The following is a 53,882-nucleotide window of genomic DNA, read 5'->3' as shown; positions in this document are numbered from 1 at the left end:
CGACTGACGACAACACGGCGAGGTGCGTGCCCCAGCCCCGCGACGCCGCGTCCCCTATTGCCGGTCGCTCTAAATCCGGCCGTCCGTGACCGCCTGCTTGATCCACGGGATGACCTCGTCCAGCATGACGTCAAGAGGCGTGTCCGCGGTGAAACCCAGGACGCGCTGGGCCTTGTCCACGTTCGGCACCCTCTTGGCCACGTCGTACTGGAAGGGGTCGTCACTGACGTACCGGAACTCCACGTCCGGGCCCTTGATCTTCTTCCAGATCAGCTCAGCCAGTTCAAGGACCGTGGTCGACCGCGCGGTGGAGAGGTTGAAGTCCTCGTTGAGAGCGTCCGGATGCTCCATCGCCGTCACGATCCCCGCGGCCAGATCCCCACCGTAGGTGTAGTGCCGCACCTGGCTGCCGTCACCGAGAATGTGCAGCGGGTCCTGGTCCTTGAGCACCTTCTGCACCAGGTCGGGCACCACATGGCTCATGGCCAGCTTCACGTTGCCGGACAGCACCTCGACCTCGCCGAGCGCTCGGCCCTCGCCAACACCGACACAGTTGAAAGGCCGTGCGATCGTGTAGGGCAGCGCGTACTGGTCCCAGGCCGCCCGGGCGAAGTACTCGACCGCGAGCTTCTGGAAGCCGTAGGACGAAAGCGGCGGCGCGACCTTGCGCTCGTCTCCTTCCACCGACGGCCAGCGGTCGGTCGACTCGAACACCATGGACGAGCTGAGGTACGTCACCTTCCGCAGCCGCCCGCCAGCGCGGAAGACCCGGATAGCGGCATCGCAGGACGAAGCAATGATGCGTTCGTTGGTGGCGAGGAGATCATATGCGTAGGTGTGGAAGTAGGAAATTCCACCGATCATGGCCGCACCGGCGATGAAATGGTCGCAGTCAACGAGTAGCTCGCTCAGCAGGTCGGTGTCCCGCGCGTCGCCCTCGATGAACCGGTAATTCGGATGATCATCATAGCTGCGAGCGACCGGCCCGTACTTCGAGAGGTTGTCCAGACCCACCACGTCGTATCCACGACCCAGGAGATCCTGCACGACATAACCACCGATAAAACCGGCCGAACCGGTCACCAGAACAGTTGCCATCTGTTTCATTCCTTACTATCTGTCAGGGCCTCCGCCGACATGGCGGAACCAGTCTTCGCGCCACCTTCGAGTGGAGCCTTACCAGCGTTCTCGGCCTTCGGGACACGCGGTCGGGGATAGCTTCCGTTTCGTGGGCCGGGACCGCCGGATCCCGCCGTGTGCCGTAAGGCCTGTAACTCGCCGACGGTCAACCGCCGACCGAAGGCGAAGCGGTACCACTGGAGGTACTCGGGCAGCCAGCGAGCAAGGTCAAAATTTGACTCGCCCAGCGCCCGGTCAAGCCATATCGTCGGGATCTCAGCGACGGGCAGGCCGAGACGACGGGCCTTGGCAGTCAGCTCAAGACCGATCTCAAAACCAGATCTGCTATCAATCCCCACATTACGGACGAAACTCGTCGAATACGCCTTGAAACTGTTCGTCGCGTCCCGGGTGCCGATACGCGTGAGCAGCGACAGGGACCTGCCGGCCGCGCGCGACAACACCCGTTTGACCAGGGGGCCACCCACCTGCTGGCCGCCGGGCATGTAACGGGATGCCGCGGCGACCACCACACCGCGGTCAACCAACCGCGCCAGCTCGTCGATCTGGCGCGGATCATCGCTGCCGTCCGCCATCGTCACCACGGTGACCGGTGCGACCGCGTGCTCTATACCGAAACGGATCGCGTTCGCCGGCCCCCGCCCGTAGGTGTTGCGGACCGGCCGCACCCGCGCGTCCTTCTCCGCGTAGGAGACCAGACTCGGCACCGTGCTGTCACCGTCGAAATCGTAGATAACCATGATCTCGCAAGGGAGAACCACGGATTCGAGCAACCGGTCGAGTACTGGGACGATAGCGTCGCCCTCGTTGTAGACCGGCATCACCACCGACACCCGCGGCGTCATCGGATATTCTCCGTACCGCCCGCGGCCGAGAAATAAATCATACCCGCACGCCCGCACCGAGCAAGTTCCAGATGTCGATCACTGGCTTTTCGGTCCGCAGCTCGGCGTAGTCCGGATGCGGCGCGGCTATGATGAGGAGGTCCGCCCGCTCGACCACAGTCTCCAACGGCAGCAGGCGGCCGTCGGTACTGACATACGGATCCGTGCAGAGCGTACCGGCCGCCGAGTAGTCGAGAATGCGGCGCAGCTTGTACGACAGGCTTGCCCGAGTGTCGTCGCTGCCGGCTTTGAAGGCCATCCCGAGTATGCCGACAACCATCCCGGCAAGGTCGAAACGTTCCTTCAGGCGGGAGACCAGGTAGAGCGGGAGGCCCTCGTTCACCAACATCGCGGCATGGCCGAGAGCGAACGTGTTGTTGGTTACGGCCGCCAGCTGCATCGTGTCCTTGAACAAACATGGGCCGGCGGCGAGGCCCGCGCCGGGCAGGTCCGCCGCCCGCGGATAGTTGTGGCCCAGCGCGTCGCGGATGCGCTCGAAGTCAAGATCGAGATCATTCGCAATCATGTAGAACTGGTTGGCGGTCGCGAACTTGATGTACCGCCACGTGTTGGTGAACAACTTCGCGAGTTCAGCCTCTTCAGGCTGAAGATCCACGATCTCGTTGGTCAGGGCGGCGAAGAGGGCGGTTGCCCGCGCCCTGGTGGCGTTGGAACGGGCGGCGACGATCTGCGGAAGCTCGAACAGCTCGGTCATGGCCCGGCCCTCGGCGATGCGTTCCGGGCAGAAGGCGACCTGGACGTCCCGACCGATCTCCGAGATGAGTTTCTCCACCAGCGCGGTCACGCCCGGATAGACGGTGCTGCGCAGGATCAGCAGCTGGCCGTCGACGAGACGGTCTGAGAACGTACGTATCGCCCTGGGCACCACCTGCGGGTCGGGGTTGAGATGCCCGTCCACCGGCGTACCCACAACGACCACCACGTGCTCGGCTTCGGAGATCACCGCCGGATCGGTCGTGGCGCGCAGCCGGCCCGCCGCCGTCATTTCGGCGAGCGGTTCGCCAGCGCCCGGCTCCCGGAAGGGAAGACGACCATCGTTGACGACTCTCACCGCCGCCGCGTCGATGTCATACAGGAGGACCCGCCGGCCGCGCGAAGCCAGCGCGACACCCAGCGGAAGCCCTACGTGGCCGCAGCCCCCCACGATGACCACGTCCGTTGGGAACGACGTCACCGCGGGTCGAACGGTGTCCGTGTCGGTATCCCGGTTCTGTGTCACTGTCTCCCCCAAGAGCTCTTCAGCGTAAGCCCGTCGCAGAGTTGCGGCGGTTCCCCAGCGCGGACCGGCCAGGCCACGACTTCCCGTACCGTAGATATGATCATGAATCGACCATCGACGGATCACTCGATACGACAGAAGCCTCGATCAACGAGGCCACCGGCGGAAAGCCGACCCCGGGGTTAATGGACAGCAGCAGTCGTAGTGCCCGTCCGTGGGCCGGCGAACGGCGGGCGCGCAGAGCCGCGTTGAGTACCAGCAGCCAGCGCATCGCGTGCGCGGCAACCAGACCTCGGCGATGCAGTTGCAGCCGTACTCTGTTCATCTGGCCCAAGGCCCACAACTGCGGCGTTGCGTGCCGTTCGTCACCGAGCTGGACAGCGCCCGCCGATGGTACATAGCGAAGCAGGAAGCCATGGTCACGAGCGCGGAGAATGAACTCGGCCTCCTCCGAAGGAAGGAAAAAGGACTCGTCCCACGGGCCCACCGCATCCAGGCACTCTTTGGAGATCAACATTGCGGCACCGGACGCCCAGTCCGCGACCTGGGGTGCGGCGTACAGGCGATCATCCATGATGATCTCGCCTAACGTCGCCATCCGCCCGGACCGGTCACTGCCAAGCAGCGCTTCGCCCAGCGCCCGGAGCACTGTGGGTTCACGGCGCAGTGAGTGGCGCACCTGGCCACGCGCATCGCGCAGGCTCGGTACGCAGATGCCGGTGTCAAAGGGCCGCAGGGCCGCCCACAGCGCCTGGACGCTGCCGCGGTCCAGCCGCACGTCGGGATTGATCACCAAAACCGCGCGCCGCGGTGTCAACGCAGCCAGGCCAGCGTTGACACCCGCCGCGTATCCACTGTTGGCGTCGGTCGCCAACAGCAGCACGTCAGGACTGGCCTTGGCCGCCAGCAGCGCCGTGTCATCAACCGAGGCGTTGTCGACGACCACGGCCCGCCAGGAGAGCTCGCCCTCGAAGGCCGCTGGCAGTGCGGCCAGGCAGTCCACGATGACATCAGCGTTGTTGCGGGTGACGACAACCACCGTCACATCCGGCGCATCCGGCGCATCCGGCGCATCCGGCCGCTCCGCATCCGCCGGCCAGGCAGCCACGGCGGACGACGCCGCGACCGGCCGCTCGGCGGAGCTGGCCGGCTGGAGATCCGCGGTCACCGTGGCCCCCGCGCCGACGGGACCAACCCGGCGTCGGTGGCCGGCTGCTGATGGTGAACACCCCACGATCCGGCTGGAAGCGGATACGTTCCAGCGAGGACGCGCCGGCTCAGCCGAAGCTGGGCGGGTGGCTGTCTGCTCACCAGCGTCCGCCAGATGAACAGTGGATTGCCGACCAGATACCGGCGCCACATCCGGCGTGGCTCGACACTGAGACGCCACACCCATTCCAGCCGATTTTTGATCATCCAATCCGGGGCACGCGGAACCCGGCCAGCCGTGAAGTCGAGGAACGCGCCGACGCCGACGCCGAGCCGTACGCCCGTGGCCTCCAGATAGCGGTCCAGCCAGAGCTCCTGCAACGGGTTGCCAAGCGCGGTCACCAGCAGATCCGCTCGCGCCGCCCTGATTTCCTCAACGACGGAATCCGGGTCGTCCGCCCAGCCGTAGCCGTCCCGTACACCGGCGATGCACAGCCCCGGAATCCGCGCCCGCAGCGCCTCGGCGGCCTGGCTGGCCACAGCGTCGCGACCGCCGAACAGGAAGACCCGATACCCCTGTTCGGCGGCAAGGGCGAGTAACACCGGAGTGAAATCCGTACCGTTGAGATTCGCGGCAAAACGCAGGCCTCGCATCCTGGCCGCGACCGCGACGCCGATACCGTCCGGCAGCACCAGGTGCGCCCGCTGCAACGCGGCCCGATAAGCGACATCGGTGTAGGCAAGATTGAGCGAGTGCGCGTTGACATAGGCCACAAGGGCGGGCCGGGGATCTTCCATCGCGGTCCGGACCGCGATACGCGCGTCCGCGACCGTGAGGCATACCAGAGGGATGCCCTGCAGCTCGATGGACGGAAGGGATGCGCTTTCCTCGGTTACTCCGCGCAGCATCCCTCGAACGAAGCGGCTGCGGGTTGAGGGCAAGCAGGCTGAGGGTAACCCAGAATCCGCGTCGGCGTTTACCGACAGCTCACTCTCGCCACCCACGGCTACACCAACGACAGCACAATCCCTAGACGACTGAGCCCCCGTCATCCATCCCCCCAGGTATGGCATAGTCCGGTCTACTCAATCAAGCCTAGCAGATTCGGCTAGCGCCAGTATCACCGATGACGGCCCCGGAGCACAGTCATGGACAACCCCTCGTCATGGAATCAGAAAACCACCGTCGGAGCCACGGGAGCCCGTTAGGAGCGACAGCCGAGGGCGACGAGTGCGAGCCTCTCCACAAATACAGGAAAAGGCCTGGTGAGAGCCTCATCAAGCCCTGCTGGGGATAACGGCACGGCCCACCGTATCGATCAATGGGCCGCACCAATCATCTGGTCAGCCAAAGGCTGCGCGGCCGGAAGCGCGGCCGGTGCGGGTGCGGGTGCGGGTGCGGCGGACGCATGAAACTTATGATCATTTTTTTCGATACGATCATCAGGCTGGCCCGACAGCCGCCACATCGCTCCGGCAAGCCCCAGCAGTAAAAAGAGCAGACCGCCACACATCGGGAAGCTGAGCGCGTCAAAAGTCGCGAAGCTGACCATTGCCGCCCCGATGCCCGCCGCGATTGCCTGAGCAAGATCCTTATAAATTGGATCTTCGTTACGTCGCCGGGCGCCCCGAGCCGTGAAGATCCCGACCAGGAAGACCAGCAACAGGAGAACCAACCCGATCAGACCGGCATCCACGATGGTCATCAGATACTGGTTGTCCAGGAACCTGTACAGGCTCGGGATGAACGTTCGAAAACCCCGCCCGAACAGTGGATGCACGGCAATGTACTTCGCGGCCGCGGCATAGTCCTCGGTACGCCCTTTGGTACTCGGGTCGTTGCTGATACCGGTGAACAGGCTCGTGATCGTACCGAGCAGCCCGGGAATCGCTACTCTCATGCCGACAAGAAACAGGGGCATCACCTTGAAGGTGGCGAGCCGCCGACGGCGGTCCCAGCTCGGGATGATGAACACGGCGACCACCGCGATGGCAAGAATTGCCGAGCGTGACACCGACATGGGCAGGGCCACACCGATGCTGGCCGCCGCGAGCCAGCGTCGCACCTTCAGCTTCGCCGGCGCGGCGAACGCACGGCTTATCGCGAGGGGCAGCAGCATCGCCAGTACAACGCCAAACTCGATCGGATGGCTCGCGGTACCGGTGATCCGGCGGAATATCGACCGGGCGGAGATGAGATCGAGGGTACCGTTCACCCGCAGGCCCGGAATGTGGATGTAACCGGCGATGTTGAGCCCGATCGAGAACTGCAGGATGCCGAGAACCGCGAGAAAGACACCCATCGCCACGAGGCGGCCGATCAGAACATCCAGCCGGTGCCACGACCGGACGCCGTCCGCCGTTATCAGGGCCACGCCGGCCCAGGTCACCAGGAGCAGCAAACCACGGTCAGCGGCGCGCAGCTCCTCGGGAACGATATCCGCGCGCAGCGCGCCGGCCGCATAGCTGCCCAGCACCATCGTAGCCAGAAAAACCATTGCTATACGGATGGGCTGCGGGCCTGTCGCCGCACCGCCGAACGGCAGCATGACCACGAGAATCCACCATAACAGGCAGAGCATCCCCAACAGGTTGGCTGGCGTGCCGGCGGCGCCGAGAGGGCCAAAAATCAGCTGTGACGGAATACCGAGAAGAAGCAGCACGTAAAGAGACAGCAAAGAGGTGACGTCTACACGCGAAAGGTAACGCCGAGCCAGCGCGAAACGAGCGATACCGACGGGCAGGCCGAGCATCGAGGGCTACTTGTCGGAACGTCGGCGTAGGCCTACCAGAACCATCGTTGTCTCACGGGCGTCCGGTTGCTTCAGCCGCCCCTCCTCCTCCTCGCTGTCACGGTCACCGTCCCACTCCAGCTTCTCCAGGCCCTGGGAATCGGTGTCGTCGTCGCTGCCGTCGCCCTCCAGATCATCGACGTCCTGCTTCTCCGTGGGCGTCGCGGAGCTGCGGGAAGCGCCTCCCGACCGGACCGCCTCCTTCGAGCGCCCCCCGCCCCGAGCCTCGCTGGCGCGCCGGCCGCGGACGGCCGCGGCCAAGGCGGCCCGCCGGCCGGTAAAAGCCCCTTCAGCGACGAAGCAGGCCGTGACCGAAAGGATGAGGCCGAGGGCGGCCACACCGAGCAGCGCCCGGATCTGGCTCCCGTGAAGCACATCGGGCTCGCCCGGAGAAATAAGCTGACTGGCCCGGATCATCGAGTTCTTCGGGACATTCTGCATGACCTGCAGCTTTTCGAGCTCGCTCTCGGCCGTTTTCACCAGTACCGAGGCGGTGTTGCTCGCGGTGGCCGCTGAAGTGTCCGTCGCGGCGATCTCAAGCACCGGGGAACCGTCGGAGACCAACGCGATCGTGTACGCCGACGTCGCATGCGCGGCCTTGAGTTCCTGCCGGACCGCCTCGGTAGCCATGATCCGGGTCAGAACGTCCGCGGTGTTACCGAGCGGCAGGGACAGATACGGATTTCGGCTCGCGGCGGTGCTGGTGGTACCGGGGTCCGACGTCGGCGGCAGTACCACCACGGCTGCGTTGGCTTGGAATGTTGGACCGATGGTGGTGTGTACACCCACCCCAGCCAGGCCGGTGAGAACAATCCCGATGAACAGGATATACCAACGACGGACAAGAACCGCGATGAAATCCGAAAAATACACTCGTGCCCCTTGCCCCCCAGCGCGGGTCAGCATTGCGCCGACACCGGATCAGATCCAAGATACACGGCCGTCATCAGAGCGAGAAGAGTGCCGGGACTCCTCCTGGCCATGTAACACAAGCGCCAACGGGCCAACAAGTTACCAAGCCAGCCCCGCCGGCACAACTACATAATCTCATGCGGGTGAACACCAGGTGATGGGAAGAGAGCACCACCTGAACCCTGAGGCCGACCGCCGTACACGTCGATCCCACTTGCGGTTGCCGGTCAACCCATCTCCACCTGCCATCCGCTTGATGGACCCGATGATCTAAAACGGCGGGACGCTCTTTGCACAACAACCGAGTGCGCCACTAACAGTAACCATACACTATGAGACTGGAGTCATAGAAGGGGCCACCGGATCGCCCGAAGATCCTGACGCCGGCCGGAACAGCACATCGGTCCAGTAGTTGGAGTCACGGTAGGTAGCGTCAGGAAAGCCGCCGCCGTAGTGGTACACCCCGCTGGTCGCCCCAGCGGCGCGCAACGGCCCGTTGGCCGACACGGCCTGATCAAAAAACTCAGGGGTCGCCGAATAATGCCCCGTCGGCGCGAAATACGAGGCCGTGTAGGTCGTGGCGGCCTGGACCGGCACCGGCTTGGCCAGCATCACCACCTGCCAGCCGGTGTCGCTTTCGCCGACGGCCGTGGCGGTCGCCAGCCGGTCACCGGCGTCGGACCACAGGCTGACCGTATGTTCGCCGATATTGTCAGGGCCCTTGTAAAAGCGTATTCCAAGGATGTCACCTGGGGTGTCGACACGGAACCGGATCCCGACCTCAACCGCGGCGGGGTCCGGATCGGCCTCAGGCACGGGTTTCGCATCATTACTCCAGAGTGAGATCAGCTGCGAGTCCCCCCGCGGGGGCAGGCTTGGCGGCAGCCTCGGATTGCCGCCGGTGGAATCGCCGCACCCGGCGACCGCGAACCCCATCGCGCCCACGAGCAGGACCGTCGCGAGACAAGGCGAGAAGCGGTAGCACCTGCGATCGCCGCTGGGCGGCGCGGGCGTCCGGGCCGCCACCGACACGGCAAGCTTATGCTCGCGCACCTTTCGGCCCACCGGACGCCGCGGCCGGCCAGACCCGTGCACGGATGGGCCGCTGGCCCCGCACGCCGGACGCATGGAGGTCGTCATACAGACATATCCTTTGGTCGGAACACCGATTCAATTGATCGCCGCCTGGCGACGCGATCGATGCCAAGTGAACACGCCGCATGTACCCGGAAACAGCACGTTCACCTAAAGTGATACATCTCTTACTTTAAGTAAAGTACCCCGAAGACGCGGCCCGTGCGCACTCCCGAAGGAACGAAGAGGCCACACCGCGTTGTCATTATGTTGTTTCCAGATGACATTATCGAGGACCGGCATAGATCATAGCAGGGCCATGCTTCGATAAGCAGCGCATGGCCGCGACATCACCTGGCCAGTCGCAGATGGGGGAACCATGCCGAACATGCCGGCAAGCGCGTCAACACCGGGGATGCCGTCCCCACGGACTCCACCCGAGCCGGCTCCGGGGCCGGCTGGCGGCGCCCAGGAGAACGGCGTCACAGACAGCGACACCAGGAACGACGGCGGCGGAACAGGGCTCGGCGGGGCGGTACGGCGCGGCCTCGGCTTCAGCCTCCTGAACAACGCGCTCAGCCGGCTGGGCACCGTGGTCACCGGGATCGTGCTCGCCCGGCTGCTCAGCCCGTCGGACTACGGGGACTTCGCGGTCGCGCTGGTCGTCCTCAACGCCCTGTTGTCCATCAACGAACTGGGTGTCTCGCTCGCGATCGTGCGCTGGCCGGGGGAGCCACGGCTGATCGCCCCAACCGTCCAGACGCTGTCGACCGGCTTCAGCATCGGGCTTTACCTGCTTACCCTGGTGCTGGCACCGACCATCGCAGACCTGCTCGGCTCACCCGCGGCGACCGGTCTGGTCCGAGTGCTGGCCCTGAGCATGATTGTCGACGGGGTGGCATCCGTACCCGCCGCCCTGCTCACCCGCGCGTTCCAGCAGGGCCGGCGCATGATTGCCGACCTCGCCGCGCTCGCTGTCAACACAGGTGTCACGATCGGTCTTGCCGCCCTCGGGCACGGTGCCTGGAGCCTGGTCATCGGCTATCTGGCCGGTAACCTCACCACCTCAATAATGATCTTTGCCTTCGCCGGCGCGCGGATCAGGTTCGGCTTCGACCGGCACCAGGTACGTGGCCTGCTGGACTTCGGCCTGCCGCTGGCCGGGTCGAGCCTGCTGGTCTTCGGAGTGCTCAACATCCACTACGTGGTCGTCGGTGCTGTCCTGGGCCCGGTGGCCCTTGGCTTCTACATGCTCGCGTTCAACCTTTCCAGCTGGCCGGTGAACATGTTCTCGCTAGCCGTGCGGAGAGTGGCCATGCCGGCGTTCGCTCGGTTGTCCACCGACCGCAACGCGCTCACCGACGCGTTCGCCCGCTCGATCGCGCTGCTGATGGCCGCGACGCTGCCGGTCTGCGCGATCATCGCGGTGCTCGCCGGACCCCTCATCCACATCGTCTACGGCCCGAAATGGGATGCCGCAGCCGACGCCCTGCGGTGGCTGGCGGTCCTCGGGGCGTGCCGGGTCGCGGCTGAACTCGCCTATGACCTGCTGGTGGGCGCGGGCCGTTCGCGCGCGGTCTTCGCCGTCCAGGGCAGCTGGCTGGCGGCGCTCGCCCCGGCCCTGTTCATCGGGGCGCGGGCAGGCGGGATCGGTGGCCTTGCGTTCGCCCAGGCCGCGGTGGCGGTGGTCGTGGTAGGCCCGGCGTTCATATTCGCCATCGCCAGGGCGGACGTAGGGCCCATCGCCGCGCTGCGGTACTGCGGCCGCCCTGTTGTCGCGACCACGGTCCTTGTCCTGGTCATGGTGGGGCTCGGCACGGTGGTACGCGGGGACCTCGCCCGGCTGCTGCTGCTCCCCCCCGCCGGGCTGGCCGCGTGCGCCGTGCCCCTGTTCCCGCTGCGGCGGCTGGTACGGCCAGGGCCGCACCAGCCGTCGCGGGACACTTCCTACGGCGTCGAAACGGCTGAAGCGGCCGAAACAGCCGCAACGGACGCCGAGGGCACGGCCTCGCACAGCCCGTCGGTACCGGTCGCCGGCCGGTAGGCCTTCAGACAAGCCACGCAGCGCAGATCGGGATCAAGCCTGTCCCCGCAGGAACAGACCCAGCCCAGATTCCGTCCAGGATTGCCCGCGACCAGCGCGTACGCGGGCACATCCCGAATGACGACCGCGCCAGCGGCCACAAACGCGTACACACCCACGGTCACTCCGGCGACAATCGTCGCGTTGGCACCGATCGTCGCGCCACGGCGGATGAGCGTCGGAGCAAGCGCGTCCCGCGTCTTCTTCACCTCGGCACGCGGCCGGAAGTCGTTGGTGAAGACCATGTTCGGGCCCAGGAAGACATCGTCCTCCACGGTCACCTTGTCCCACACGAGCACCGCGTTCTTCACCGTCACCCGGTCACCGATCCGGGCGCCGGACTCGACGAAAACATGATCACAAATGTTGCAGCCCGCACCGATCACGGCACCGGGCAGCACGTGCGCGAACGCCCAGACCCGGGTCCCCGGGCCCACGTCGTCGCTCTCACACAGACCATGGGAATGGACGAACACGGCATCGTCGGAGGGCCTGGAAGCCTCCCGAGGCTTGGAGAACTCCGTCATGGCAGCGCCCGCCGGAGCTCATCGGCGACCCGCCGCTGCTGCTCAGGGGTGATATGCGGATACAACGGCAAGGAGAGGATCTCTCCAGCGGCCTTCTCCGCGACGGGGAAGTCACCGGCAGCGTGGCCAAGCCCCGCGAAGGCCGGCTGCAGATGCAACGGCACCGGGTAGTGGATCCCGGCTCCCACACCCTGTTCGTGCAACCGGGCCAGTACCGCGTCCCGGTCGGGAATCCGCACCACGTAAAGGTGCCAGACATGGATGTTGCCCGGCAGCGTTGCCGGTAGCCGGACCCGGGGGTCGTCGCCCAACAACTCGTCATAACGGACCGCCGCGGCCGCTCGCGCCTCGTTCCACCGGGCCAGCCTGGTCAGCTTGGCCCGCAGCACAACGGCCTGCAGGGTATCGAGGCGCGAGTTGAAGCCCAACGACTCGTGCACGTACTTGCGTTCGCTGCCGTGCGCGCCCAACAGACGCACCTTGCGCGCGAGCTCGGCATCATTGGTCAGCACGGCACCCGCGTCACCGGCGGCACCGAGGTTCTTCCCCGGGTAGAAACTGGTGGCCGCCAGCAGACCGAGCCCGCCAGCGGCCTGTCCGTCGCGGACAGCGCCCTGTGCCTGCGCGGCGTCCTCAAGGACGATCGTGTCGGCGCGGCAGGCGGCCGCGATCCGCTCGACCGGCGCGGCCTGCCCGTACAGATGGACCGGGATCACCGCGCGAGTACGTTCGGTCAACGCCGCGCCCACCGCGTCCGGATCCAGCAGCAGATGCTCGTCGTCGACGTCGGCGAACACCGGCAGCGCGCCCGCGCGCAGCACCGCCTCGGCGGTGGCCACGAAGGTGTTCACCGGCAGGATGACCTCGTCAGCACCGACATTGTCACCGGTAGCGGCTCGGGTGCCAGTGCCAGTGCCGGCACCGACGCCGGCCGCGCGCAGCGCCAGCTCGATAGCGTCGGTGCCGTTGCCCACACCCACGCAGTACCCGACACCACAGAAGTCGGCGTACTCGCGTTCGAAGGCGGCAACCTGCTTCCCACCGACAAACGCGGTGGTCGCGAGCACCTCGTCGAACCCGGCCCGCACCTCCTCGGCGATCTCGGCCTGTGCAGCCGCCAGATCCACCAACGGAATCGTGGTCACCGCGACGTCCCTTCCATGGGGTAAGACGGCAGCTTCGCGAAGCCCGGAGCCACCGGATCTGAAGATGACTGACTGGAAGCGACCGCCCGGGCCGGGGGATTATCCGGCTGGACACGACGGGCGTTGAAGTCGTCCAACGCCGCCTGTCCACGCAGCTGGTCGTAGTGTCGCCGCACCTCGTGGGCGAACAGGCCCGCCGCGCTCACTCCGAGAGTACGCACCTCAGGCCGGCCCACGCCGGCCTGGAGCGTCCGGGCGTAGAGCGCCTCCTGGACACGAGCCGCGCGCTCCAGCGAGAAACGCCGCGTCACCAGATCGCGACCATAGTCGCCCAGCTGGCGGCGGCGATCCGCGTCCGTAAGCAGTGGCTTAAGAATCTTGGTCAGTCGACGCGCACCACTGATCCGGTCGCCCTCGCCAATGCCGTACCAGCCCTGCCAGAGGAACGCATCGACGCTTTCGGGAGCCAGCAGCTCGAAGAAGCCGCCCTCACCCTGGACGATCAACGGCTTCGCAAAAGCCGCGGCCCGCAGTGCCGACCCGCCCATACCGATCGAGATGTCGGCAAGGGCGTACGCGGGCCGCGGATCGGTGAGCTCGCCGGTGAACACGACCACCTTGCCGCCCCGGACGGCGCCGATCCGCGCGGCATGCGCGGCAAGCTGCTCCCGCGCGGGGCCGTCACCCACCACCACCAGCCGCACCGGCAGGTCCACCGCCAGCCGGGCAACAGCGTCGACCGCGGCCAGAAGCCCTTCCAGCTTCAGCTCGGTGGCGAGCCGCGACACCACAACCACATGAAGATCGGCCGGATTCAGGTCGAAACGGGTTCGCAGCTGGGTGAGCGCGGCATCGCCAACCGCGTCCGGGGCGTTGGCACGCACGTCGACCGGTGGCTCGATGAGGTCGACCGGACCGCGCCGCACCGCTCTGGCGGACTCGCCGATCAGCTCCGTGCCGACCACCAGGGGCATGGTGGCCGGCAGGAACGGCGCAACCGCCATGGACATCACCGTGGCGAAGGCCGGCACACCCAGCCTCGTCCGCGGCCCGACGAAGGCCTCCAACGCCGGCGGCCACTCGTAGCCGTGCACCAGCTCGATCCGCCGTTCGCGCACCACCCGGCACAGTGCGCTCATCACCCGGGGCGACGGCCGCCGCCCCGGCTTCGGCGACGCGACGTAGTCAAGCCCGAGCGCACGCACCGTTTCGACAAGCGGGCCGGGCACCCCGAAGACGGTCACGTCATGGCCCAGATCCCGTACGGCCCCCGCCAGCTCCACCGCGTTGAGCTGGCTTCCCCCGATCTCCATCAGGTGGGGATAAACCAAGATCCTCACGAGCTGTGCACACCCTGTCCGACAACGCCATCCACGACATGCGCGCCGCCGATGCCACCGATGCCACCGGTGATGGCGTCCAGCAGCGCGTCCACCACCTGATCATGCTGTTGCTCGGTCATCGTGTGGAACAGGGGCAGGATCAGCGACTGCTCGGTCAGCCATTCGGTGACAGGAAGATCATCACGTCGCTGCCCGCCATAGGCGGGCTCCAGATGGGAGGCCATGATGCCGCGTCTGGCCGAGATGCCGCGCTCGGCCAGGAGAGCGAGCAGCTCGTTGCGGCCCACCCCCGAGGTCGGCGGTGGGACCACCCAGAAGCTCTGGTAGTTGGTCATCCCCCCTGGCGGATCGCCGACGGTCACCAAACCTGGAACCACCGCGAGCAACCGCTGGTAGCGCTCAGCGAGGATGCGGCGACGTTCGACCATCGCGTCGAGCTTTGCCAGCTGGACCAGCCCGACCGCAGCCTGGATGTCGGTCATCCGGTAGTTGAAACCGGTCTCGCCATAGCTTTCCAGCACCGGCTGCCGGCTGCGGTGCCGCTCGGCCGCGCTCACGTTCATCCCGTGTTCGCGCAGCCGCCGCGCACGTGCGGCCCAGGCGGGATCGGTCGTGGTGAGCATCCCCCCCTCACCGGTGGTGAGCAGCTTGCGCGGATGGAACGACCATGCCGCAAGCGGCGCGCCCGCGCCGACCCACCGGCCGTTCATCGTCGAGCCGGCGGCGCAGGCCGCATCCTCGACCACGGCGACACCGCGCGGCCCGCACAGCCGCGATACCCCCTCAACATCCGCGGGTACCCCGCCCTGATGAACAACGATCACCGCGCGGGTGCGGTCAGTGAGAACGGGAGCCACCGTGTCCGCCGTGATGTTCCCGGTCGACGCCTCGACATCGGCGAACACCGGCGTGCCGCCGACATAACGGACGGCGTTCGCCGTGGCGATGAACGACAGGGACGGCACCACCACCTCGTCACCCGGGCCGATATCCAGCAGCACCAACGCGAGATGCAGCGCGGTCGTGCAGGACGACACCGCGACCGCCTCGCCACCGCCGAGCCTGTCCGCGAAGGCGCGTTCGAACTCGGCGACCCGCGGCCCCTGGGCAACCCATCCGGACCGGACCGCGTCCGCCGCGGCCTGTGCCTCCTGCTCACCCAGCCAGGGCGTCATCACCGGGATAGGGCTCATCGATCGGCCGCCTTCACCGTGGTGAGCGCCGTGACACTCGCACGATCACCGGCGGGCCCGGCGGGCAGGCCGCACAGCTCGGCCAGCTCAGCCGTGCGGGCCGCCCAGTCATGGCGGCCGGCGAACGTACGCCTGTCAGCCGCGAGGCTGTCGGTACGGAGCACATCCAGCGCCGCCGCGGTCTGGGCGGCAAAGCGCTGCGGGCTCGCGCCAATGCTGATCAGGTCAGTGTCCAGCCAGCGGCTGGCGGGCAGGTCGGTACTTACCGCGCCCCGGCCCGCGGCCAGGTACTCAAGGGTCTTGAGCGGAAAACTGGCCTGGTTGAAGGCGGAATCGGTGTACGGGGTGAGCCCCACATCAATCATGCGCAGGTACGACGGCAGGTCCGCGAACGCCTTCGGGCCCACCCACTCCACGTTGGGCCGTGACAGCAGCGCGTCCAGACGCTTGATCTCGAATGTCGCCTGCCGCGGCCCGACGAGGAGGACGGAGATACCCCGATCGGCCACCGCCTCCAGATGCGTCAGATCGATGCGGTCGGACAGGTGCCCGACAAAACCCGCGATCGGGGACGGCAGGTGCACGTCCTCCGGCAGTGGCGCGTTGTCACAGCCGGCGAAGTGGCCGGCGTCGACACCGTTGGGCACCAGCACCGGCTCGGTGCCCATGGCCCGCCACCGGTCCACCAACACCGGGGAGACTCCCACGACCACGTGTGCCTTGGTGAGCTGGCGCCGCTCGGCCTGTTCCAGCCACGGCCTGGACACGCCCATCAGCTCGGCACCCGCGACGAAGTCGTCGGTGCCGTAGAAGACCCGGCGGGCCCCGGGCGCGACATCGAGCAGGTCGGCAAGGGAGTCCACGATGACCGCGCGAACGGTCGCACCGATACGCCGCAAAGCCCGCCGGACGGCGTCACGGGCGGCCAGCCTCGCCGCCTCCCGCATGACCGGACGGCTCACCCCGGGCGGGGTGACGGGCGTCAGCCGGATGATCCCCGGCTGGACCACGCGCAGCCGGGGACGACGCAGGGCAGCGGCGGTGTTGCGGTCCTTCAGCGGCGTCAGGTAGGAGATCGGCGGGTCGACCCACAGCACCGGGAGCTGGCGCGACAGGTGCAGCGCAACATGGCGCATCGGGAACCAGATCCCGTCCCAGGACGTACCGGAACTGCACACCACGAGCTCGCGGGGCCGCGTGAGCGCGGGCAGCGAGCTCATGAGCCGAGCTCCGGCCGCGCCTCGCGCCACCATGCGACCAGCTGCCGCAGGCCTTCCGTGAGGCCGACCTCGGCCTTGAAACCCAGCCGGGACGCGGCGGCCGAGGTGTCCGCGAGGCGGCGGGCCACCGGGTTCACCCGGCGCGCGGGCCCGTGCTCCAGACCGAGATGACCGGCGCCCATCACCGCGGCCAGGGCCTCGGCAAGTTCACGCAACGACGTCTCGACACCGGACGCGACGTTGAAGACCTCGTCGGTGATGTCCGCCTGCGCCGCCATCAGGTTGGCCCGAGCGATGTCCGTGGTGAATACGAAGTCCATGGTCTGCGTGCCGTCGCCCAGGATGAGCGGCGGCTGGCCAGCGGCGATCCGCTCCATCCAGCGCACCAGGACTTCGGTGTACACACCGTGCACGTCCATCCGCGGTCCGTACACATTGAAGTAGCGCAGCGCCACGTAATCAAGGCCATACATGGCGTAGAAGCTACGGAGAAGACCTTCGTTGAAGACCTTCGCCGCGCCGTAGATCGTGTCGTTGTGGTACGGATGATGATCTTCGGATGTGGGGAACACCGCCGCCTGGCCGTACACGGATGCCGACGACGAGGCCACTACCTTGCGCACACCGCTGGCGACCGCGGCCTCCAGGACGTCGAAGGTCCCGTCGACAAGCACCTCGAGCGCCAGCCGGGGCTCCTCGGCGCACTGGGTGATCCGGATCGCGGCCAAGTGGAACACGATGTCGGTTCCGGGCATCAGCTCCGCCAGTAACGCGCGGTCGCGGATGTCGCCGGTGACCAGACGCACCCGCCCGGACCTCAGGGCGGTGGCCAGGTTGGCCTCGCGGCCACGGGTCAGGTTGTCCAGCACCACGACCTCGGCCGCGCCGGCCTCGACAAGCTGGTCACACACGGTCGAGCCGATCGTTCCGGCACCACCGGTGACCAGGCAGCGAGTGCCGGCGAGGGCAACGGCGGCGCTCCGCGGAGCCGTGGTCATCGGGCGACCTCCAGCAGCGGGACGCGGGCGCCGCCGGAACGCAGGCTGCGCGAAGCGGCCTCAAGCATTCCCAGGACCCGCAGGCCAGCGCGGCCATCGGTCGCGGACGGGCTCCCGCTTTCGATCGCCGTCGCCCACTGGGTCATCACCGTACTCAGCGCTTCCCGTTCGGCCAGCGCGGGGGCGACCATGTCGCCACTGCGATAGGAGATCATCATGTTCCGCCTGCTCTCACTTTCCAGCACGTTGGCTTCCGCGAGATCGACCCCGCGGTCATAGATCGACAGACGCTGCGCGGGGTCCAGGTCGTTCCAGACGAGGGTCCGCCGCGAACCACCGACGATCACCGTTCGAACCTTGATCGGCGATAGCCAGTTCACATGGGTGTGGGCGATCGCGCCGTTGGACAGCGCCATCGACAGGTAGCCGACGCAGGCCCTGCCCGCGCCGATCGGGTCGGCACCGGTGGCCGTCACGGCTTCGGGCGTCACTCCATCGGGCAGAATGAAGTCGAAGATTGACAGGTCGTGCGGAGCAAGATCCCAGATCACGTCGACGTCACGCTGGACGAGACCGAGATTGACCCGCACCGAGTCGACGTACTGGATCTCGCCGAGGGCGCCGGCCCGGACCAGTTCGCGGATCTTCATAACCGCCGGCGTGTAGCAGTAGGTGTGGTCGCACATAAGAACGAGGCCACGGGACTCCGCCGCGTCGACCAGCTTGCGGCCTTCCGCCACCGACGAGGCGAGCGGCTTTTCGACGAGCACGTGCTTGCCCGCGTCCAGCGCCCTCAATGCGACATCCACATGTGTGGCAGCCGGCGTGGCAATGGCCACCGCGCCCACCTGCGGATCATCAAGAATGTCATCAAGCCGGTCCGTGGCCCGAACATCGCCGTACGAACCGGCGACCGCACGGGCGCGGTCGCTGTCAATATCGCACAGCCACCTGAGCCGGAACTCCGAGCTTCCCCGGAGGTTTCGGACGAGGTTGGGACCCCAGTACCCCGCACCGACAACGGCCGCACCGATCAAGGACAACGCTTTCCCCCAAAAAGACGGTACGAGTTCGCCGGGCACGCGAGCGTGCCCGGCGAACTCCACGGCAAATCACCGCACGACGACAGGACTACGAAGTCGGGTCAAACACTACGTCAACCCAGTAGTTGGCGGCATTATACGTGGTTGTTGGAAACGCCGAGGTGGCCGAGTAGATATACAGGCCGTTACCACCGGACGAAGGGCTGGACGGCGCGGTGAGCGGACCACTCACCAGCCCGGATGACAGGAAGTAGCCACCATTGACGGAATAGTGGCCGACGCTGGTGTGGTAGGAGACCACGTAGGTACTACCTGCGGTAACAGCAACCGGCGTCGAGAAACGAACCTCCTGCCATCCGGTAGTCGACTCACCGGTAAACGTAGCGGTGGCCAGCGCCGTGCCGGAGCCGCTCCACAGCGTGCCCGTGTGCGTACCGGTGTTGGCTGCTGACTTGTAGAAACGAACGCCGAGAATCCGGCCATTCACGGAGGGTATGAACTGCACCCCCAGCTCAGCCGCGTTGGTGTCGCCCGCGTCGACAGATCCCGGCACTGTCGAATCACTCCAAAGTGAGAACGGTCCGGTCGGACTTGATGCACTGGCTGTGGTGAACGTCCAGCTGGTGGACGACATCGTATTCCCAGCCGCATCTTTGGCACCACTGACGGTGACAGTGTACTGAGTGCTCGGCGTCAGGGCCGCGGCGGGGGTGAAGGTCTCCGTGAACGCGGCGGCGTCATAGGCGGCCGAGCCGCTGACCGGGCCACCCCCACCGGACAGGGTCATGGTGACCGTCGAAGGGACGACCGCCTCCGTGAAGGCCGCCTGAGGCGCCACGTCCACCGGGACCGACGACGCACCACCCAAGGGCGACCGTACCGCTACCGCCGGTGGTGTATTATCGGGCGGCGCGGTCGTGGTGAACACCACGTCCACCCAGTAGTGGGCACCGGCGAAACTGTGGTCAGGGAATCCACCAGCGCCGTACAGGTACAGTCCGTTGCCGCCCGCGGTAGCGCTGTCCGGTGCATGGAGTGGTGCGTTGTTGACGGTGGTGTTCAGCACGCCGGCGCTGGCCGAGTAATGGCCGTTCGGCGCGTGGTAAGAGGCAACATAGGTGGTGCCGGCGGTGATCGCGACCGGCGCGGAAAGGCTCACCTGCTGCCATCCGGACGCGGTCTCACCCGTGAAGGTCGCGGTCGCGAGCGCGGTGCCGTTATTCGTCCACAGCGTGCCCACATGCGTGCCGGTGTTCGCCGCGCTCTTGTAGAAGCGCAGCCCGGTCACCCAGCCGCTGGTATCCGCGCTGAAGCGCACGCCGAGCTCGACTCCCTGGGTGTCGCCGGAATCCAGCGTCGCGGGGACGGAAGTCGTGTCAAAAATCGAACACGGGCACCGGCCCGCGGTGGTGAAGGACCAGGATACGGGCGCCATCATATTGCCGGTCGGGTCGGTCGCCCCGGATACCGATACGGTGTAGACGTGACCGGTCGCCAGCGTCGCGGTCGGCGTGAGTGTCGCTGTCCTGCTCGGCCCGTCGTAGGCCACCGTCGACGCGATGACGCTGTTGTCCTGGGTGTCAGTCAGCCGCATCGTGATGCTCGACGGCGTGACGCGCTCACTGAAGACCGCCTTTATCGCCGCGGTGACCGGGACGCTGTTCGCGCCCGCGCCCGGGGCCGTGCTGGTGATCGTCGGCGGGGTCACGTCCGGTGGTAGCGACAGGACCACGTCAACCCAGTAGTTCGTGGTCGACGGCTGCGTCGGGAACGCATGGTTGCCGTAGACATAGACACCGTTCGGCCCGTCCTGCCCGCTGGCGAGCGCGTGCAACGGCGGGTTGTCGACCCCGGCTGAGGCGAACTGGTTGAGCGTGGTCGAGTAGCGGCCAGTGGTGGTGTGGTAGGAGGCGATGTAGGTGGTGTCCTTGACAATGGACACGGGAGTGGCGAACGTCAGCGTCTGCCAGCCCGTGCTGCTCTCCCCGCTGAACGTACCGGTAGCCAGCTGGGTACCAGTGGACGACCACAGCGTCCCGGTGTGGGTGCCGGTATTCGCCGGCCCCTTGTAGAACCGGATACCGGTGATCTTTCCATCCTCGTCGGAGCGGAACTTGACCCCGAGCTCGACCGCGCCGGTGTCAGCTTCGGTGATATTCGCCGGAGTCGCGGAGTCGGGCCATATACCGCACGGGCACAGGCCGTCCGCCGGTGGCTGCTGCGTGGTGGTGAAGGTCCACGTCACCGGAGCGGCAAGCAGGTTGCCCGCGATGTCACGCACACCGCTGACGGTCGCCGTGTAAGTCGTACCGGTAGCCAGCGCCGCGGTCGGTGTGAATGTCGCGGTCCTGGTCGCCGCGTCGTACCCGACGCCACCCGCCACGTTCTGCCCACCCGCGCCGACGGTGAAGGTGATTGTCCCCGGCTGCACGGCCTCGTTGAAGACCGCCGTCGGGGTCACCGCCGTCGACACGCTGGACGACGAGGGCAGCGGTGTCTGGCTCGTCACCGCCGGCGGGGTGACGTCAGGTGGCGCGACATCGGAGAACACCGGGTCCACCCAGTAGTTGGTGGATCCGTAGGTGCTGGTCGGGAACCCGGTGCCGCCCGCGCGGTAAACCCCGTTGGGAGCGCTCCCGGAGTCCTTGGCCGCGTGCAGCGGCACGGCGTCAGCCGCACTCACCTCGAAGAAGCCCGCGTCCGCCGCGTAGTGCCCGGCCGGCGCCCAGTAGGAGGCGACATAGGCGGTGTTCCTGGTTATCTGCACCGGCTGTGCGAAGGTGACCTGCTGCCAGCCGGACGCGCTCTCCCCGGTGAAGGTGGCGGTGGCCAGCTGGGTGCCGGTGGCCGACCACAGCGTGCCGGTGTGCGTACCGGTGTTTCCGCTGCCCTTGTAGAAACGGACTCCGGTGACCCAGCCGTCGACGTCAGCGGTGAAGCGGACGCCCAGTTCCAGCGCGGTCGTGTCGGTGACCGCCGGCGTCTTCGGGGTCACGGCGGAACCGAAAACCATGCACGGGCAGCTGACATTGACCGATACGGTCACCGGCGCCGAGATGTTGGCACTGTCGTCAGACGCACGGGCCTTGATAGTGAGCGCCCCGAGGCCGTGGACCGTCCCGGTGTAGGTCCAGCTCTCACGCCCGGTCGCCGGATGCCAGGTGGCGCCGCCGTCGATGGAGACCTCCACACCGCCGACGGCTCCGCCACCGGCGTCGGCAGCGGTACCGGTCACGGTCAGTTGGCTGCCATTGGTGACGGCTGTTGCGGCGGCCGGCGAGGTGATGGCCACCGACGGTGCCGTGTGGTCCGTCGACGCGGTGGCCGTGACCAGCCCTGGCATCAGCGTTGCCGGCTGCGCGCCCATGTCCGCCAGCAGGTTCACTGTCGCCTGCTGCATGTTGGCGTCAACCGCCGTTGCCGTGCCGTCGTGCACGGCGTCCAGGCCCCAGGTGAACTGGATGGTGCCCGCGCCGAACACCAGCGCGCCGCTCGCGGCACGGTAGAGCGTCATGTGGTGCGTGGTCGTACCGGCCGCGACCGTGGTCCCGTAGTCCTGAAGGTACTGGCTGACAGCGCCGGTGGTCGTCGACAGCTGTACGAGGCCGGCCGGGCGGAAGCCGTTGTCGAGATCCTCATCGGACTCGTACCCGATCGAGTGCTGGGAGAGAGCCGCCGACGTCCCGGGCGCCAGGCTGGCGACAGCGGTGTTGCGCCAGAAGCGCATCTTGCCGTCCGCGGCCGGGACCATCATGGTGAGGTCGTCACTGTTGACCATGTAAGCGGTACCGGTCAGCGAGTTCTCCGGACGGCCGCCGTCGGCTGGCGGGCTCTTGCGTGGGTCACGCCAGGTGCCGGTCCATGTCGGCGGGTCCTGCGGGTCGACCACGTCGAGGTAGGTCTCCTTGTAGGTGACCATGGTTCGGTACGGGGTGTCGGACCCCTCGGTGCTCGGCTCCCAGCGGGTCTTCCAGTAGACCTCGTTGCCGCTGAAGAAGGCCAGGTTGACACCGGCGTCCCGGGCCGCCTCGACATTCGCCCGCTGCGGGCCCGACCAGTACTCGTCGTGGCCGACCGAAAGGAACGTCCGGTGGTTGGTCAGCAGGCTGCCGTAACGATCGGTGTCGACACCGCTGGCGTACGAGACATCGTAACCATTGCGCTCAAGAAAACGAATCATCGGGTACTCGTTGGCGAAGACGAAGTCACGGCCGTCCGGAACGTCACCACGAGTTGTGAACGGACGGTTGTAACTGACCTTGTAGGCGCGTCCGATCGGCCCCGGGTACAGGCTCGCCCCGCCAAAGGAGTTGTACGCCTGCCAACTGGTGTCGGAGGTCTGGTACAGCACGTCCGAGTGGCTTGCATCGTTGCGCACGACGAAGACGATGTGGTTGTCCGCGCCCGTGTCGGTACGGACCAGCTTGGCCACGTAGACGCCGGAGACCGCGCTGCTCGGCACCGCCCAGGCCGCGGACTCCGCCCAGTTGCCGCAATCGGTGAGGTTGGTGGCGGTGTAGAAGAGGCAGGCAGGCTGGTTCTGCACGCCAGAGTGGTTGACGGTGGCCATCTTCCTGGCTCCGTCACCGCCGTACCAGCCGAGCCGATAGATATCGAGCCGATAGGCGCTGGCACTGGTCTTGATCTTAAAGTGCACCGTGCCACCGGCATTGACACTGATATCGGTGCTGAATCCCTGGATGGTGTCGTCGCCGGTGCCGGCGAGGTCCCATTCGGACTGCGGCGAACCGGTCCGGGTGTTCTCACAGGCGATCGGGTTGACGACTGGCGGACCACATGGGTCGGCCGCGCGCGCACGAGAGGCAAGCGGTACGGAAAGGGCTATCAGAATCCCGACCGTTACCGACAGGACAATCCATCGTGAAGCGAGCGGCGAGACGAGACACGAATACGCCCTTGTTCTGCTTGCGGCCAGCGCCGAGGACAGCTTTTTTCCGCTGTTTGAAATTCTCACCTGCAGGACTCCTACCTGCGGAGACGCCCCCGGAAGAACGTCATTTGATCACGCAAAGCCCCAGGATGGACGGAGTCCGAAAATCGGTGATATATCGACATGGCATGCTCGACCCCCCCAGCTTCCCCAGCTGTGGCCCGGCTGCCACGGCAGTACCGCGGCACCGCGCCGACCCCCCGGCGAAGCAGCCCCCTCCTGGACGTCGGGCTACCCCCCTACCGGAGCCCGACCATCAGAAATTACCCTATATGGCGTCGCATATCCAGTCTCAGTCCGCATGTTGTGTTGATGACCAGAAAATTGTCCCCTTAACGACACACAGCCCGATCGCCGGTCAACAGCGAGCCCTAAATTTAGGAAAAATTTTGGCAAAAAGTCGTATTAAATATTGACAGTTGATTCTTAACTTGCCCAAAGGGAAAAGTGCCCATGTACTCGACACTGCGTGACGGTCCACCGCCCCGCCCATCGGAGGCCGCATCCGATCAGTCACGGCCGGCCCGACGCCCCGCGGGCCTGGCCGTCGCCCCGGTCGTACTCATGCTCGGCCTCACCAGCATGCTCACCGATCTGTCCACCGAGATGGTCACCGCGGTGCTGCCGCTGTACCTCGTCCTCTCCCTCGGCTTCAGCCCGCTCCAGGTCGGCGTCGTCAACGGCCTGTACCAAGGTGTGACCGCGCTGGTCCGGCTGGCGGGAGGCGTAGCCTCGGACCGCTTCGGACGGCACCGTGACGTGGCCGCGGCGGGTTACGCGCTGTCGGTGCTCTCCAGGTTCGCTCTGCTCGTGCCCGGGGGCTCGGCGGCGGTCGTCTCGGGTTCGATCGTGACCGACCGGGTAGGTAAGGGCATCCGCACCGCACCTCGGGACGCGCTGCTCTCGCTGGCCGCCACCGAGAACGGTCTCGGAGTCGCGTTCGGGGTGCACCGGGCCATGGACACCTTCGGCGCGATGCTCGGCCCGGTGGCGGCGTTCGCGGTCCTGTCGACCGTTCCCGGCAGTTACCGCCTCGTCTTCGCGGTCAGCGCGTGTGCCGGTGTGGTGGGCCTGGCTGTCCTGGTGTTCTTCGTCGACCGCAGCCCGGCTCCCGAACCCGCTGGACGGCCCGGCCCGTCGGCCCCCGCCGGAACTGCGGCCCCCGCCGGAACTGCGGCCCCCGCCGATATGCCGGCGCAACCAACAATGAAAATGTCACTGCGAGATATGATGCTCGCCGTGACCGACCGGCGGCTGCGCCGGATTCTGGTGGCCGGCTGCGTGCTGGCGCTGGCAACCATCGGCGACGCGTTCATCTACCTGCGCATGCAGCGAACTCTCGAGATCACGCCGACGATGTTCCCTCTGCTCGCGGCCGGAACATCTGGTATGTACCTGCTCACCTCGGTTCCGCTCGGACGGCTGGCGGACCGGATCGGGCGGGCCCGGGTGTTTCTCGGTGGCTTCGGAGCTCTGCTGGGTGTCTACGTGACGCTGCTTTCGCCGCTGCGGGGGATGACCGCGCTACTGTGTTGTCTGGGTTTCCTGGGCCTGTACTACGCTGCCACCGACGGCGTCCTGTCAGCACTCACCAGCGCCGCGCTGCCCGCCGGAGCTCGAACCACCGGCCTGGCGCTGGTGCAGACCGGCGTGTCACTCGGTCAGCTGGCGGCCTCGGCCGCCTTCGGCGCGCTGTGGACGGTCGCCGGTGTGGAAACCGCGTTGACCGCGGCTGCTGTTCTCCTTGCCGTCGCCCTTGCCATCGCATGGTCAGCTCTGCGGAGGACGATGTGACCGCCAGCACCAGATCATCAGCAAGATCGACCGTGCCGCGCTCGAACCGCTGGCGCCGGCGCGCAGCGTTCGCGGTGGTTGTACTGTGCGCTGTCGCGCTCACCATCGGCTATGGGATCAGCCTCGCCCACCGCTCGTCCCCGGTAGCGGCCCAGGCCGCAAGCCCGCGTCCGATCGACCTGACCTCGCTGCTGCGCACCCCGGTGGTCGTCTTCCGCAGCAGCGAACGCGGGCCTAGCTACGGCGAGGTGTCCGTCGCGAAGCTCAACGACCTGACCGCTCCGCGCGTCGTCACGAACCTGCAGTGCGACCGTGTCGACATGGTGGCCACGGTCGGGCTGTGCCTGGCGGCGAGCCCGGGGATCTACACCAGTTACAAGGCGTTCACGTTCTCTGCGGACATGCAGGTGCGGCACGGCTTCAACATCGTGGGCATTCCGAGCCGGGCCCGCCTGTCCCCGGACGGCCGGCTGGCCGCGGTAACCACGTTCGTCTCGGGCCATTCCTACGCAAGCGCGGGTTTCTCGACCGCTACGACGCTCTACGACGTCTCCGCCGGCCGGGAGATCGGCAATCTCGAGTCGTTCACCGTCACCAGGGATGGCAAGGAGATCCACCCCACCGACGCCAACTTCTGGGGAGTGACCTTCGATCATGACGATGACCGCCTGTACGCGACGCTGTCCACCGGTGGCCAGACCTATCTTGTGGTCGGCAGCATCAGGACGCGGACGCTGCGCACCCTGACGACCAACGTCGAATGCCCGTCCCTGTCACCGGACGGAACCCGGATCGCCTTCAAGAAACGCGCCCAGGGAAGCCTGGTGCAGTGGCGGCTGACCGTGCTGGACCTCGCGACGATGCGCGAGACACCGCTCGCCGAGACCCGTAGCGTTGATGACCAGGCTGCCTGGTTCGACCAGAACACCGTTGCCTACGGCCTGCCGAGAACCTCGGACCAGGACAGCGTGATCAATGATGTGTGGGGAGTGGCCGCTGATGGGTCTGGTACCCCTCGGGTACTGGTGGCGCAGGCGTGGTCGCCCGCTTTCGTCCAGACCGGGATCTCGGGCTGACCAGAGCGGCGCGTCGACCGGGTCACCAGCGGGCCAGCGGGCCAGCGGGCCGCTACCGGGTCAGTGAGTGAAAACGATTCTGGGCCGCGGCCAGCCCTTCGGCGACGACCTGTTCGACCGCGTCCGCCGCGGTGTCCACCACGACGGCGAGTTCCTTGCGCTCGACCGAGGAAAAGTCCCGCAGGACGAAGTCTGCGGGGTCCATCCGACCGGGTGGACGCCCAATACCGAGCCGAACTCGCAGGTAGTCACGCGAGCCCAGCGAAGCCGTAACGGATCGTAGACCATTATGACCGTTGTCGCCGCCGCCGAGCTTGAGCCGGACAGCTCCGAAAGGGATATCCAGCTCGTCGTGCACGACCAGAACTCGTCCTACCTCAGCCTTGAAAAAGGCACGCAGAGCCGCGACCGGGCCGCCCGAGGCGTTCATGAACGAATGTGGCTTGGCAAGCACCGCCTGGGCCCCGGCAAGCCGCGTCTGCATGACGTCGGCGCGTGCCCGATGGGTCCGAAAACGGTCCCCGACCCGCTCGGCAAGCAGATCGAGGACCATGAAGCCGATGTTGTGCCGGTTACCGGCGTACGTCGGACCGGGATTGCCCAGTCCGACGACCAGCCATGGCCCGGCAACCGCGCCATCGGCTCCCAAGCCGGTCATGACACCACCAGCGGGCTCATCAGGCCGAGGCGTCGGTCTTCTCGCCCGCCGCGGCGGCTGTCACGCCGCCGGCTGCCTGCTCGGCCCCGGCGAGTTCGGCGTCCATCTGGGCGACCGTCAACTTCGCCAGCCCCTGGACGACGACCTGCCCCGCGTCGGTGTCCAGGATGGAACCCGCGGGCAGGATGAGCTGACCAGCATTGATGTTCGCGCCGGGTTCGAGGCCGGCAATGTCGACCTCGATCGACCCGGGGATGTCAGTCGCGTCGGCCCGCACCGAGACGGTGGTCAGCTGCTGGTCGACGAGAGTGTCGCTGTGGGCGTCACCGACCAGTACGACCGGGACCTCCACGGTGACCCGCTCGCCGGTACGGATGATGACCAGGTCGACGTGTTCGAAACTACCTCTGATCGGATGCCGCTGGACGTCCTTGGGAAGAGCGAGCTGAGTCCCGTCGGACAGCTCCAGCCGGAGCAGCACATTCGTGCCGGCACTGGTTTTGAACGCGTGCAGGAGCTCGTGGGCCTGCAGCGAGATATGGCGGGGCGGTTGACCGTGACCGTACAGAACGGCCGGGACCTTGCCGGCCTTGCGGGTACGACGAGCCCCGCCCTTGCCGAACTCGGTACGCGGCTCCGCGGCAATGCGGACCTCGGACATGGCGGTACTCATCCTCCTACAGGCTGGGGAACAACGGCGCGGCGCGAAACAAGCGGGAAGCGCCTGCCGGAACAGCGCGGTCCTTCACAGTACCGGACGGGACGCGGCAGGGCTGACCCGCCCTCCGGTGGGTCAGCCTCGCATCGGTACGAGCTATAACAGGTCCCGTGACAGATCGCGCACGTCAGCCGCTGCTGTTGGTCGGTGCGGGCGGGCTCGCCCGTGAGACGGCGCAGGCCGTGCACGCCGCGGACAGCCATCGGCTGCTCGGCTTCACCGACGACAACCCGGCCCGCTGGGGCTGTGTGCTGGACGGTCTGCCCGTGCTCGGTGGCACCGAGGTCATCACCAGCATGCCGGACGCGCTGGTGCTGCTCTGCCCCGGTTCCGGCGCGGTACGAGCGCGGCTCGCCGCCCGGCTGGCCGCGGCTGGCATCGGCGCGGAGCGCTTCGCCACCGTCGTCCATCCTGGGGTCCATGTACCACCGTCCTGCACGGTTGGTCATGGATCGATCCTGCTGGGTGGCATCACCATGACCACCGCTGTCACGATTGGTAACCACGTGGCGATCATGCCGAACTCGGTGCTCACCCATGACGACGTCGTGGAGGACTTCGCGACGATCTGCGCGTCGGTCTCGCTGGCCGGCGGGGTGCGCGTGGGTGCGGGCGCCTACGTCGGCGCGGGCGCGCTGGTCCGGGAGAACCTCTCGGTCGGCCCGTGGTCAACGGTCGGCATGGGCACGGTCGTACTCGCCGATGTGCCCGCGGCCGAGGTCTGGGTCGGCAGCCCGGCCCGCTTCCTGCGCGGCGCCGCGCCCGCCACCAGCGTTGGCAGCGGCACGGTCCGCACTGACCACTGACCACTGAGACCACCGACCCAGTGCCCGGGACCGATGGCGCGAGGTGCCGGCCGCCGTGCCCAGCGCGGATCCCCTCTGCCCGCGGGTCGCTACGCGGCGGACACCCGCGCGACGTCAGCCGCGAACCAGGAAAGCGCGTCCCGCAACGCCGGCCGCCAGACGGTGAACGTGTGTACTCCTGGCCGCACGTGCAGCTGCACCGGGTAGCCGTCCGCGTCGAGAAGATCGTGCATGTGCCTCATGGCGCCCGCGACCTTGCGGTCATGACGTCCCACGTCAAGCCAGACCTGCGGCCGCGGGCCCGGACCAAGGCCATCGATGTAGAGATCCGGGCTGTTCGCCAGCGCGGCGGCCGGCGCCTGCGGACCGGCCCCGAACAACGGCCTCAGGCCGCCGGTGTGGGTCGGGCGAGTCAGCCCGGACATGTCTATGATCGACCCGAACATGGATCTGTTCCGCAGCCCAAGATTAAGCGCGCAGTAACCGCCGGCGGACATCCCGGCGATGCCCCGGTTGGTCCATCCGGGCTCGATCCGCAGCGTCGCCTCGACCGCCGGTACGACATCACGCAGCAGGTGGGTCTCGACGCGCTCACCGATGCCGTCAACGCACTCGGGGTCGTCAAGCCAGCCATGGCTCATGCGCGGCATCACTATGATCACCGGATGGCCGGTGACCGCGACCCGGTCACCGGCATCGGCCGCCTGCCCACCCCGCAACCAGTCAGCTGGGATCCCAGGTGACCCGTGGATGAGGTAAAGCACCGGAAAGCGCCGTTGTGACCGGTCGAAGTACTGCGGTGGAAGATAGACGAGTGCGGTCGTCGCCCCGAATCCGCTGCCCCTGTCGGGGACCGGGAGGGCCAGAACCGCTCCGTGCGGATGCGAACGCACGGTGGCTGACGTCGTCGAAGGGCGCAGGTCCGTGGTCCTCAGATGTGGGTCGGAACCCCCCTCCGTGGCCGCTCCGATCACATCCCCGAGCCGGGGGAGGTAGCTGAAGTAGGCGTTGACCGCGTCAGCCGCCACCGTGATCGTGAGCAGCACCGCCATGAGACAAACCACGGCCCTGGGCGCTCGCGGCGACTTCCGGTGGATACGGAACAGCACGATCCACATGGCTGTCGCCGCCATGGAGAGAACACCGATGAAGGCTCCGGACAGAACAGGAAAACCGCTCATCGCACAGTCACCGGGGCCGATGCCGCCCGCGCCGCTCGTGTCCGCACGGGCGGCACGGGCGGCACGGGCGGCACGGGCAGCGCCGGAACAGTGAACACGGACACTCGCGGTCAGGCAGGCGGATACACAGCTGATCCGGCGGTCATGCGTCCCCGCCGAAGAGCTCAGTCACCGATCCGTCCTCAAAGACGGCCCTGATCGCGGCAGCCAACAGCGGCGCGATCGACAATTCTGTGATTTTGTCAATGCGGGCCTCGCTGCGCAGCGGCAACGTGTTGGTGAGCACGACCTCACTGATGTCGGAGTTCTTCAGGCGGTCGACGGCGGGCCCGGAAAGCACGCCGTGGGTCGCGGCGGCGATCACCTCGGTTGCGCCGTTCTCGCTCAGCGCCTCGGCCGCCTTGGTGATGGTGCCCGCAGTATCGATCATGTCGTCGACGATGACACAGGTCCGGCCCCTGACCTCTCCGACCACGTCGAACATCTTGACCTGGTTCGGTACATCCGGGTCGCGTCGTTTGTGGATGATGGCGAGCGGGCAGCCGAGCCGGTCGGTCCAGCGCTCGGCAACGCGGACGCGGCCGGCGTCCGGGGCCACCACCGTTACAGCGGAGGTGTCGAGCTTGCTCTCGATGTAGTCGGTGAGCAACGGCAACGCGAAGAGATGGTCAACCGGCCCGTCGAAGAACCCCTGGATCTGGGCGGTGTGTAGATCGACCGACATCAGCCGGTGCGCACCGGCGGTCTTGAACAGATCCGCGATCAGCCGGGCCGAGATCGGCTCCCGGCCGCGGTGCTTCTTGTCCTGCCGGGCGTACGGGTAGAAGGGGGCCACCACGGTGATGCGTTTGGCGTTTGCGCGCTTGAGCGCGTCCACCATGATGAGCTGCTCCATCAGCCAGGTGTTCACCGGCGCGGAGTGACACTGCAGCACGAAGGCGTCACACCCGCGAACCGACTCCTCGAACCTTACGAAGATCTCTCCGTTGGAGAACTCATAGGCGCTGGTGGGCACCGGCACGACGTCAAGCGCGCCGGCCACCTCGGCCACCAGTTCAGGATGTGCCCGACCACCGAAAAGCATCAGGTTGCGCCGGTTCTCGGTCTGGTAGCCCATCAGGATTCTCCAACCTGGTCCATTCGATTACGATCGGTTCCCATCGGCATCCGCTAGGTATCTACAGCCGGCCCCCACCGGTCATGCCAGCAATGCTGGCGGAGGTGCCCGTCCGGCCGGGTTCACCAGCCACATCGCCCGTTGCGGCCCGAGCCGCCGCGGTTCCCGGCCGGCGCCGTTGCACCCATCCCTCGATCGTGCGCTGCCGGCCCTCCCGAACGGCCAGCGCTCCCGGTCGCACATCCTCCGTGATAATCGAACCGGCACCCGTGTACGCACCGTCTCCCACCCGCACCGGCGCGACCAGCACGGTGTCACTACCGATCTTGACATCCATACCGATCACCGTACGGTGCTTGGCAATGCCATCGTAGTTAGCGAAGATCGTCCCACACCCGATATTGCTACGTTCGCCGATCACCGCGTCGCCGACGTAAGCCAGATGAGGCACTTTCGCACCGTCAGCGACCTGGGCTGACTTGGTCTCCACAAAGGCACCCAGTTTAACCCCGTGCCCGATGTGCGTTCCCGGGCGCAGGTGCGTGTACGGACCGACAACGCAATCCGGCCCGATCACTGAATCGGCCGCGGTGGTACGGCTGACGGTGGCCCCAGCCCCGACCACCGTGTCGGTCAGGGTGCAGTCCGGACCGACCACGGCCGCGGCGGCCACCCGGGTGCTGCCGTGCAGGAACGTGTTCGGCAGCAGCGTCGTGTCCGCCTCCAGGACGACATCGACGTCGATCCAGGTGGTGGACGGATCCACCACCGTGGTGCCCGCCCGCATCGCCGCGGTGACAATTCTGTCCCGCATGGTGATGCCGGCCGCGGCGAGCTGGACCCGGTCGTTCACGCCGAACGCCTCGCCCGGATCGTCGAGCGGACAGGCGGCCACGGCCTGCCGGCGTGCGAAAAGCACCCCGATCACGTCGGTCAGATATTCCTCACCCTGGGCATTGTCAGTTGTCAGGGATGTCAGCGCCTCGACCAACGGACCCGCCGTGAACACGTACACGCCGGTATTGATCTCGCGGATGGCCGCGGTGACGGGGTCCGCGTCCGACTGCTCGACAATCGCCCGGACGTCACCCGACGGTCCACGAATCACCCGGCCGTAGCCCGTCGGATCGGAAAGCTCGGCGGTCAGCACGGTTGCCGACGCGTCCGCGCGGACATGCTCGGCCAGCAGCGCCACCATCGTCGCGCCGGTCAACAGCGGGGTGTCCCCGGGGACCACGACCACCAGCTCATCCGGCTGGATACCCGCCACCGCCCGCAGCGCGGCCCGGACCGCGTGCCCGGTGCCACGCTGGTCGTCCTGCACGACCGGCGACACGGCCGGGGCTCGTCCGGCGACCGCCGCGATCACCTGTTCCCGCGCGTGCCCGACCACCACGAGCTGCCGCCGCGCGTCGAGCGGAGCCACCGCGGCGAGGACGTGCTCAAGCAGGGATCGCCCCGCAATACGCTGCAACACTTTGGGGATGGTGGAACGCATCCGTTTACCCTCGCCTGCCGCGAGGACGACAACTGCCGCCGGACGTGGTTGACTCACACGAGCTCCCGTGATCGCGGACATCAACGTCAGTGTACGGTGAGCTTACCGGGTCACGGCTTACCGGATACGGTTTACCGGCCGCCATCATGGGCAGGAAGAACAATTCGGGCGACGACAAACAGCCCAACAAGGATAAACCGACCGCACGTCACGCTGGTAGCCATCGGTCGAACCTCTCGCTCCGCCGCCACGACTCGAACGTGGACTAGAAGAACCAAAATCTCCTGTGCTGCCGATTACACCACGGCGGATCGAGGAAAATCGATCGCAGTATACCAGCACGAACCCAATCCGCCAAAGATCACACAATCACGCCGGCGGGTGTCCGGCTCATGACGGTCAGCCCGGCCGCACGGATTGTTTGCACGGATGTTCCCCGTGGCGAGCACCACACACTGCCGCAACAAGCTACCGTGACCCAACGGAAGCCGTCGTGGCAACGAACACGACCGATGGGCGGGGATTGTCTCATGACCACTACAGACACAGTGAACGCGACGGGCGTCACGGCCCGCGCGGCACCTGGGGTGACCGCCCCGCCCCGCCACACCGTCGCGCCGCGTTCATCGCTCAAGGCCCGCGGTGAACAGATCACGCTGGCCACGATCATCGTGCTTCCCCTGACGGCGCTGGCCGCGGCGGTACCCCTGCTGTGGAATCGGTGGATCAGCTGGCAGGACGTGCTCCTGGCCGCGACCATGTATATGATCACCGGCCATGGTGTGACCATTGGTTTCCACCGCTACTTCACACACCGCGGCTTCAAGACCTCCAGGCCCGTACGTGTCGCGCTCGCCATCGCCGGCAACATGGCGATCGAGGGACCGGTGATCCGCTGGGTCGCCGACCACCGGCGCCACCACGCCTTCAGCGACAAGGAGGGTGACCCGCACTCACCGTGGCGCTATGGCACCGGCACCCGGGCAGTGGCCAAGGGCCTGTGGCACGCTCACATCGGCTGGCTGTTCGACGTCGAGCAGACCGACCAGCGCCGATACGCTCCGGACCTGCTCAACGACGCTGACATGGTCCGGGTCAGCCGGATGTTCGCGCTCTGCGCCGCGGTGAGCCTCGCCGCGCCCGCGCTCATCGGCGGGCTGTGGCGAGGCTCGTTCGAAGCCGCGCTGCAGGCGTTCTTCTGGGCGAGCCTGGTCCGGGTGGCCCTGCTGCACCACGTGACATGGTCGACCAACAGCATCTGTCATGTCGTCGGCAAGCACCCGTACATATCGCGGGACCGTTCCGGAAATGTCTGGCCGCTCGCCTTCCTTTCGATGGGCGAGTCCTGGCACAACCTGCATCATGCCGAACCAACCCTGGCCCGCCACGGGGTCAAGCCCTGGCAACTGGACACCAGCGCCTATCTGATCAAGCTGTTGGAAACGCTGCGAATCGTCCATGATGTCCGTTGGCCAGTTCCCGAACGCATCCGGGCAAAAGAAGTCCAGCCAACGTCCTGAGCGTGTTCGGAAGCGTCATTTCGGCGGGGCGCGTTCAGACGCGCGCCCCGGCTGCGTCGCCGGCCAAACCGAATCCCTGTTGCCGGAGCCTCTTACCTGGTTGACGCGAACCTCGTTGATGCGCGAAACGGGTTGGCTGAAGGCGCTGTCCGGATGAAGCGGGTCAGGCATCCTCGAGGTCGGTCGCGAGAGCGAGCCAGGCATCCTCGGTCCGAGCCTTTTCCGCGACTACCGCGCGCAGGTCGGCGTCGAGCGCGAGTAGACGCTCATGGTCGGCAGCCGCCTCCGCAAGCGCCGCGTGCAGAGCGGTCTCCTGACGTCCCAGCCGCTCCAGCGCGCGCTCCAGCCGGTTGAGTTCCTTGCGCGCGACCCGCGTCCGGCCCGCCGCGGGCGCGGCCGTGCCCACGGCGGCGGTCCGGCCGCCACCACCGCCACCGCTGGCCGAGCCGTCCGCGCCAGTGAGCGGCCCGGCGCCCGCCGCGCTCAGCTCCCGGCGGCGAGACAGGTACTCCTCGACCCCGCCGGGCAACATGACCAGCGAGCCGTCGCCGAACAGAGCGACAATCGTGTCACAGGTCCGTTCCAGGAAATAGCGATCATGACTGACCACAACCAGGGTTCCCGGCCATGAGTCCAGGATGTCCTCCAGCGCGGTCAGCGTGTCGGTGTCCAGGTCGTTCGTGGGCTCGTCCAGGAGCAGTACGTTCGGTCGCTTCATGAGCAGCCGCAGAAGCTGCAACCGGCGCCGCTCCCCGCCGGAGAGGTCACCGACCGGTGTCCACTGCCGGGCCGACGGCAGGCCGAACTGTTCAAGCAGCTGGCCCGCGGTCAGCTCCCGGCTCCGCCCGCCGTCCCCGGCGGCGCCTCGCGCATGCGCCGACGGCTTCGGCCGGGGCCCGACCTCTAGGACCTGACCGGCCTCCTGGACCGTCTCCAGCGCCCGCAGCCGCGGGTCCAGTCCGTGGATCTCCTGGGTGAGCAGGGCGGGACGCGCGCTGCGCCCGACCCGGACACTGCCGGAATCCGGGCTCGCCGCACCGATCAGCAGGCGCAACAGCGTGGTCTTCCCGCTCCCGTTCATCCCGACGAGACCCACCCGGTCCCCCGGGCCCAACCGCCACGTCATGTTCGCGAACAGCGCCCGGTCACCGAGGCGCAGCGTCACATCCTCGACATCGAAGACATCCTTACCGAGGCGGGAGGCGGCAAAGGTGCGCAGGCCAAGGGTGTCGCGCACAGGCGGCTCATCAGCGATCAGGGCGTTGGCCGCCTCGATGCGGAAGCGCGGCTTGGCGGTCCGGGCCGGCGGGCCGCGACGCAGCCAGGCAAGCTCCTTACGGAGCAGATTCTGGCGCCGGGCCTCGGCGGCGTCAGCCCGCCGTGCCCGCTCCGCGCGGGCAAGCACGTACGCACTGTAGCCGCCGTCGTAGGCGTCCACCCGGCCGTCGACGACCTCCCAGACCCGGTCGCACACCTCGTCGAGGAACCACCGGTCATGCGTTGCGACGAGCAGCCCGCCACGCCAGGAGGCCAGCTCGGACGCGAGCCACGCGACGCCCTCGACGTCGAGGTGGTTGGTGGGCTCGTCCAGCACCAGCAGGTCGAAGTCATCGACGAGCAGCGCGGCCAGGGCGGTACGCCGACGCTCCCCACCGGATGACTGCCCGACGATGTCGTCCAGGCGGTCGAGCAGGCCCAGCCCGCTGAGCACCGACCGGCGACGCGGATCCGCGGCCCACACGTGGTCGGGCACGTCACCGACCACGGCCTGCCGCACGGTCGCCGTGGGCACGAGCCGGTCGTCCTGGGACAGCATACCGACGCGCAGGAATCCCGTGCGCACGACCCGGCCCGCATCGGGGTGAGCCTCCCCGGCCAGGAGCTTGAGCAGGGTGCTCTTGCCCGCGCCGTTGCGGCCGACCACCCCGATCCGCTCTCCGGCCGCCACCCCGAGGCTGACGCGGTCCAGCAGGACACGGGTGCCGAAGGCGGCCACCACCGCCTCCATCGTGACCAGGACAGCGCTCATCAGGTGGCACTCATCGGAGCTGACTCGGCAGGAGGCATCCCCGGTTCACCCGGACACGCCAGGGTCGATCACACGGGCACCGGCGACCGGGCCGTACGCCCGCCGAACCGCCCGGCAGACGCCCATCCCGGCGAGGCTCGCCGCCAGAGCTACGCTCTGCGCGGCGTCCCGCGCGAGAAAGGCGCAGGTCGGCCCGGAGCCGCTGACGATGGCGCCGACCGCCCCGAGCTCGGTCCCGGTTTCCAGCACGCGGCGCAACGACGGGCGCAGCCGCAACGCGGCCGGCTGCAGATCGTTCACCAGGGCCTTGCCCAGCTCGACCGGGTCTCCGGTACGCAATGCCGCCAGTACCCCGCCAGGCGGCGTGGGCTCGGTGCGCAGACGCCCCTCGGACAACCGGTCGAACTCGGCATAGACGGACGCGGTGGACAGGCCGCCGTCAGCCAGCGCGAAAACCCAGTGGTACTCGCCGCGCCCGAGGACCGGCGTCAGCTGTTCGCCTCGGCCGGTGCCGAGCGCTGTCCCCCCGGCCAGGGGGAACGGCACGTCGCTACCGAGCCCGGCGGCGAGCTCCGCGAGGACCGAGCGGTCCAGGCCAGTACCCCACAGGGTGTCGAAGGCGACCAGCGCCCCGGCCGCGTCGGCGCTGCCACCAGCCATCCCCGCCGCGACCGGAATGCCCTTGACCATGCTCAGGCGCGCCCCCGCACCACGTACCCCGGCGCGGGCCGCGAGCACCTGGGCGGCACGAACAGCCAGATTGTCCGAGCCCGTCGGAACCAGGGAGATCCGGGCCGCCGCCGAGCTCACGGCCGGGTCCCCGGGCAGCGCGGCCGGGGTGGTACCCGCGGCACCCTCCCCGATGACCTCAACCGCGACGACCGGCTCCACCGCGTCCGGGTCGGTGACGCCGTCCGGGGCAGCCGTAACCGTGATGTCGTCATAGAGTGAAACAGCCTGCAAAATCGTAATTACCGCATGATAGCCGTCGTCACGACGCGGGCCGACCCCAAGATGCAGGTTGACCTTTGCCGGTGACCGGACGGTCACCCGGTTGCCCTGGGCGGGCACAGACGACCGACCGGGGCCGGGCGCACCCGAAGGGTGCGGATGAGACCGAGGCAGCGGACGCTCCTTCACTCACTTGTGGGGCGTGTTCCGACCGGGCACCAACGAACCTATCCGGCCGGCCGGACGCGAGTGGCCCCCTCACCACCGGGTAGGACGCTGCATACCAGCTGGTTGAGCGCGCCGAGCACGACCGGCTGTCGCCTGTGGACGGCCAGCGGCCGCTGGCCACGGGGCCCGCCCGGCCGGAGATCTCCGGAAAGCCGAGGGATCCATCCCCACGACTCCAACGATTGCGGAGGCACGTCATGAGCACGACAACCACCGAGAAAACCGCTCCCGTGACCCGCGAGACAGCCCACCGCGACGGGGCCGGCGTGTCCCGGCGGAGCACCACCGAACTCGTGACAAGCCAAGGCAGGACTGCCATCGCGGACTCGGTCGTCCGCAAGATCGCGGGCGTGGCGACCCGCGAGGTCGAAGGCGTGCACAATCTCGGCTCCGGCAGCGCCCGCGCGGTCGGTTCGCTGCGCCAGCGTATCCCCGGCTCGTCCGGCCGCAACGTCTCGCAGGGAGTCGGTGTCGAGGTCGGCGAGCGGCAGGCGGCAATAGATCTCGACGTCGTGGTCGACTACGGCGTGTCGATCGTGGATCTCGCACAGGCGATCCGCGGCAACGTCGTCAGCTCGGTCGAGGGAATGACCGGTCTGGAGGTGACCGAAGTCAACATCGCTGTTGATGACGTCTACATCCCCGAAGATGATGACGACAAGCAGGCCCGGGTGCAGTAGCAGTCATGGCCCGCTTGGTTGTGTCCGCGCGGCCGGCCGCGATCGCGGCCGCGGTTGCCCGGTGCTCCGCGGTCGCCGCGCTGTCTCCCGGAGCCAGCGGCAACGTGGTCACGTATCTGCCCGGCCAGCGCGTCGTCGGCGTCCGCAAGGTACTGGGTGGGGTCGCCATCCATGTCGTCGGCCAGTTCGGGCCGACGATTGCCGAGATCGCCAGCCAGGTCCGGAGCGCGGTCACCGCGGTGGCTCCGGAGTGCGAGCGGATCGACGTGCTCGTCGACGATCTCGAGATCCTCCCTGACAGGCCCGTCACCAGGCCCGCCGGCCAGCCGCGCGGCACCGGTGGAACGCACACCCGCGGCACGGCCGGCGGCAGGGCGGCCCGGGGGAAGACGGCCATGACCAAGTCGGCCGCGGCTGGAACGACCCGTACAAGCACCAGGGCCGGAAAACAATGACCGACAGGCCGGTCGGGCCCGCCACCGGCCAGTCCGGGCCAGCGCGGCTGGACGGGGCGGCGGATGCCGCCGCCCGACGCGCCGAGGCACGTCGCTTCATCCGGGAGAACCACCCGGACAGAGGCGGCGACCCCGCTGTGTTCATGGCTGGCCTGCGGGCTCGGCGACCGGAACGGCCGCCCCGGACCGGATGTGCCGAAGTGAGCGGCTACCATCGGCGGACCGGGTTCGAGATCATCGCTTACTGGCTGCGTGGACAGTGGGCACACCGGCACCGCTTGCGCGAGTACCACCCGCACGAGCGTCGTGTACAGCGGCTCTGGCGAAGATCGCAAAAGTCCCCACGAGTACGTTAACGCCCGCCCGCCGGGCCGCGGCGCGCGCCCCGGCGGCAGGCCCAGCTCGTGGACTCGTGGCTACGGGCCTAGCAGCAACGGCTATGGGCCTACCAGCAAGTACGACCGTCTAGCAAGGAGGCTTCGATGCGTTCGAGCGCAATCGGTCTCATCACCGGATTGATCTCCGGTCTCGCGCTCGCCTTCGGTGATTTCGGCGAGTTCCTGATCGTCCTCGTCTTCGGGGCGATCGGCCTGTTCATAGGCAAGATCCTGGACGGCGAGATCGATATCAACCGCTATGTCGGCGGCGGTGAACGCCGCGATACGCGATGACACGCGCTGGAACGCGCCGCGCCGAGAACGTGGTCCGGGGAAACCTGGTCGTCGCCAGCGGCGTCATCGAGAAAATCGCGGCCCAGGCCGCGCTGGATGTCGAAACCGTCGGTGGGCTGGGACAGCGGCATCCCGGCCGAGGGCGGCGGCAGGCCACCGACGAGCGTCCCCCGCAGGTGTCAGCGCGCGTCGGCCGAGGTACCGCTTCGATCTCCATGTCGTTGTCCGTACGGTATCCTGTCCGGATTGTTGAGGTATGTGAAGCGGTACGCACCAGCGTGACCCGACAGGTGGCCGACCTGGCCGGCCTACGGGTGACCCACATCGACATCGACGTGTCCGCTTTCGAGTTCGACGCCGGCCCGAGCAGCCGGGCACGGTAGCTCACGGGAGGTCACCATCGTGCGCGTGACAAACCGGATTGTCGCGGCGCTGCTTGCGGCGGTCATCGCGGCGGTCGGGGTCATCGCGATCATCGAGATGGTCAGCGCGGCCCTCGACGACGGGTACGCCATCGTCGACTGGCAGTCGATAACGGCCGCCATGGCACGCAACACCTGGTCCGACACAGGGCCGACCGTGCTCGGCGTCATCCTCGGTGCCGGTGGGATCCTGCTGCTTGTGCTGGGGCTGCGGCGCGGCCGGCTGCAATGGTTCGCCGTACGGCCGTCCCCGACCGGGACGGCCACCTTCGCCGCCGGGCGCGGCATCGCCCGTGCGCTCGCCAGCGCGGCCGAAGACATCGACGGCGTGACCCGGGCAAAGGTCCGGCTCCGGCGGCGCACCGCCAAAGTGACGATCGAGAGCAGTCCCCGGATCAACCCGGACGCGCCGGGACAGGTGCGTGACGAGATCCGCGAACGGCTGGCCTCCTTCGAGTTGGCGTCGCCCCCGAAAGTGAAGCTGACGGTGAAGGCGTCACGTCCGGCCTCCCATGCCGGCGGTGTCGTGCCGGAACCGGCACAACCGGCACAACCTCAGCCTGCGCAGCCACCGCCACCGGCGGACGCGCGGCAGGACCCCGCCCCCACCGGCTCGAGCGGTCCCTCACCGGCCCCGGCAACCACGAAAGCAATCTTCGATGTTTCAACCATGGGTGAGCGGGCCAGGCAGCACCCGGTCGGCCTCGATCTGACCAAACCCGATCCGGAAGGCACCCGGCGGGACGCCCGGAACGAGGAGCGGAAAAAGGACCACACATGAACGCAACCGTGAGCCCCACGAGCGCACGAACCATGGACAGCCCGATCCCCCAGCTCGGTCCACCGATTCAGCCGGACGAGGTAAGCATGATCGAACCGACCGGATCGGCGAAGATGTCCCGGCCACGCAGGCAGCCGTTCACCCCTGGAGTCGATCTGCTGAACCGGGTGGTGTTCGTTCTGTTGGGGCTGGTGTGCCTGGGCGGTGGGGCCGTCGCGCTGCTCGCCGGTCGGGGGGTGTTCGGGGATGACGTCGCGGCCCGGTATGGGCTCACCGCGCAGAACCGCTCCTTTGCCGCCGAGCATGTGTGGTTCTGGCCAGTTGCCGGAGCGGTCACGGGTCTGGTTGTTCTGCTGGCGCTCGCCTGGCTGTGGCTGCAGAAGTCCACCGGGAACCTGCCCGGCCTGTATGTCGTCGACGACACTTTCGGGCGCGTCCGGGTGAACGCGCGAGCCTTCACCGGCGCGGTGGAAGGCGAACTGGCTACGCTGCCGGGCGTCCGGCAGGTGCGTGCGCGGCTGCTCGGCACGGGAAAGCGACCGTTGCTACGGGTAGTGGTGACCATGAAGCCAAGCACGGACGTCCGCCGGATCCGAGCCGATATCGAACGGGCCGCTCTGCCGCATGCGCGTGGTGCCCTGTCCCGCGCGGACCTCGCCACCGAAATCCAGCTCATCCCGCACCCTGGCCACGGTGACCGCGTGTACTGACCAGCCCTGCTTAGTGGTCGGCCAGCAATTTTCGATCAGAGTCCGGCAGCCGTGTCCCGGTCAGAAGGGTGGCGGCTCGGGTTCTGGGTCCGGTTGCGGGGTGCGCGGCGGTTCCGGGTGAGGTTCGGGTTCGGTCTGGTAGACGCGTAGTTCCGGACTGGTCCAGGTGGCCGTGCCGGTTTCGGTTACTTCGACGGTCCAGGTCCCGTCGTGCTTCAACCGGTGATGATGTCGGCATAGCGTGAGCAGATTGGCTGCTTCGGTGCTGCCGCCCGCGGTATAGGCCCGCATATGGTCGAGATCGCAGATGGTGGCGGGCGTTCGGCATCCCGGGAATCGGCAGACCCAGTCCCGGGCCCGGATCTGGCGGGCCAGTGCGGGTGAGGGGAATCGGCGTCGTCCGACGTCGACGACGTGGCCGTCGACCGGGTCGGTGAGTAGCCGTCGCCAGGTTGCGTTGGCGGCCAGGTCGCGGGCGAGCCCGGCCGGGATCGGTCCGTAGCCGGCCAGTTCGCCGGGGGTGTCGGCCAGCCCCGCCAGGGTGCCTAGTGGAATCAGCACTCCGACCTCGACGCGGACCGGGTCGTCGTCGTGGTGGCGGCCCAGCAGAATGTCGGTGAGGACGTCGGCGCGGCGTTCGTCCATACTCCGGACATCCTGCGCGTCGCCGGCGCGGCGGGCCAGGGCGTCGATGCGCTGGTAGGCGGCTTGGGCGTCGGGGGCGGCCAGGAACGCCGAGAGCTCGGCCATCCCTTCCTCCAACGGCTGGAGGCCGACCCGGCGCCCTCGGCGTTGGAGTTCGTGGCGTTGTGTGGCGCCGTCGGGGTCGATCGCAAGCACCGCGCGGCGCAACGCCTGGCGGAACGCCGCGTGGCTGGCTCGTCCGCCGTGGGCCAGGACCCTCGCCTCGACCGCGGCGGCGTGGGCGTCGGAGAGCGGTTCGGTGGCGTCGGCGACGGCGCGGACCCGGCCCAGATCGAGGATGCCGGCGGCCAGGGCGGCCAGGGTTGCGGGTAGCCGGTGGGTTACGGCGTGGGCGAGTGCGAGTTGGGTGGCGGCGGCATTGTAGGACAGGTTGAGTTCGGCGGCGACTTCGTCCGGGGCGAATTCCCCGAAGGGCCGTTGTGGGCCGGTTTCGGGGCGTAGGTGGGCGAAGCGGCCCTGCGTGCGGAGCATGACCGCGTCGAGGGCGGCGCGTTGGCGGGTGATGGTGGCCATCAGGGTCAGGCAGGTGGACGCGTCCAGCCCCTCGATGTCCACGCCGTCGAGGTCGAGGGCGGTCGCCGGGCCTGGACCAGCCGGGCCTGGGTCGGCACACCCATCAGACGATTCGAACATATGTTCAGGATAGGTGTCTGGTCCGACATTTCCACCCCGTCGGGCGACCAGGAATTCTCAGCCGATCTGGCAGTCGGGTGTCTGATGCCCGTGGCCACGACCGGCGCGGCATGACGGGGCGAGCAACAGGGTGGAGGACGGTTGGGCGGAGGGCAGCAACACGGTCATGCCCGGTACCGGTGCAGACGACTGGACCCCAGCGGCCGGCGTCGTAGCCGGCGCCGCTGAGACCGACGTCGGCCCGGCAGACCGGACCACAGTCGCAGCCTGGGAGACCGGGCCGCTAGCGGGCGCGGTCACAGCCGACGTAGTCCCACCCGCAGCGATGGAGGGTCCAGCATCCACCGACGTCGGCAACCGGGGTTGGTTGTCGATCGCCTCGGGGCGCTCTGAGCGCACGCCGGCGACCGGCTGATCCGCCATTTCATCCGGACGGTGACCAGCCACCACGAGAACAATGCCGAGGACCGCGCCAAACCCGCACAGGCCTATGGCAGCCCTGGCCCCCGCCCGCCTGCCGCCGCCAGCGCCGCTGGACCGCCGCAGCCGTCGATGCCGGGTGGGCGGGCCCGCCGTGGCCGCGGCAACAGACGGCCGATCAGATCCAGGGTCACCGTCCCAGGGAAGCAGCGTCCAGCCGCCCCCCACGGCCGACGGTCCGGTATCTTCGGACAGCTCTGCGTCTCCGGACACGAACGCACCTACTTCCACCCTGACCCGACGGCAGCGATGGAACAATATGACCGGGCTGACACCGCAGGACACTTGACCCACCGCAAACTCGGAACACAGCGGCCCAGATCAGCCACCGCAGGCGGGTGGGTCAACGGACCGGGCGACGGCGAGGCGGGTGAAGTCCGTGACGTCCAGGGTCTCGCCACGGGCGGACGGGTCGATACCCACGGCTCGGGCCAGGCGGTCGACCTCGGCGGACGAGCCCGCCCAACCGCCAAGCGCCGTCCGCAGGGTCTTGCGGCGCTGCGCGAAGGCCGCGTCCACCGCGGCGAACACAGACCCGCGCAGTTCCGGCGGCCCTGGAACCTCGCGCCTGGTGAACGCGACCAGGGATGAGTCGACGTTCGGCCGCGGCCAGAACACCGCGCGCGGCACCGCGCCGGCCGGGCGCGCCGAGGCGTACCAGGCGACCTTCACGCTCGGCACGCCGTACACCCGGCCGCCCGGCGCCGCGGTCAGCCGGTCCGCGACCTCAGCCTGCACCATGACCAGCCCCCGCCCAATCGATGGGAAGCGTTCAAGAACACCGAGCAGGAGCGGCACCGCCACGTTGTACGGCAGGTTCGCGGCGAGGACATCCGGTGGGTCACCGGGCAGGTCCGCGGGAACGAGACGTAGCCCGTCGGCGGCCACGACGGTCAGCCGGGACGCCACAGCCGGGCCGAGCCGGGCCGTGGCAGTCGCCGGCAGGGCCTCGGCAAGCAGCGTGTCCACCTCGACCGCGACGACGCGGCCCGCGGCCGCAAGCAGCCCGAGAGTCAGCGAACCAAGCCCAGGACCGATCTCCAGGACCGTCTCATCGGATCCGGCCGCAGCCAGACGCACCAAGCGGCGGACCGTGTTCGGGTCGACGAGGAAGTTCTGGCCCCACCGTTTTGCCGGTCGCACACCCAGATCGTCAGCGATAGCACGCACAGCGACCGGCGTCAGCAGCCCGTCGCCTCCGAAGCCTGCCTTCCGGGCAACGTGGCCGGGGCCTACCAGGGCCCGAACATCCGCTCAGACGTGGCGGCTACCGCCGCGGCGAGTGTGTCGACATCCTCGCCGCGGGCAGCGGCGAGCGCCCGCAACGTCAGCGGTACCAGATACGGGCTGTTCGGCCGGCCCCGCCACGGCTCCGGTGTCAGGAACGGCGCGTCGGTCTCGACGAGGAGCAGGTCACGAGGGGCGACGGCGGCGGCGTCCCGCAGGTTACCCGCGTTCCTGAAAGTCAGGTTACCGGCGAACGACATCACGTAACCGGCGTCCGCGCAGCTCTTCGCCATGACCGCGTCGCCGGAGAAGGCATGGAAGACCACCTGGTCCGGCGCGCCTTCCTCGGCGAGGATGCGCAGCGTGTCGTCATGCGCCTCCCGGTCATGGATCATGAGGGTACGGCCGGTCCGCTTGGCGATCGCGATGTGACGGCGGAAGCTCTCCTGCTGGGCGGCGTGCCGCTCGGGCGGCGTGCGGTAGTAGTCCAGACCGGTCTCGCCAACCGCCCGTACCTTCGGCATGGTGGCCAACTCGGCGATCTCCGCGAACGTCTGTTCGTCGACACCGTCGGCGGCGTCGTTCGGGTGGATCGCGACCGCCGCGTACACATCGGGATGCTCGGCCGCGGCCCGCGCCTGCCAACGGCTGGTCGCCAGGTCGATCCCCACGCTGACCATCCGCCGGATGCCGACAGCGCGCGCCACGGCAACCGCATGCGCCACATCACCACCCATGATGTCAAGATGGCAGTGGCTGTCGATCACCTCTACCGCCAGCGGTTCCGGTGGCTGCGGCGGGTCGCCACGACGTCCGGCATCCCGTGCCATCTGGCCAGGCCACCTGCCCTTCCGTTCCATCTCCACCGCGCTTCACCGCGCTGTCCCCGCCGGTGCCCCTCACGAGGCCCCGGTTGAACGGAACAACGATCGCACCGCCCGCGGCCAGGCGCTTCGGAAGGCGCCGCCAGCGTCCGGTACCGCCTGCCGCTGCCACCGCTGCCACCGGTGCTGGACGACAACCGCGCCGTTGGCACGTGTGCCATCGCGGTCGATCCTACGGACCGCGCGCAACCGGGCTGCGGTGTCGTGACCACGCCCCTTGTACCGCGTCCTGGTACGGCCGAGGTGCCGCCGGCCCATCGCCTGGTAAACAGATACGGATGTCCTCACCGCTCACCGTCGCACTCGTGACGTCTCTGACCGGCCCGGCGGCCGCGCCCGGTCTGGCCGCGCTGCATGCCGCCACGCTGTGGGCGCGTGACGAGCACGTGCCACCGGCGTGGGACGAGGTCCACGTCACCGCCTACGACGCCCACCCGCACCCCGCAGCGGCGATCCGGTCCGCCGTGGCCGCCAATCCTGCTGCGATCTTCGGCCCGCACGGGCCGCGGGCCGCGCTCGCGGCGTTCGCCGCAACCGACCGCGTGGTGTTCAACATCGCGGCACCGTCGACGCGCTTCGTCCGCCAGGCCTTCCCCAACGTCATCAACGTGACCGCCCCACAGGCCACCTGGACGCGCGGGGTTCTCGCTGCCGTCCGCGCCGCCGACCGGCGGGCACGTAAGCTCGCGTTGATGGTGGCTGCCGGCGACTGGTCGCTGGAGGTCGTCTCCGTGACGCGCGCCGCGGCGGCAGCCCGGGGCTTCGAAGTGGTCTCCAGCGTCTTTCGGCCTGGGCAGGCACAGGCCGCGGCGCGGCGGCTACCACCGGCGGACGTCCTGATCGTCCAGGCTGGCCCCGACGACGAGGCCGCCGCGGCTGAGATCCTGCTGCGCCGGCCGTGGCGGGCCGCCGCGTTCTCGACCGCCGGGCATGATGACGCCCTGACCACCATGGGTGATCATCGTGAGGGGCTGCTGGGCCCACGAACCTGGTCGCCACAGCTACCCGCCCAGGCCGGCACCGGCCCGAGCGTGTCCGAGTTCGTGAACCGCTACCAGCACATGCACGGCCAGCCGCCGTCGGCGGCAGCGGCGGCGGCGTTCACCGCCGGGCTGCTCCTCGGGCGCTGCGTGCGGTCGCTCGGCCAGATCGACGACTTCTCCGTGCTCGCCGCGGCACGTGCGCTCGACACGTCCACCGTGTTGGGCCGCTTCCGCCTCGACCCCGCCACCGGACTGCAGATCGGGCATCATGGTCATCTGGTGCAGTGGCAGGACGGCGTGGCCGCCGCGGTCTGGCCTCCCGACCGCTTGCGGGCCCCGCTGCGCTACCCGCACCGCCGCGGCGGCCAGCCGTGGCCCGAAGCCGCGTGACACCGGTGGACGTACGGCAACGGCGCTCCCGGCGCCTGATCGCCTTTGCCGCGGCCGCGGTGGTGTTCCTCATCGCGACCGCGCGGCTGTTCGTCTGGCCGGCCACGGACCCGCCGCAACGGGTCGACGCAATCGTGATGTACGCGGGCAGCCCTGGCCGGCTGGCCAGGGCGGTCGAGCTCACCCGGGCCGGGTACGCGCCGATGCTCGCCGTCTCAAACCCGTTCGGCCAGGACCGCTGCCCGGTCGCGGTGCCCAGCGTACAGGTGATCTGCTTCCGGCCGGACCCGCTGACCACCCAGGGTGAAGCCCGGATGACCGCGCAGCTCGCCGCCCGTTACAACTGGCGGTCCGTACTGGTCGTCGCGGGGACCCCACAGGGCACCAGAGCGCGGCTTCGGCTGAACCGCTGCTACGCCGGACGCACCCTGTTGGCCACCGCGGCACCGCCGTGGTACACCTGGCCATATATGATCATTTACGAGTGGGGTGCGACGGCGAAGGCGCTGACCATCCAACGCAGCTGCTGATCTCGATCAGGCACGGACAGAACGCACCGCTTGGCCCCGCGACGCCGTGTCCCCTATTGCCGGGCGCTCTTAGCCGCGACCACAGCGTCGTAGACCACGCGACGCGGCACTCCGCGGGCCGCCGCCACCGCCGCGATGGCCTCCTTGCGGGCTGTCCCGCTGGTTTCGTGACCTGTGACCTCGGCTGCGAGCGCCGCGGCGAAGGCCGCCGCGGCCGGCGTCCCGGCGACCATTGCCCGAGTGGCTGGAGACACCTGCGGCGCGCCCGCCACCACCAGGGTGATCTCCCCCCGGATCTCCCGGCCGCGCGCCCACTCGCTGAGACCGGCGAGATCGTCCCGGACGATCTCCTCCCAGGTCTTGGTCAGTTCCCGGCAGAGCACGCCCCTACGATCAGCCCCGAAGGCCACGGTAAGATCGTCCAATGTCACGGGCAACCGGTGCGGAGCCTCCAGGATGACCAGTGTGCGCCGCTCCTCAGTAAGCTCGGTCAGGCGCGACCGGCGCTCGCCCCGCCGGCGCGGCAGGAACCCCTCGAACACCCAACGGTCCGTGGGCAGCCCGCTGACAGCGAGCGCGGCGGTCACCGCGGAGGGGCCTGGCACGACCGTGACCGGCACACCGGCCGCGGCCGCGGCGGCCACCACCCGAAACCCCGGGTCCGAGACGGCAGGCATGCCCGCGTCCGTGATGAGCGCCACCGTGGCGCCGGCGCTCAGCTGGGCGAGCAGGAAGTCCGCGCGGGACGCCTCGTTCGCGTCGAAGCAGGAGACAACCCGCCCGGAGATGGTGACGCCGAGCGCGGCGGCCAGCCGGCGCAGCCGGCGGGTGTCCTCCGCGGCGACGATGTCGGCGGCCGCGAGGATCTCGCCAAGCCGCGGGCTGGCATCGCGGACATCACCGATCGGCGCACCGCAGAGCACCAGAGTCCCGGACACCCACCGAGTGTGCCAGGAGCACGACCTACATTGATGCGGTGGCGGTGACAACGACATATCCAGCCCTGGACGGCGGCGGCACGCGGCCCTCCGGGGCTGCCCTGGCCCCTGCCGGCGGCCCGACGCTGGCGGACCGGCTGGCACCGCCGATGCCGACCGACCGGCTGATCGGTTGGCTCGCCTCGCTCGCGATTGCCGCGGTCGCCGGTGTCCTGAGGTTCTGGCAGCTCACCCAACCGCGTGGTATCTACTTCGACGAGGTCTACTACACCCACGACGCCTACAGCCTGATGACCCACGGCTACGAGCTGAGCGACATCAAGAGCGGCTGTGACGGCCCTGGCTTCGTCGTCCACCCCCCGCTCGGCAAGTGGCTGATGGCCGCGTCCGAGTGGTTCTTCGGCTACACCGACTGTGCCGGGGCCCGGCACGGCAACCCCGAGCTGGGCTGGCGCTTCGCCTCCGCTGTCGCGGGAACGCTCGTGGTTGTCGTCTTCGCCCGTACCGCCAGGCGGATGTTCCGCTCGACTCTGCTCGGCTGCTTCGCCGGGCTCCTGCTCGCCTTCGACGGGCTGGAGTTCGTCCAGAGCAGGATCGGGATTCTCGACATCTTCCTGCTGACAGGTCTTGTGCTGGCCCTGGCGTGTCTGGTTCTCGACCGGGACGATGGCCGCGCCCGGCTGGCGGCCCGGCTGGCGAAGGCTGGCCGTGGCCGGACCGGTGGCAGCGCTGCCGATACTGCCGGTGCTGACAGCGCTGCCACCGGTGGGAGCGGGTCCGGCGGCCGGGCCCTGTCCGGCCGTGGCCCGTGGCTCGGCATACGCCCGTGGCGGCTGGCCTGCGGGCTGTTTCTGGGCGCGGCCATGGGCGTGAAATGGAGCGCGGTCTACACGATCGTCGGGTTTGCCGCGCTCGCCATCGCCTGGGACATGGGTGCGCGCCGGACGGCGGGTGTGCGCCGGCCGGTCCTGGCCGCGCTGGCCCGGGACACCCCGATCTGGGGGGTGAGCTTTCTCGTCCTTCCGGTGGTGACCTTCTTCGCGACGTGGACCGGCTGGTTCGTCACCGACGGAGGGTACAACCGCCACCGTTTCGGTACCGGCAGGTGGGCGGCCCTGCACAGCTGGTGGGACTACCAGATGCAGATCTACCAGTTCCACGAGCACCTCAATGCCTCGCATCCGTATGCCTCCAAGCCACTGAGCTGGCTGCTGCTGGGGCGCCCGGTCGCCTACTACTACAGCGCGCCCAAGGTCTCCGAGTCCGGCTGCACGGCCCAGGCCGGTTGCTCCCGGGAGATCCTGGCGATCGGCAACCCGGCGATCTGGTGGTTCGGCACGCTCGCTCTGGTCGGTGTCCTCGCGCTGTGGGCGAGCCGCCGTGACTGGCGGGCGGCTCTCGTACTGGTCGGCTTCGGCACATCCTTCCTGCCCTGGCTCGCCTTCCCCAGCCGGACGATGTTCCTGTTCTACGCCCTGCCCCTGCTGCCGTTCCTTGTACTCGGCCTGACCGCGCTCGCGGGTGTCGCGTTGGGCTCCCGGACAGCTTCGGAAACGCGCCGCCTTGCCGGGTCGCTGGCGGTCGGCGTCTACACGATCATTGTCGTGCTGCTGTTCGTCTACTTCTATCCGATCATGACCGCACAGGTGATCCCGACCTCGGCATGGCGTGTCCGCATGTGGTTCCCAGGCTGGATCTGACCGCCACCGCCACCGCCACCGCCATGCGCCACCGCCACGCGCCGCGGCGCATGCATCCCCCGCCCGCCACCCGCGGGCTTCACACCACGCACATCATCCGATGGAGCGACGCCGGACCCCGCGGAGCTGCAACCGGACGATCCGCAGCTGGTTCAGCCCGAACGCGCCCGCCAGCGGTAAGCAGACCAGGGCCGGCAGCAGGTAGCGGTAGTCGAACACCGCGGTCGCGCAGGGCACCACCAGCAGGGCGAGCCCCATCGCGACCAGCAGCAGGCAGTCATGGCGTGCCCGGGCAAGGCCATAACCGGAGGCGACCATCGAGGCCAGCCCACCGACCAGCACGCAGGCCCCGAGCAGCGGCCCTGGCGTGAACCCGAACACCTGGTATCCCCGGAGCAGGCCACCTAGCGAGGGATCGTACCGGCGTGGCACCGCCTCGCCTCTGAAGTCCCGCAGCACCAGGTCGATGTGCCAGCGCGGATCGACCTGCCCGGTCGGGAACCGCCAGCTTCCGAGGTACCAGTCGGGTGGCTCAGCGTGGCGTGACAGGGCGAAGTAATGCAGGACATCATGCGCCACCAGAGCGGCGTACCGGTGGGGCTGTGCCGCGATCACCTTGACGGCGAAATCGCGGAGCAACGCGTTGCTCTCCGCGTCGAACGCCCGGAAGTGGTACCGCGGGCTGGCGGCGTCCCAGTCATAGTAGTTCGGCCCGGGCCGCTCCTCGGGCGGATGCGGTGAGCACAACGGGACCTCCCGCGGCGCCACCTCGATACGGGCACAGTCCGCGAACGGCGCGACCCGGCCCCAGAGAAACATCCCGTCGACGTTCTGCAGCGCGAAGCTCCCGTGTACGGCGGCGAACCACGCCGCATACGCCAGCAACGGTGCCGCCCAGCACAGGACAAACACGATGAGGCGGCGCGCCCCGGCCCCGCGGGCGATCAGGTAGCCGGCGGCGAGCGCTCCCAGCACCAGCGCCACCGAACGGGTGAGGGCAGCCGCGGCGAGCAGCACACCGGCGGCGGCGGACACGGCGACGGTCGGGCGCGGGCGGTACAGCAGCAATACGACCGCCGCGGTCAGCAGCGCGGCGAACACCGTCTCCGCCATGACCATCTGCTCGATGTCCACCTGATAGGCGTCCAGGAGCACGGGCGCGGCAGCCGACGCCGCCAGCCACCGGGGCAGGCCACGCCGCAACGCCAGGTAGTACAGCGCGGACCCGATCCCGAGACCGAGCAGATGCGCGACAGCGGGAACCACCGCCAACGACGGCGACCAGGAGAACAAGAACAGGAACGCGGAGTAGCCGAACGGCCGGACCGAATCCGGGCTGAGCTCGCGGACACAACGCAGGTAGGAGTAGGAGTCGCCATAGAACTCCAACGCCGGCCAGTAGGCGGCGAACGCCGCGATGCGCAGCGCGGTGCCGGCGCCGAGCAGCAACACGAACAGGCGGTGCCGCATCCACAACCGGCCGGCATGCCGCCGCACCATCGGGCCGGGCCCTGCCGGGACCGTCTCTCCGGCGGCAGGCAGCCTGGCGGGACCGCCCGCTGCCACCCGCTCGAACGGCGTTGGGGTGAGCATGTCGACAACGGTGCGCAGCGGTGATCGTACGGTCATACCGGCTGCCGGCCCGCTCCCGGACATGCCCGTCCCATCGGTCGCTCACCGCCACGGCCGGCCATCTCAGCAGGTGATCACGTTACGGGCCGGGTCGCCACGCACAGCACCGACTGCCCGAACGGCACCCGCATCCGCTGTTCGACAAAACGGCTGGTCGGCACGACGACCCGGTCGTAGAGGCGGACCAGGCGTGGGTCCACGCCGCGCTGGCCCGCTCGCCGGACAGCCACCCACCAGGCGAAGGCGCCCAGCAGGTTCACCGGATGCATCCGCTCCACGCGAAGGCCGGCCAGCTCCACCGGCCGCCGCAGCGTGGCTGGTGTGTAGCGGCGGAAATGACCGACCATGCGGTCGAACTCGCCGTACAGCGCCGGATACGCCGGCACCCACAGCACAACGCGACCGCCGGGGACCACCAGACGAGACAGCCCTCGCAGCGCGGCCACATCGTCTTCGATGTGCTCCAGGACGTTCATCATGATCAATGTGTCAGCCGGGCGCGGCACGGGCGCGGCTCCCTCAGGCAGCTCGGTCCCGGTCAGGGCCGCGACGTCAAGCATGATCACATCGACGTCCGCGCGGCCGGCGAAACGGTCACGCAACGTCCGCAGGCACAGTGGATCGGTGTCCGAAACAGTAAGATGATCATAGCCGCGCAGGCCCGCGGCGAAGTCTCCCAGGCCCGACCCGATCTCCAGAACACGCCGGCCGCAGTGCGGCGAGACGAGGTCACGCTCGAACCGCCGGTAATTGACCGCGTCCGCGCCACCCAGGTGATTGTCCAGCAGCCGCCGATCACAACCAGCGGCAAAGGGGATCACTGCTGGCCCGCCGTCGCCACCGCGGTCATTTCCGGCGCACCGCGTCAGGCCCGGGACAGCCCGCTATCAGCAGCTGGAGGAAAAAGGACGCGAAGACGCTCTGCGCGCCGAGCACCATCAGCGTCATAGCCAGCAGCGCCGGCCGCGGCTCGTTGACCGGGCCAAGATCAGCGGCGAGGCAGTGCCCGAAAACGACCGTGCCCGCCAGCAGCCCGCTGACAAACAGCACACAACCAGCTGCCAGACCGCGCTCGAGGGTGAACCGTCGGTGCGTCCAGGCGAGCAGTCCGCGCGGGTGCCCGGCCCGGCCCAGCCCGCGGTTGTAGGTGTCGGCGAAAATCCCGAGCAGCACCGCCTGCCAGCCGAGGACAGCGGCCATCGCGAACAACACGCAGAGCTGGACGCCGAATCGGTGGAAGCCGGCGTCGAGGACTCCGGGCAAGAGCACGACCTGCCCGGTGATACCGAGCGCCAGCAGCATCAGCCCTGGGGCGACAAACAGGTGACGCGGCGCGAGCAACAGCATGAAACGCACATGCCGCCAACCATCCCGAAACATACGAAGTTTGGATGTACCGACCCGCGGTCGGTACGTGATCGGCACTTCTTCGACCCGCAGGCCGACGCGGGCAGCCAAAATGATCAGCTCTGAGGCAAGCTCCATCCCGCCGCATCGCGGCCCCATCCGCTCGTACGCGACACGAGTGAACGCCCGCATCCCAGAATGGGCATCAGACGAGGCGAGGCCAAAGAACCGGTTAAGCATCCCGGTCAGCAGCGGATTACCCAGATAACGATGTGACCACGGCATCGCGCCAGGCATGATTTTTCCGATGAACCGGGAGCCGAGAACATAGTCGGCGCGACCGGCCCGCAGCGGCTCGACAAGCAGGGAAATTTCAGAAAAGTCATATGAGTCATCGGCGTCGCCCATCACCAGATAGCGACCACGAGCGGCCTCGAATCCGGCGAGATAAGCGTTTCCGTAGCCACGGCGCGGCTCCACCAGGACACGCGCGCCGACCGAGCGCGCGACCGCGGCCGACCCGTCCGTCGAGCCGTTGTCAACGACGATCACCTCCCCATCGAGACCAGCCGCGGCAAGACCCGCAAGGGCCTTACGCACGCACGTCCCGACCGACGCCACCTCGTTGAGGCACGGCATCACCACGGAAATCTCCACGGTGCTACGCCCGGTGGCGGTACCGGCCGGGCTCACCAGGCCCGTCCGGCCCTGTTCGGTGATCGCGGCCGCGGCCAAGGAGTGTCTGCTCGATGGCGGTCGATGTGGGCGATGATCCAGCAAGTGGCCCGCACAGCCGAGGAGACCCGGAAGCAGGCCCGGATAGCGGTGTTCTGCCCGGAGCGACGAGCCGGGGTCCCCGTGCGGCGCGAAGCGGCCCACGGGCAGCGATGCGGCAGGATGCCCGCTGGGCATCGCTCCGCACGGTTGAAGATCCATCAGACACGCCCTGGCCGGTCCGTCAACGCCACCCGATTCTCGGTCACCCAGCCTCCCGATGTGATCGACAATGGATACCATCAGCGACAGTACTAACACTTAAGGCGAAAGAGCCGCAGGAGTGGACCGCGGGTTTTGGACGGTGAGTAATATTAATATTATTCTCAGTAAAATCATTCATGAAAATCAACAGAGGGGAACGAAGCCTGCCGGGGGGTACCTGCCGGTGCGGTAGCGCGATCAGGGATCGTGGAGGACCAACCGCGGCCTCTCGCGGCCGACGCAGGAAGAAAGGAACCACCATGGCGGATGTGTCGGTACGCTTCGCGATGACCGATGACAGCGAGATCGTGCTCAACCTGTCGCTCACGCAGGCGATCAGGCTGACCGAAGCCATCGCCTCCAAGGTCAGTCAGGCCATGACCGAGCAGCCCCCCCGGGGGAGCCTCAACGGCAGCTCCTACGGTGGCCCGGCCGTGCGGCCAGGCCCCTACTCCACATCCTGATG

General features: G+C 68.2%; 45 protein-coding genes. 15 read left to right on the top strand and 30 right to left on the bottom strand.

All coding sequences use genetic code 11. The features are described from left to right. Positions 1 to 69: 69 nt before the first annotated feature. The 8 genes from MJ777_RS00265 to MJ777_RS00230 form a co-directional block, all read right to left on the bottom strand. Positions 70 to 1,098 carry an NAD(P)-dependent oxidoreductase gene (locus MJ777_RS00265; protein ID WP_239310393.1) on the bottom strand — a complete coding sequence of 343 codons (1,029 nt, stop codon included), beginning with the start codon at positions 1,096 to 1,098 and terminating at the stop codon, positions 70 to 72. A gap of 5 nt (positions 1,099 to 1,103) precedes the next feature. Continuing rightward, entirely contained in the window at positions 1,104 to 1,985 is an 882-nt protein-coding gene (locus MJ777_RS00260) for a glycosyltransferase family 2 protein (RefSeq protein WP_239372292.1), read from the bottom strand. A gap of 37 nt (positions 1,986 to 2,022) precedes the next feature. Further along, entirely contained in the window at positions 2,023 to 3,264 is a 1,242-nt protein-coding gene (locus MJ777_RS00255) for a nucleotide sugar dehydrogenase (protein WP_239310391.1), read from the bottom strand. Positions 3,265 to 3,364: 100 nt separating this feature from the next. Then, positions 3,365 to 4,432: a glycosyltransferase gene (locus MJ777_RS00250; protein ID WP_239372283.1), complete on the bottom strand. Its 1,068-nt coding sequence runs from the start codon at positions 4,430 to 4,432 to the stop codon at positions 3,365 to 3,367. Beyond that, positions 4,429 to 5,322 (bottom strand): WecB/TagA/CpsF family glycosyltransferase, encoded by an 894-nt coding sequence (locus MJ777_RS00245; RefSeq protein WP_239310389.1) that lies wholly within the window; start codon positions 5,320 to 5,322, stop codon positions 4,429 to 4,431. Before MJ777_RS00245 ends, MJ777_RS00250 begins: the two co-directional genes overlap by 4 nt. 410 nt (positions 5,323 to 5,732) lie before the next feature. Next, positions 5,733 to 7,166 carry an O-antigen ligase gene (locus tag MJ777_RS00240; protein WP_239372281.1) on the bottom strand — a complete coding sequence of 478 codons (1,434 nt, stop codon included), beginning with the start codon at positions 7,164 to 7,166 and terminating at the stop codon, positions 5,733 to 5,735. Positions 7,167 to 7,172: 6 nt separating this feature from the next. Further along, positions 7,173 to 8,078, bottom strand: coding sequence for a hypothetical protein (locus MJ777_RS00235; protein WP_239310925.1), 906 nt, complete (start codon positions 8,076 to 8,078; stop codon positions 7,173 to 7,175). Between the two features lie 369 nt (positions 8,079 to 8,447). Beyond that, positions 8,448 to 9,170: a DUF4082 domain-containing protein gene (locus MJ777_RS00230; protein WP_239372279.1), complete on the bottom strand. Its 723-nt coding sequence runs from the start codon at positions 9,168 to 9,170 to the stop codon at positions 8,448 to 8,450. Between the two features lie 400 nt (positions 9,171 to 9,570). Between MJ777_RS00230 and MJ777_RS00225 the strand changes: the two genes are divergently transcribed. Then, complete coding sequence (locus tag MJ777_RS00225; RefSeq protein WP_239372277.1) at positions 9,571 to 11,235, top strand: lipopolysaccharide biosynthesis protein; 1,665 nt, start codon at positions 9,571 to 9,573, stop codon at positions 11,233 to 11,235. On the opposite strand, the gene MJ777_RS00220 is transcribed toward MJ777_RS00225, so the two are convergent. The 8 genes from MJ777_RS00220 to MJ777_RS00185 all read right to left on the bottom strand — a co-directional run bounded on the left by MJ777_RS00220 (position 11,139) and on the right by MJ777_RS00185 (position 23,718). Next, positions 11,139 to 11,801, bottom strand: a complete 663-nt coding sequence (locus MJ777_RS00220; protein WP_239372275.1) for an acyltransferase — start codon at positions 11,799 to 11,801, stop codon at positions 11,139 to 11,141. The genes MJ777_RS00225 and MJ777_RS00220 overlap by 97 nt on opposite strands. After that, a complete protein-coding gene (locus MJ777_RS00215; protein ID WP_239310929.1) occupies positions 11,798 to 12,946 on the bottom strand; it encodes a DegT/DnrJ/EryC1/StrS aminotransferase family protein in 1,149 nt (382 codons plus the stop codon). The genes MJ777_RS00220 and MJ777_RS00215 overlap by 4 nt, the downstream gene beginning before the upstream one ends. Continuing rightward, positions 12,943 to 14,286 carry a glycosyltransferase gene (locus MJ777_RS00210; RefSeq protein ID WP_239310930.1) on the bottom strand — a complete coding sequence of 448 codons (1,344 nt, stop codon included), beginning with the start codon at positions 14,284 to 14,286 and terminating at the stop codon, positions 12,943 to 12,945. Before MJ777_RS00210 ends, MJ777_RS00215 begins: the two co-directional genes overlap by 4 nt. Next, the gene (locus MJ777_RS00205) at positions 14,283 to 15,482 is read right to left on the bottom strand and encodes a DegT/DnrJ/EryC1/StrS aminotransferase family protein (protein ID WP_239310931.1); all 1,200 of its coding nucleotides are present in this window, start codon (positions 15,480 to 15,482) and stop codon (positions 14,283 to 14,285) included. The genes MJ777_RS00210 and MJ777_RS00205 overlap by 4 nt, the downstream gene beginning before the upstream one ends. Then, positions 15,479 to 16,702 carry a glycosyltransferase gene (locus MJ777_RS00200; protein ID WP_239310932.1) on the bottom strand — a complete coding sequence of 408 codons (1,224 nt, stop codon included), beginning with the start codon at positions 16,700 to 16,702 and terminating at the stop codon, positions 15,479 to 15,481. The genes MJ777_RS00205 and MJ777_RS00200 overlap by 4 nt, the downstream gene beginning before the upstream one ends. After that, positions 16,699 to 17,700 carry an SDR family NAD(P)-dependent oxidoreductase gene (locus MJ777_RS00195; RefSeq protein WP_239310933.1) on the bottom strand — a complete coding sequence of 334 codons (1,002 nt, stop codon included), beginning with the start codon at positions 17,698 to 17,700 and terminating at the stop codon, positions 16,699 to 16,701. The genes MJ777_RS00200 and MJ777_RS00195 overlap by 4 nt, the downstream gene beginning before the upstream one ends. Further along, positions 17,697 to 18,743, bottom strand: a complete 1,047-nt coding sequence (locus MJ777_RS00190) for a Gfo/Idh/MocA family protein (protein ID WP_239310934.1) — start codon at positions 18,741 to 18,743, stop codon at positions 17,697 to 17,699. Before MJ777_RS00190 ends, MJ777_RS00195 begins: the two co-directional genes overlap by 4 nt. 88 nt (positions 18,744 to 18,831) lie before the next feature. Beyond that, positions 18,832 to 23,718 (bottom strand): DUF4082 domain-containing protein, encoded by a 4,887-nt coding sequence (locus MJ777_RS00185; protein ID WP_239372273.1) that lies wholly within the window; start codon positions 23,716 to 23,718, stop codon positions 18,832 to 18,834. A 429-nt stretch (positions 23,719 to 24,147) separates the two neighbouring features. Here MJ777_RS00185 and MJ777_RS00180 point away from each other — a divergent pair, with 429 nt between their 5' ends. Next, positions 24,148 to 25,488 carry an MFS transporter gene (locus MJ777_RS00180; protein WP_239310936.1) on the top strand — a complete coding sequence of 447 codons (1,341 nt, stop codon included), beginning with the start codon at positions 24,148 to 24,150 and terminating at the stop codon, positions 25,486 to 25,488. 32 nt (positions 25,489 to 25,520) lie between these two features. Continuing rightward, on the top strand, positions 25,521 to 26,564 hold the full coding sequence (locus MJ777_RS00175; protein ID WP_239345621.1) for a TolB-like translocation protein: 1,044 nt from the start codon (positions 25,521 to 25,523) through the stop codon (positions 26,562 to 26,564). A gap of 52 nt (positions 26,565 to 26,616) precedes the next feature. Here MJ777_RS00175 and pth read toward each other — a convergent pair whose 3' ends face one another. Together pth and MJ777_RS00165 are read right to left on the bottom strand one after the other, a co-directional pair. Beyond that, on the bottom strand, positions 26,617 to 27,222 hold the full coding sequence (gene pth / locus MJ777_RS00170; RefSeq protein ID WP_239312552.1) for an aminoacyl-tRNA hydrolase: 606 nt from the start codon (positions 27,220 to 27,222) through the stop codon (positions 26,617 to 26,619). A gap of 19 nt (positions 27,223 to 27,241) precedes the next feature. Next, positions 27,242 to 27,883 (bottom strand): 50S ribosomal protein L25/general stress protein Ctc, encoded by a 642-nt coding sequence (locus MJ777_RS00165; protein WP_239312550.1) that lies wholly within the window; start codon positions 27,881 to 27,883, stop codon positions 27,242 to 27,244. A 167-nt stretch (positions 27,884 to 28,050) separates the two neighbouring features. On the opposite strand from MJ777_RS00165, the gene MJ777_RS00160 reads away from it, so the two are divergent. Then, positions 28,051 to 28,746 (top strand): NeuD/PglB/VioB family sugar acetyltransferase, encoded by a 696-nt coding sequence (locus MJ777_RS00160; RefSeq protein WP_239345618.1) that lies wholly within the window; start codon positions 28,051 to 28,053, stop codon positions 28,744 to 28,746. Positions 28,747 to 28,835: 89 nt separating this feature from the next. On the opposite strand, the gene MJ777_RS00155 is transcribed toward MJ777_RS00160, so the two are convergent. The 3 genes from MJ777_RS00155 to glmU all read right to left on the bottom strand — a co-directional run bounded on the left by MJ777_RS00155 (position 28,836) and on the right by glmU (position 32,599). Next, a complete protein-coding gene (locus tag MJ777_RS00155; protein ID WP_239312536.1) occupies positions 28,836 to 29,927 on the bottom strand; it encodes an esterase family protein in 1,092 nt (363 codons plus the stop codon). 142 nt (positions 29,928 to 30,069) lie between these two features. Beyond that, entirely contained in the window at positions 30,070 to 31,044 is a 975-nt protein-coding gene (locus MJ777_RS00150; protein WP_239312534.1) for a ribose-phosphate diphosphokinase, read from the bottom strand. Positions 31,045 to 31,105: 61 nt separating this feature from the next. Further along, positions 31,106 to 32,599 (bottom strand): bifunctional UDP-N-acetylglucosamine diphosphorylase/glucosamine-1-phosphate N-acetyltransferase GlmU, encoded by a 1,494-nt coding sequence (glmU, locus tag MJ777_RS00145; protein ID WP_239312532.1) that lies wholly within the window; start codon positions 32,597 to 32,599, stop codon positions 31,106 to 31,108. 473 nt (positions 32,600 to 33,072) lie between these two features. On the opposite strand from glmU, the gene MJ777_RS00140 reads away from it, so the two are divergent. Beyond that, positions 33,073 to 34,062, top strand: coding sequence for an acyl-CoA desaturase (locus tag MJ777_RS00140; RefSeq protein WP_239312531.1), 990 nt, complete (start codon positions 33,073 to 33,075; stop codon positions 34,060 to 34,062). A gap of 163 nt (positions 34,063 to 34,225) precedes the next feature. Here the strand turns inward: MJ777_RS00140 and MJ777_RS00135 are convergent, their stop codons facing one another. Together MJ777_RS00135 and MJ777_RS00130 are read right to left on the bottom strand one after the other, a co-directional pair. Beyond that, a complete protein-coding gene (locus MJ777_RS00135; RefSeq protein WP_239372271.1) occupies positions 34,226 to 36,091 on the bottom strand; it encodes an ABC-F family ATP-binding cassette domain-containing protein in 1,866 nt (621 codons plus the stop codon). A gap of 45 nt (positions 36,092 to 36,136) precedes the next feature. Then, the gene (locus tag MJ777_RS00130; RefSeq protein ID WP_239311945.1) at positions 36,137 to 37,141 is read right to left on the bottom strand and encodes a 4-(cytidine 5'-diphospho)-2-C-methyl-D-erythritol kinase; all 1,005 of its coding nucleotides are present in this window, start codon (positions 37,139 to 37,141) and stop codon (positions 36,137 to 36,139) included. A gap of 326 nt (positions 37,142 to 37,467) precedes the next feature. Between MJ777_RS00130 and MJ777_RS00125 the strand changes: the two genes are divergently transcribed. The 6 genes from MJ777_RS00125 to MJ777_RS00100 all read left to right on the top strand — a co-directional run bounded on the left by MJ777_RS00125 (position 37,468) and on the right by MJ777_RS00100 (position 40,989). After that, the gene (locus MJ777_RS00125) at positions 37,468 to 37,950 is read left to right on the top strand and encodes an Asp23/Gls24 family envelope stress response protein (RefSeq protein WP_239311943.1); all 483 of its coding nucleotides are present in this window, start codon (positions 37,468 to 37,470) and stop codon (positions 37,948 to 37,950) included. A gap of 5 nt (positions 37,951 to 37,955) precedes the next feature. Beyond that, entirely contained in the window at positions 37,956 to 38,405 is a 450-nt protein-coding gene (locus tag MJ777_RS00120; RefSeq protein WP_239311941.1) for a hypothetical protein, read from the top strand. Positions 38,406 to 38,887: 482 nt separating this feature from the next. Further along, complete coding sequence (locus tag MJ777_RS00115; protein ID WP_239311939.1) at positions 38,888 to 39,076, top strand: hypothetical protein; 189 nt, start codon at positions 38,888 to 38,890, stop codon at positions 39,074 to 39,076. Further along, positions 39,073 to 39,459, top strand: coding sequence for an Asp23/Gls24 family envelope stress response protein (locus MJ777_RS00110; RefSeq protein ID WP_239311936.1), 387 nt, complete (start codon positions 39,073 to 39,075; stop codon positions 39,457 to 39,459). The genes MJ777_RS00115 and MJ777_RS00110 overlap by 4 nt, the downstream gene beginning before the upstream one ends. 19 nt (positions 39,460 to 39,478) lie before the next feature. Further along, positions 39,479 to 40,279 carry a DUF6286 domain-containing protein gene (locus MJ777_RS00105; protein WP_239372269.1) on the top strand — a complete coding sequence of 267 codons (801 nt, stop codon included), beginning with the start codon at positions 39,479 to 39,481 and terminating at the stop codon, positions 40,277 to 40,279. 86 nt (positions 40,280 to 40,365) lie between these two features. Then, the gene (locus MJ777_RS00100; RefSeq protein WP_239372267.1) at positions 40,366 to 40,989 is read left to right on the top strand and encodes an alkaline shock response membrane anchor protein AmaP; all 624 of its coding nucleotides are present in this window, start codon (positions 40,366 to 40,368) and stop codon (positions 40,987 to 40,989) included. Positions 40,990 to 41,049: 60 nt separating this feature from the next. On the opposite strand, the gene MJ777_RS00095 is transcribed toward MJ777_RS00100, so the two are convergent. The 3 genes from MJ777_RS00095 to MJ777_RS00085 all read right to left on the bottom strand — a co-directional run bounded on the left by MJ777_RS00095 (position 41,050) and on the right by MJ777_RS00085 (position 44,864). Then, entirely contained in the window at positions 41,050 to 42,327 is a 1,278-nt protein-coding gene (locus MJ777_RS00095) for an HNH endonuclease signature motif containing protein (RefSeq protein ID WP_239372265.1), read from the bottom strand. Between the two features lie 801 nt (positions 42,328 to 43,128). Beyond that, a complete protein-coding gene (gene rsmA / locus MJ777_RS00090; RefSeq protein WP_239372263.1) occupies positions 43,129 to 43,950 on the bottom strand; it encodes a 16S rRNA (adenine(1518)-N(6)/adenine(1519)-N(6))-dimethyltransferase RsmA in 822 nt (273 codons plus the stop codon). A gap of 89 nt (positions 43,951 to 44,039) precedes the next feature. Further along, a complete protein-coding gene (locus MJ777_RS00085) occupies positions 44,040 to 44,864 on the bottom strand; it encodes a TatD family hydrolase (RefSeq protein WP_239311926.1) in 825 nt (274 codons plus the stop codon). 332 nt (positions 44,865 to 45,196) lie between these two features. Here MJ777_RS00085 and MJ777_RS00080 point away from each other — a divergent pair, with 332 nt between their 5' ends. Next, the gene (locus MJ777_RS00080; RefSeq protein WP_239372261.1) at positions 45,197 to 46,291 is read left to right on the top strand and encodes an ABC transporter substrate-binding protein; all 1,095 of its coding nucleotides are present in this window, start codon (positions 45,197 to 45,199) and stop codon (positions 46,289 to 46,291) included. Continuing rightward, a complete protein-coding gene (locus MJ777_RS00075; RefSeq protein WP_239311037.1) occupies positions 46,288 to 46,821 on the top strand; it encodes a YdcF family protein in 534 nt (177 codons plus the stop codon). Before MJ777_RS00080 ends, MJ777_RS00075 begins: the two co-directional genes overlap by 4 nt. Before the next feature lie 53 nt (positions 46,822 to 46,874). Here MJ777_RS00075 and rsmI read toward each other — a convergent pair whose 3' ends face one another. Further along, on the bottom strand, positions 46,875 to 47,759 hold the full coding sequence (gene rsmI / locus MJ777_RS00070) for a 16S rRNA (cytidine(1402)-2'-O)-methyltransferase (RefSeq protein WP_239311038.1): 885 nt from the start codon (positions 47,757 to 47,759) through the stop codon (positions 46,875 to 46,877). 38 nt (positions 47,760 to 47,797) lie between these two features. Between rsmI and MJ777_RS00065 the strand changes: the two genes are divergently transcribed. After that, the gene (locus tag MJ777_RS00065; RefSeq protein ID WP_370652607.1) at positions 47,798 to 49,459 is read left to right on the top strand and encodes a dolichyl-phosphate-mannose--protein mannosyltransferase; all 1,662 of its coding nucleotides are present in this window, start codon (positions 47,798 to 47,800) and stop codon (positions 49,457 to 49,459) included. A 93-nt stretch (positions 49,460 to 49,552) separates the two neighbouring features. Here the strand turns inward: MJ777_RS00065 and MJ777_RS00060 are convergent, their stop codons facing one another. The 3 genes from MJ777_RS00060 to MJ777_RS00050 all read right to left on the bottom strand — a co-directional run bounded on the left by MJ777_RS00060 (position 49,553) and on the right by MJ777_RS00050 (position 53,173). Further along, positions 49,553 to 51,088 (bottom strand): hypothetical protein, encoded by a 1,536-nt coding sequence (locus tag MJ777_RS00060; protein ID WP_239372259.1) that lies wholly within the window; start codon positions 51,086 to 51,088, stop codon positions 49,553 to 49,555. A 77-nt stretch (positions 51,089 to 51,165) separates the two neighbouring features. Then, entirely contained in the window at positions 51,166 to 51,912 is a 747-nt protein-coding gene (locus MJ777_RS00055) for a bifunctional 2-polyprenyl-6-hydroxyphenol methylase/3-demethylubiquinol 3-O-methyltransferase UbiG (RefSeq protein ID WP_239372257.1), read from the bottom strand. 25 nt (positions 51,913 to 51,937) lie between these two features. Further along, the gene (locus MJ777_RS00050) at positions 51,938 to 53,173 is read right to left on the bottom strand and encodes a glycosyltransferase family 2 protein (RefSeq protein WP_239311041.1); all 1,236 of its coding nucleotides are present in this window, start codon (positions 53,171 to 53,173) and stop codon (positions 51,938 to 51,940) included. A 503-nt stretch (positions 53,174 to 53,676) separates the two neighbouring features. Between MJ777_RS00050 and MJ777_RS00045 the strand changes: the two genes are divergently transcribed. Continuing rightward, positions 53,677 to 53,880: a hypothetical protein gene (locus MJ777_RS00045; RefSeq protein ID WP_131745275.1), complete on the top strand. Its 204-nt coding sequence runs from the start codon at positions 53,677 to 53,679 to the stop codon at positions 53,878 to 53,880. Positions 53,881 to 53,882 lie beyond the last annotated feature (2 nt).

The sequence above is a fragment of the Protofrankia sp. Cj5 genome (genome assembly GCF_917627405.1).
Classification (GTDB): Bacteria; Actinomycetota; Actinomycetes; order Frankiales; family Frankiaceae; genus Protofrankia.
This window is presented reverse-complemented; position numbering and strand designations above follow the sequence as displayed.

Coding starts and splice junctions, on each gene's coding strand:
- MJ777_RS00265 (WP_239310393.1), bottom strand. CDS start 1,098: ATGGCAACTGTTCTGGTGACCGGTTCGGCCGGTTTTATCGGTGGTTAT.
- MJ777_RS00260 (WP_239372292.1), bottom strand. CDS start 1,985: ATGACGCCGCGGGTGTCGGTGGTGATGCCGGTCTACAACGAGGGCGAC.
- MJ777_RS00245 (WP_239310389.1), bottom strand. CDS start 5,322: ATGCTGCGCGGAGTAACCGAGGAAAGCGCATCCCTTCCGTCCATCGAG.
- MJ777_RS00240 (WP_239372281.1), bottom strand. CDS start 7,166: ATGCTCGGCCTGCCCGTCGGTATCGCTCGTTTCGCGCTGGCTCGGCGT.
- MJ777_RS00225 (WP_239372277.1), top strand. CDS start 9,571: ATGCCGAACATGCCGGCAAGCGCGTCAACACCGGGGATGCCGTCCCCA.
- MJ777_RS00220 (WP_239372275.1), bottom strand. CDS start 11,801: ATGACGGAGTTCTCCAAGCCTCGGGAGGCTTCCAGGCCCTCCGACGAT.
- MJ777_RS00205 (WP_239310931.1), bottom strand. CDS start 15,482: ATGAGCCCTATCCCGGTGATGACGCCCTGGCTGGGTGAGCAGGAGGCA.
- MJ777_RS00200 (WP_239310932.1), bottom strand. CDS start 16,702: ATGAGCTCGCTGCCCGCGCTCACGCGGCCCCGCGAGCTCGTGGTGTGC.
- MJ777_RS00195 (WP_239310933.1), bottom strand. CDS start 17,700: ATGACCACGGCTCCGCGGAGCGCCGCCGTTGCCCTCGCCGGCACTCGC.
- MJ777_RS00180 (WP_239310936.1), top strand. CDS start 24,148: ATGTACTCGACACTGCGTGACGGTCCACCGCCCCGCCCATCGGAGGCC.
- pth (WP_239312552.1), bottom strand. CDS start 27,222: ATGACCGGCTTGGGAGCCGATGGCGCGGTTGCCGGGCCATGGCTGGTC.
- MJ777_RS00165 (WP_239312550.1), bottom strand. CDS start 27,883: ATGTCCGAGGTCCGCATTGCCGCGGAGCCGCGTACCGAGTTCGGCAAG.
- MJ777_RS00155 (WP_239312536.1), bottom strand. CDS start 29,927: ATGAGCGGTTTTCCTGTTCTGTCCGGAGCCTTCATCGGTGTTCTCTCC.
- MJ777_RS00150 (WP_239312534.1), bottom strand. CDS start 31,044: ATGGGCTACCAGACCGAGAACCGGCGCAACCTGATGCTTTTCGGTGGT.
- MJ777_RS00140 (WP_239312531.1), top strand. CDS start 33,073: ATGACCACTACAGACACAGTGAACGCGACGGGCGTCACGGCCCGCGCG.
- MJ777_RS00135 (WP_239372271.1), bottom strand. CDS start 36,091: ATGAGCGCTGTCCTGGTCACGATGGAGGCGGTGGTGGCCGCCTTCGGC.
- MJ777_RS00125 (WP_239311943.1), top strand. CDS start 37,468: ATGAGCACGACAACCACCGAGAAAACCGCTCCCGTGACCCGCGAGACA.
- MJ777_RS00120 (WP_239311941.1), top strand. CDS start 37,956: ATGGCCCGCTTGGTTGTGTCCGCGCGGCCGGCCGCGATCGCGGCCGCG.
- MJ777_RS00115 (WP_239311939.1), top strand. CDS start 38,888: ATGCGTTCGAGCGCAATCGGTCTCATCACCGGATTGATCTCCGGTCTC.
- MJ777_RS00110 (WP_239311936.1), top strand. CDS start 39,073: ATGACACGCGCTGGAACGCGCCGCGCCGAGAACGTGGTCCGGGGAAAC.
- MJ777_RS00100 (WP_239372267.1), top strand. CDS start 40,366: ATGATCGAACCGACCGGATCGGCGAAGATGTCCCGGCCACGCAGGCAG.
- MJ777_RS00095 (WP_239372265.1), bottom strand. CDS start 42,327: ATGTTCGAATCGTCTGATGGGTGTGCCGACCCAGGCCCGGCTGGTCCA.
- MJ777_RS00085 (WP_239311926.1), bottom strand. CDS start 44,864: ATGGCACGGGATGCCGGACGTCGTGGCGACCCGCCGCAGCCACCGGAA.
- MJ777_RS00080 (WP_239372261.1), top strand. CDS start 45,197: ATGTCCTCACCGCTCACCGTCGCACTCGTGACGTCTCTGACCGGCCCG.
- MJ777_RS00060 (WP_239372259.1), bottom strand. CDS start 51,088: ATGACCGTACGATCACCGCTGCGCACCGTTGTCGACATGCTCACCCCA.
- MJ777_RS00045 (WP_131745275.1), top strand. CDS start 53,677: ATGGCGGATGTGTCGGTACGCTTCGCGATGACCGATGACAGCGAGATC.